The 57,337-nt window shown below is 57.4% G+C and carries 55 protein-coding genes, 4 tRNA genes and 1 pseudogene (1 of these 60 cut by a window edge); 5 read left to right on the forward strand and 55 right to left on the reverse strand.

Annotated elements, in window-relative coordinates; translation table 11 throughout:
• On the forward strand, positions 1-2,315 hold a 2,315-nt coding region (locus PY311_RS09695; RefSeq protein WP_286148479.1), incomplete at its 5' end, for an S-layer homology domain-containing protein.
• Positions 2,316-2,393: 78 nt separating this feature from the next.
• Here the strand turns inward: PY311_RS09695 and PY311_RS09700 are convergent.
• The 7 genes from PY311_RS09700 to rpsF all read right to left on the reverse strand — a co-directional run bounded on the left by PY311_RS09700 (position 2,394) and on the right by rpsF (position 9,780).
• A complete protein-coding gene (locus tag PY311_RS09700) occupies positions 2,394-4,700 on the reverse strand; it encodes a polysaccharide pyruvyl transferase family protein (RefSeq protein WP_286148480.1) in 2,307 nt (768 codons plus the stop codon).
• An 18-nt stretch (positions 4,701-4,718) separates the two neighbouring features.
• A complete protein-coding gene (locus tag PY311_RS09705) occupies positions 4,719-5,219 on the reverse strand; it encodes a deoxycytidylate deaminase (RefSeq protein ID WP_286148481.1) in 501 nt (166 codons plus the stop codon).
• 90 nt (positions 5,220-5,309) lie between these two features.
• Positions 5,310-7,700 carry an endonuclease MutS2 gene (locus PY311_RS09710; RefSeq protein ID WP_286148482.1) on the reverse strand — a complete coding sequence of 797 codons (2,391 nt, stop codon included), beginning with the start codon at positions 7,698-7,700 and terminating at the stop codon, positions 5,310-5,312.
• A 56-nt stretch (positions 7,701-7,756) separates the two neighbouring features.
• On the reverse strand, positions 7,757-8,539 hold the full coding sequence (gene recO, locus PY311_RS09715) for a DNA repair protein RecO (protein WP_286148483.1): 783 nt from the start codon (positions 8,537-8,539) through the stop codon (positions 7,757-7,759).
• A 208-nt stretch (positions 8,540-8,747) separates the two neighbouring features.
• Complete coding sequence (rpsR, locus tag PY311_RS09720; protein WP_286148484.1) at positions 8,748-9,002, reverse strand: 30S ribosomal protein S18; 255 nt, start codon at positions 9,000-9,002, stop codon at positions 8,748-8,750.
• A gap of 24 nt (positions 9,003-9,026) precedes the next feature.
• On the reverse strand, positions 9,027-9,473 hold the full coding sequence (locus tag PY311_RS09725) for a single-stranded DNA-binding protein (protein WP_286148485.1): 447 nt from the start codon (positions 9,471-9,473) through the stop codon (positions 9,027-9,029).
• Positions 9,474-9,483: 10 nt separating this feature from the next.
• A complete protein-coding gene (gene rpsF / locus PY311_RS09730) occupies positions 9,484-9,780 on the reverse strand; it encodes a 30S ribosomal protein S6 (RefSeq protein WP_286148486.1) in 297 nt (98 codons plus the stop codon).
• A 273-nt stretch (positions 9,781-10,053) separates the two neighbouring features.
• Between rpsF and PY311_RS09735 the strand changes: the two genes are divergently transcribed.
• Positions 10,054-10,145: transfer RNA gene (locus PY311_RS09735), tRNA-Ser, on the forward strand.
• A 332-nt stretch (positions 10,146-10,477) separates the two neighbouring features.
• Here PY311_RS09735 and PY311_RS09740 read toward each other — a convergent pair.
• Positions 10,478-11,602 carry a D-alanyl-D-alanine carboxypeptidase family protein gene (locus PY311_RS09740; RefSeq protein ID WP_286148487.1) on the reverse strand — a complete coding sequence of 375 codons (1,125 nt, stop codon included), beginning with the start codon at positions 11,600-11,602 and terminating at the stop codon, positions 10,478-10,480.
• 115 nt (positions 11,603-11,717) lie between these two features.
• On the opposite strand from PY311_RS09740, the gene PY311_RS09745 reads away from it, so the two are divergent.
• The 3 genes from PY311_RS09745 to PY311_RS09755 all read left to right on the forward strand — a co-directional run bounded on the left by PY311_RS09745 (position 11,718) and on the right by PY311_RS09755 (position 12,082).
• Positions 11,718-11,791: transfer RNA gene (locus PY311_RS09745), tRNA-Gly, on the forward strand.
• 118 nt (positions 11,792-11,909) lie between these two features.
• Positions 11,910-11,995: transfer RNA gene (locus tag PY311_RS09750), tRNA-Leu, on the forward strand.
• 11 nt (positions 11,996-12,006) lie between these two features.
• Positions 12,007-12,082: transfer RNA gene (locus PY311_RS09755), tRNA-Met, on the forward strand.
• A 117-nt stretch (positions 12,083-12,199) separates the two neighbouring features.
• Here the strand turns inward: PY311_RS09755 and PY311_RS09760 are convergent.
• The 47 genes and pseudogenes from PY311_RS09760 to PY311_RS09990 all read right to left on the reverse strand — a co-directional run.
• Positions 12,200-13,351 (reverse strand): tyrosine-type recombinase/integrase, encoded by a 1,152-nt coding sequence (locus PY311_RS09760; protein WP_286148488.1) that lies wholly within the window; start codon positions 13,349-13,351, stop codon positions 12,200-12,202.
• Positions 13,352-14,619: 1,268 nt separating this feature from the next.
• A pseudogene (locus PY311_RS09765) lies at positions 14,620-14,742 on the reverse strand (DUF3847 domain-containing protein); the annotation flags it as partial.
• A 125-nt stretch (positions 14,743-14,867) separates the two neighbouring features.
• Entirely contained in the window at positions 14,868-15,698 is an 831-nt protein-coding gene (locus PY311_RS09770) for a TraX family protein (protein WP_286148489.1), read from the reverse strand.
• 483 nt (positions 15,699-16,181) lie between these two features.
• Positions 16,182-17,333: a tyrosine-type recombinase/integrase gene (locus PY311_RS09775; protein WP_286148490.1), complete on the reverse strand. Its 1,152-nt coding sequence runs from the start codon at positions 17,331-17,333 to the stop codon at positions 16,182-16,184.
• 1,137 nt (positions 17,334-18,470) lie between these two features.
• Positions 18,471-23,642 carry an S-layer homology domain-containing protein gene (locus PY311_RS09780; RefSeq protein WP_286148491.1) on the reverse strand — a complete coding sequence of 1,724 codons (5,172 nt, stop codon included), beginning with the start codon at positions 23,640-23,642 and terminating at the stop codon, positions 18,471-18,473.
• Positions 23,643-23,704: 62 nt separating this feature from the next.
• On the reverse strand, positions 23,705-26,068 hold the full coding sequence (locus tag PY311_RS09785) for a helix-turn-helix transcriptional regulator (RefSeq protein ID WP_286148492.1): 2,364 nt from the start codon (positions 26,066-26,068) through the stop codon (positions 23,705-23,707).
• A 559-nt stretch (positions 26,069-26,627) separates the two neighbouring features.
• A complete protein-coding gene (locus PY311_RS09790) occupies positions 26,628-27,545 on the reverse strand; it encodes a tyrosine-type recombinase/integrase (protein WP_286148494.1) in 918 nt (305 codons plus the stop codon).
• Between the two features lie 657 nt (positions 27,546-28,202).
• On the reverse strand, positions 28,203-28,622 hold the full coding sequence (locus PY311_RS09795; protein ID WP_286148495.1) for a YcbK family protein: 420 nt from the start codon (positions 28,620-28,622) through the stop codon (positions 28,203-28,205).
• A 2-nt stretch (positions 28,623-28,624) separates the two neighbouring features.
• Complete coding sequence (locus PY311_RS09800) at positions 28,625-29,326, reverse strand: phosphodiester glycosidase family protein (RefSeq protein WP_286148496.1); 702 nt, start codon at positions 29,324-29,326, stop codon at positions 28,625-28,627.
• Positions 29,319-29,642, reverse strand: a complete 324-nt coding sequence (locus tag PY311_RS09805; protein WP_286148497.1) for a hypothetical protein — start codon at positions 29,640-29,642, stop codon at positions 29,319-29,321. Before PY311_RS09805 ends, PY311_RS09800 begins: the two co-directional genes overlap by 8 nt.
• 46 nt (positions 29,643-29,688) lie before the next feature.
• On the reverse strand, positions 29,689-30,180 hold the full coding sequence (locus tag PY311_RS09810; protein WP_286148498.1) for a phage holin family protein: 492 nt from the start codon (positions 30,178-30,180) through the stop codon (positions 29,689-29,691).
• A gap of 72 nt (positions 30,181-30,252) precedes the next feature.
• Positions 30,253-30,846 (reverse strand): hypothetical protein, encoded by a 594-nt coding sequence (locus tag PY311_RS09815; protein WP_286148499.1) that lies wholly within the window; start codon positions 30,844-30,846, stop codon positions 30,253-30,255.
• A complete protein-coding gene (locus PY311_RS09820; RefSeq protein WP_286148500.1) occupies positions 30,843-31,691 on the reverse strand; it encodes a hypothetical protein in 849 nt (282 codons plus the stop codon). Before PY311_RS09820 ends, PY311_RS09815 begins: the two co-directional genes overlap by 4 nt.
• 3 nt (positions 31,692-31,694) lie before the next feature.
• On the reverse strand, positions 31,695-33,158 hold the full coding sequence (locus PY311_RS09825) for a hypothetical protein (RefSeq protein WP_286148501.1): 1,464 nt from the start codon (positions 33,156-33,158) through the stop codon (positions 31,695-31,697).
• A complete protein-coding gene (locus PY311_RS09830; protein WP_187015912.1) occupies positions 33,155-33,553 on the reverse strand; it encodes a hypothetical protein in 399 nt (132 codons plus the stop codon). Before PY311_RS09830 ends, PY311_RS09825 begins: the two co-directional genes overlap by 4 nt.
• A 1-nt stretch (position 33,554) precedes the next feature.
• On the reverse strand, positions 33,555-35,840 hold the full coding sequence (locus PY311_RS09835; RefSeq protein WP_286148502.1) for a phage tail protein: 2,286 nt from the start codon (positions 35,838-35,840) through the stop codon (positions 33,555-33,557).
• Positions 35,841-35,849: 9 nt separating this feature from the next.
• Entirely contained in the window at positions 35,850-36,407 is a 558-nt protein-coding gene (locus PY311_RS09840) for a Gp15 family bacteriophage protein (RefSeq protein WP_187015914.1), read from the reverse strand.
• Between the two features lie 12 nt (positions 36,408-36,419).
• Positions 36,420-36,836 carry a hypothetical protein gene (locus PY311_RS09845; RefSeq protein WP_286148503.1) on the reverse strand — a complete coding sequence of 139 codons (417 nt, stop codon included), beginning with the start codon at positions 36,834-36,836 and terminating at the stop codon, positions 36,420-36,422.
• An 18-nt stretch (positions 36,837-36,854) separates the two neighbouring features.
• Positions 36,855-37,373 carry a hypothetical protein gene (locus PY311_RS09850; RefSeq protein WP_286148504.1) on the reverse strand — a complete coding sequence of 173 codons (519 nt, stop codon included), beginning with the start codon at positions 37,371-37,373 and terminating at the stop codon, positions 36,855-36,857.
• Positions 37,361-37,819: a hypothetical protein gene (locus PY311_RS09855; protein ID WP_286148505.1), complete on the reverse strand. Its 459-nt coding sequence runs from the start codon at positions 37,817-37,819 to the stop codon at positions 37,361-37,363. Before PY311_RS09855 ends, PY311_RS09850 begins: the two co-directional genes overlap by 13 nt.
• Positions 37,816-38,268 (reverse strand): minor capsid protein, encoded by a 453-nt coding sequence (locus PY311_RS09860; protein ID WP_286148506.1) that lies wholly within the window; start codon positions 38,266-38,268, stop codon positions 37,816-37,818. The genes PY311_RS09855 and PY311_RS09860 overlap by 4 nt, the downstream gene beginning before the upstream one ends.
• Before the next feature lie 19 nt (positions 38,269-38,287).
• Positions 38,288-38,662 (reverse strand): DUF6751 family protein, encoded by a 375-nt coding sequence (locus PY311_RS09865; RefSeq protein ID WP_286148507.1) that lies wholly within the window; start codon positions 38,660-38,662, stop codon positions 38,288-38,290.
• A complete protein-coding gene (locus PY311_RS09870; RefSeq protein ID WP_286148508.1) occupies positions 38,662-39,024 on the reverse strand; it encodes a head-tail connector protein in 363 nt (120 codons plus the stop codon). Before PY311_RS09870 ends, PY311_RS09865 begins: the two co-directional genes overlap by 1 nt.
• 14 nt (positions 39,025-39,038) lie before the next feature.
• The gene (locus PY311_RS09875) at positions 39,039-39,209 is read right to left on the reverse strand and encodes a C2H2-type zinc finger protein (protein ID WP_286148510.1); all 171 of its coding nucleotides are present in this window, start codon (positions 39,207-39,209) and stop codon (positions 39,039-39,041) included.
• Positions 39,210-39,221: 12 nt separating this feature from the next.
• Positions 39,222-40,106 (reverse strand): hypothetical protein, encoded by an 885-nt coding sequence (locus tag PY311_RS09880; protein WP_286148511.1) that lies wholly within the window; start codon positions 40,104-40,106, stop codon positions 39,222-39,224.
• Positions 40,107-40,134: 28 nt separating this feature from the next.
• Positions 40,135-40,698, reverse strand: a complete 564-nt coding sequence (locus PY311_RS09885; protein WP_286148512.1) for a phage scaffolding protein — start codon at positions 40,696-40,698, stop codon at positions 40,135-40,137.
• A gap of 187 nt (positions 40,699-40,885) precedes the next feature.
• Complete coding sequence (locus PY311_RS09890; RefSeq protein ID WP_286148513.1) at positions 40,886-41,014, reverse strand: hypothetical protein; 129 nt, start codon at positions 41,012-41,014, stop codon at positions 40,886-40,888.
• A 25-nt stretch (positions 41,015-41,039) separates the two neighbouring features.
• Positions 41,040-41,363 (reverse strand): YjcQ family protein, encoded by a 324-nt coding sequence (locus PY311_RS09895; RefSeq protein WP_253046560.1) that lies wholly within the window; start codon positions 41,361-41,363, stop codon positions 41,040-41,042.
• Positions 41,363-41,584: a hypothetical protein gene (locus tag PY311_RS09900; RefSeq protein WP_286148515.1), complete on the reverse strand. Its 222-nt coding sequence runs from the start codon at positions 41,582-41,584 to the stop codon at positions 41,363-41,365. Before PY311_RS09900 ends, PY311_RS09895 begins: the two co-directional genes overlap by 1 nt.
• Entirely contained in the window at positions 41,571-43,070 is a 1,500-nt protein-coding gene (locus PY311_RS09905; RefSeq protein ID WP_286148516.1) for a phage minor capsid protein, read from the reverse strand. The genes PY311_RS09900 and PY311_RS09905 overlap by 14 nt, the downstream gene beginning before the upstream one ends.
• Entirely contained in the window at positions 43,070-44,458 is a 1,389-nt protein-coding gene (locus PY311_RS09910; RefSeq protein WP_286148517.1) for a phage portal protein, read from the reverse strand. Before PY311_RS09910 ends, PY311_RS09905 begins: the two co-directional genes overlap by 1 nt.
• Entirely contained in the window at positions 44,455-44,664 is a 210-nt protein-coding gene (locus PY311_RS09915; protein ID WP_187015926.1) for a hypothetical protein, read from the reverse strand. The genes PY311_RS09910 and PY311_RS09915 overlap by 4 nt, the downstream gene beginning before the upstream one ends.
• Positions 44,661-45,896 (reverse strand): PBSX family phage terminase large subunit, encoded by a 1,236-nt coding sequence (locus PY311_RS09920; RefSeq protein WP_286148518.1) that lies wholly within the window; start codon positions 45,894-45,896, stop codon positions 44,661-44,663. Before PY311_RS09920 ends, PY311_RS09915 begins: the two co-directional genes overlap by 4 nt.
• The gene (locus PY311_RS09925) at positions 45,886-46,236 is read right to left on the reverse strand and encodes a hypothetical protein (protein WP_253046550.1); all 351 of its coding nucleotides are present in this window, start codon (positions 46,234-46,236) and stop codon (positions 45,886-45,888) included. The genes PY311_RS09920 and PY311_RS09925 overlap by 11 nt, the downstream gene beginning before the upstream one ends.
• Positions 46,237-46,446: 210 nt before the next feature.
• Positions 46,447-47,574 (reverse strand): helix-turn-helix domain-containing protein, encoded by a 1,128-nt coding sequence (locus PY311_RS09930; protein WP_286148519.1) that lies wholly within the window; start codon positions 47,572-47,574, stop codon positions 46,447-46,449.
• Positions 47,571-47,798 carry a hypothetical protein gene (locus PY311_RS09935; protein WP_286148520.1) on the reverse strand — a complete coding sequence of 76 codons (228 nt, stop codon included), beginning with the start codon at positions 47,796-47,798 and terminating at the stop codon, positions 47,571-47,573. Before PY311_RS09935 ends, PY311_RS09930 begins: the two co-directional genes overlap by 4 nt.
• Positions 47,795-49,174 (reverse strand): SNF2-related protein, encoded by a 1,380-nt coding sequence (locus tag PY311_RS09940; RefSeq protein ID WP_286148521.1) that lies wholly within the window; start codon positions 49,172-49,174, stop codon positions 47,795-47,797. The genes PY311_RS09935 and PY311_RS09940 overlap by 4 nt, the downstream gene beginning before the upstream one ends.
• Entirely contained in the window at positions 49,171-49,452 is a 282-nt protein-coding gene (locus tag PY311_RS09945) for a PDDEXK family nuclease (RefSeq protein WP_286148522.1), read from the reverse strand. The genes PY311_RS09940 and PY311_RS09945 overlap by 4 nt, the downstream gene beginning before the upstream one ends.
• Positions 49,453-49,691: 239 nt before the next feature.
• Positions 49,692-52,112: a virulence-associated E family protein gene (locus tag PY311_RS09950; RefSeq protein ID WP_286148523.1), complete on the reverse strand. Its 2,421-nt coding sequence runs from the start codon at positions 52,110-52,112 to the stop codon at positions 49,692-49,694.
• A gap of 92 nt (positions 52,113-52,204) precedes the next feature.
• A complete protein-coding gene (locus PY311_RS09955) occupies positions 52,205-52,438 on the reverse strand; it encodes a sigma factor-like helix-turn-helix DNA-binding protein (RefSeq protein ID WP_286148524.1) in 234 nt (77 codons plus the stop codon).
• 201 nt (positions 52,439-52,639) lie between these two features.
• Positions 52,640-52,849: a hypothetical protein gene (locus PY311_RS09960; protein ID WP_286148525.1), complete on the reverse strand. Its 210-nt coding sequence runs from the start codon at positions 52,847-52,849 to the stop codon at positions 52,640-52,642.
• Complete coding sequence (locus tag PY311_RS09965; RefSeq protein WP_286148526.1) at positions 52,842-53,219, reverse strand: hypothetical protein; 378 nt, start codon at positions 53,217-53,219, stop codon at positions 52,842-52,844. The genes PY311_RS09960 and PY311_RS09965 overlap by 8 nt, the downstream gene beginning before the upstream one ends.
• Positions 53,206-53,505, reverse strand: coding sequence for a DUF3846 domain-containing protein (locus PY311_RS09970; protein WP_286148527.1), 300 nt, complete (start codon positions 53,503-53,505; stop codon positions 53,206-53,208). Before PY311_RS09970 ends, PY311_RS09965 begins: the two co-directional genes overlap by 14 nt.
• The gene (locus PY311_RS09975) at positions 53,496-53,747 is read right to left on the reverse strand and encodes a hypothetical protein (protein ID WP_286148528.1); all 252 of its coding nucleotides are present in this window, start codon (positions 53,745-53,747) and stop codon (positions 53,496-53,498) included. Before PY311_RS09975 ends, PY311_RS09970 begins: the two co-directional genes overlap by 10 nt.
• Positions 53,740-54,006, reverse strand: a complete 267-nt coding sequence (locus PY311_RS09980; RefSeq protein ID WP_286148529.1) for a hypothetical protein — start codon at positions 54,004-54,006, stop codon at positions 53,740-53,742. Before PY311_RS09980 ends, PY311_RS09975 begins: the two co-directional genes overlap by 8 nt.
• A gap of 56 nt (positions 54,007-54,062) precedes the next feature.
• Positions 54,063-55,370, reverse strand: a complete 1,308-nt coding sequence (locus tag PY311_RS09985; RefSeq protein ID WP_286148530.1) for a hypothetical protein — start codon at positions 55,368-55,370, stop codon at positions 54,063-54,065.
• Between the two features lie 3 nt (positions 55,371-55,373).
• Positions 55,374-57,337 carry the 3' portion of a DNA polymerase gene (locus tag PY311_RS09990; protein ID WP_286148531.1) on the reverse strand. It continues 55 nt past the right edge of the window, so the window shows 1,964 of its 2,019 coding nt (coding positions 56-2,019); its start codon lies beyond the right edge, outside the window; the stop codon is at positions 55,374-55,376.

A 57,337-nucleotide genomic window follows, 5' to 3' on the forward strand; every position in this document is an offset into this window, starting at 1 on the left:
ACCGTCCCTCCAGCTCCGACTATGCTGACGGTTATATCTACTACCGCTACGGCAAGAGCAAGGAGACTTACTTCTCCCGCAGTGAACTGAATAGTTACAAATTCTACTACAGCGACAGTGACTACGGCGATTATGACCTTGACCAGTTGAGCTTTGTCTCCGACAAGAGCTTCTCCGGCCCCGTCAAGCTCTCCTTCACCGTCTACGGCGGCTCCGGCTCCAAGACCAACCAGTCCGCCTCCGGCACGCTCATCATCTCTACCACCGGCAGCTCTTCCTCCTCCAAGGGGGACGTCACCTACACTGTCAAGGCCAATGATTCCGTTTCCCTCAGCGGCCGGGATTTTGATAAGTTCTATGACAACAACTGCTCCGGCACTTTCAAGTACGTGGTCTTTGACCGTCCCTCCAGCTCCGACTATGCTGACGGTTATATCTACTACCGCTACGGCAAGAGCAAGGAGACTTACTTCTCCCGCAGTGAACTGAATAGTTACAAATTCTACTACAGCGACAGTGACTACGGTGATTATGACCTTGACGAGCTGAGCTTTGTCTCCGACAGGAGCTTTACCGGCCCCGTCAAGCTCTCCTTCACCGTCTACGGCGGCTCCGGCTCCAAGACCAACCAGTCCGCCTCCGGCACGCTCATCATCTCTACCACCGGCAGCTCTTCCTCCTCCAAGGGGGACATCACCTACACTGTCAAGGCCAATGATTCCGTTTCCCTCAGCGGCCGGGATTTTGATAAGTTCTATGACAACAACTGCTCCGGCACCTTCAAGTACGTGGTCTTTGACCGTCCCTCCAGCTCCGACTATGCTGACGGTTATATCTACTACCGCTACGGCAAGAGCAAGGAGACTTACTTCTCCCGCAGTGAACTGAATAGTTACAAATTCTACTACAGCGACAGTGACTACGGCGATTATGACCTTGACCAGTTGAGCTTTGTCTCCGACAAGAGCTTCTCCGGCCCCGTCAAGCTCTCCTTCACCGTCTACGGCGGCTCCGGCTCCAAGACCAACCAGTCCGCCTCCGGCACACTGGTCATTTCCACCGGCGCCAACAGTTCCACGGTCTCCCGCTACAGCGGCAACATCCGCTACAGCACCACTCCCAGCACCGCGCTTCAGATCAACCCCAATGACCTTGCCCGGTTCTACAGCAAGAACGTCCCTGGCGCCGCGCTGCGGTATGTGGTCCTCACCGGCATTCCCTCTACCGGCAGCCTGTACTATAACTATTACGGCACCAGCCAGTACGGTGTTTCCAGCCGTATGCAGCTGACGTCCTCCTCCGCCTCCGGCAAGGTGTTCTCCTTCAGCCCCTCCAGCACCAGTGAGTACGCCCTGTCCGAGCTGACCTACATCCCCAGCGGCAGCAATTACTGCACGGCGGTCTCCTTCGCGGCCTACGGCTCCGATGGCAGCACCGTCACCGGCAGCATTCTCATTTCCGTCACGGCCTCCGCCGTGGCTGAGGTGTACACTGTGGCCACCAAGGGTACCTCTGTCAGCTTCCCGGCCTCCTCCGTGTACAGCGCCGTGTCTGCCGCCACCGGTTCCGGCCTTGCCTCCATCCAGCTTCTGGAGCTGCCCACCGCCACCTCCGGCGTGCTGTACTGCGGCTCCACCCGTGCTGACCTCACCACGAATTATAGCTATACCAGCAACTCCGACTCCATGACTCAGCTCCGCTTTGTTCCTAATGGCGCCTATACCGGCTCCGTTTCCATTCCCTACGTGGCGCTGGGCAGCAGCGGTACCGCCATTGCCGCCGGTACGGTGAGCATCGGTATTGTCAACAGCGTGAAGAAGTTCACCGACATCTCCACCTCTACATGGTGCTATAAGTACATCACAGAGCTTTCCGACGCCAATATCATCTCCGGCTATTCCAACGGCTCCTTCCAGGAGAAGAACACCATCACCTACGGCGCGGCGCTGAAGCTCATCATGCTGGCCGCCGGCTACTCTGAGCAGGCGCCCACCACAAAGGGCAGCACCTTCAGCGGCTATCTGACCCGCGCCAAGGCCGATGGTCTGGTAGAGGGCAATCCCAAGCTCAACGGCTCCATCACCCGGCTCCAGATTGCCCAGATTGCCGCTAAGGCCATGAAGCTCTCCGTCACCAATCTCTCCAACAAGAAGCCCTTCACCGACACCAACGACGTCTACGTGCAGGCTTTGAATGCCGCCGGTATTATCGAGGGCTATTTTGCCAACGGCTCCAGCACCTATAAGCCCAATAACACCCTCACCCGCGGTCAGGTTTCCGCTATCGTCTGGAGAATGCGGAACTACAACAAATAAATTCCACATCGCATAAACAAAGGGGCACTATCCATCGGATAGTGCCCCTTTGTTGCACGTTTTTGTGCAACACGCGCCTTATTTTTTTAATTTCCGTCTGATTTTCTCCTTGACCTCCGGGCTCAGCAGCCGTCCCGCCGCCCGCACCGGCAGGCTCGGCAGCTTGAAAAACCGCCGCCGTACCGCCGCAAACGGCTCCACGGCATAGCTCGCGAAAAACGCCGCCCGATCCGCTGCCGGGGCAATGGGCCCCGCCAGCCGGGGATTGCCCGCCACGGCCCGTTCCACCGGGAACGGCCGGCAGGCCAGCGCCAGCTTGTCAAAGACATAGCTGCCGTGGGGCGTGTTCACCAGCAGCAGGCTGATGCCCTCGTGCTGCTGCTCGGCGAATTCCTCCGGCTTCAGTCCCCAAAGGTCTCCCAGCGTAAAATCGCCGGGCCGGTTCAAATTCGTATATTGGCAGCAGTGACAGCTCTGCCGCAGAAACAGCGCCCGTCCGAACGCCCGGCCAAAGCCTGTGGCGAACAGCGGCGCGGAATCCACGGTTCCGTCCGTATAGGCTACGGTGAAATGGCTGTTTTTCCAGCCCTCCACCTTATCGCGGAAGCGCACATTGGCCAACTGCTTCCGCTTTTTCGCCTCAATGGCCCGTGCCTCCGCCTCCCACACGCCGGGAGAGGGCACCCCATGGCAAACCAAATCACAGGTAGTCAGATTTTCCGGCCGCCCGCCAAGATAGTGGTACAGCCCGTCCACCTGACAAGGCGTGCCGGTGAACAGTACCGGTCTTGTTTTCAGGGCCTCCTTCACCTCCCGGAACACACCGGAAAGATCGCTCTGGACATATTTGGCCCCCCGCAGCCGCCACAGGTCCTCCTTGCGGAAGCAGGCAACGTGCCGCAAATGCTGCTGTCCGTCCAGCGCCGCGCCGAATACCACGCCGCCGCCCTCCAGCACATAGTCCGCAATAGCGGTAAAAGCGCCGCCGGAGGTAGAATCTCGCCGCACGGCCGCGTCCCGGTTCCACGCAGCAAAGGCCGCCGGCAGATGCGCCGGTCCCCGTTCATGGAGCAGCGGGCAGATGCTTGTGCAACGCCCGCAGTGGACGCATTGATCCAAATCGACCTCCGGGAAATCAAATCCCGTCCGGTCCCGCACCATGCGGATAGCATTCTTAGGGCACCCGGCGGCGCAGGCCGTGCAGCCGGTACAGCGGCTTCGGTCCGCCAGTCTCGGAACGCTTGCCGCGCCCTGCTCTGTCTGCTTTTCCGGCGCATAGAGCCGGTTTTCCAGCGCGGCGGAAAGATACGCAAAGGAAGCCCCCCGGGCGGCGGTCAGCGCCGCCTCCACCCTTTCCCAGTCGATAGAAGCGTCCAGCGCCGCGGTGCTGCCTGTGCCGATGACCCGGTCCGTCAGCCCCAAGCGGCCAAGGATGCTCGCCGTTCGGGAGCGCTCCGGCGCCGCCAGCTCTGCCGGAGACACCGTGGTGAAAAACGGCCGGTGGAACTGAACGGAAAATACTGTCCCATGGAAGGAATTGGTCACCACATAGGCAGCATTTCGGAACAGGCTCAGAAACTCCGCCGGGCCCGCATCCAAGATCTGCCGGGCCTTGGGGTGAACCCTTCGGCGAATGCCGCAGAGCTGCACCACCGGCAGCCCCGTCTCCGCCGCCAGACGCTCCACATATGGCGTCAGGGCGCCGGGAGCACTGATGCAGTAGCAGAGAATGTACCCGCCGGCGGGATAGTCCGCCGGGTGGTTTGCCATGGCGGCCCACTGCTCCGCTGTCAGCAGCAGCGTGGGGTCCAGCACCTCCGCCGCCTCTCGGCCGGCCGTGTCCGCGATAATGGCGCAGCCCTGCCGCTCCCGGGCGGAAAGATGGGAAAAGCCCTCTAAATAGCCCTTCAGCTCCGTCTGCATCCCCTCCGGGATAACCGGGATGCCGAAGGAGGGCGCGTAGGCAATGCGGCGCTTTTGGGAAAACGTGCCGAAAAACACCGGGTCAAAGCGCCCATCCGGGAAAATTTTCGGGTTCCAGATCTGGTCGCTGCCGGAGAGAAGCACATCGTAGGGCAGTGCCCCCGCCGCCAGCTCGTCCCAGCTCCGATAGTGCCGCGCCGAGATGTGCAGCCGCTCCCGGCTGAACTGCTCAAACCGCCGGTAGCGCTCCGAGAGCGCCCCATAGTGCAGGGCCGTGTGGGCGTCATGAGCGGCAGAGCCAAGCCCTGTGGGCCGTCGGAACAGCGCGTTGTCCTGATTGACATAGTAGTCCACGATCTCGCAGTCCCACCCCAGCGACTCCACAGCCCGCTCCGTGGCGGCAGCCTGAAGCAGCGCGCCGTAGTGGTGGATATGGTAAAAGGTGACAAGTCCCGCTTTCAAAAAGCTACTTCCTTTCCGTTACTTCAAGTCCATGACCACATTTTCTGGGGTCATGAGGTCGTCCTCGGCGATCCACGTCTCCACAGGCACCACCTCAAACTCCGTTTTCGTCCGGCGGATGACCACCCGCTCAAGCCCCGCATTGATGACCATGCGGCGGCACATAAGGCAGGAGGTGGCATCCGGCAGCAGCTCCCCGGTGGCGGCGTTACGCCCCACCAGATAAATGGTGCCGCCTACCATATCCCGCCGGGAGGCGGAAATGATGGCGTTGGCCTCGGCATGGACGCTGCGGCACAGCTCGTACCGCTCCCCACGGGGGACGTTCATGGCCTCCCGGGAGCAATAGCCCATATCTACGCAGTTGGCCCGCCCCCGTGGCGCACCGTTGTACCCGGTGGAGATAATCTCATCGTTTTTCACGATAATAGCGCCGTAGACCCGCCGCAGGCAGGTAGCCCGCTCCAAAACGGTTTCGGCAATATCCAGATAATAATTTTCTTTACTGATTCGTTCCATGGGTTGTCCCCCCCGCAAGTCTCACCGGCCATATCGCCGTATTTTCGCCTATTTTATCACAGTCTCTGCCCTCTTGCCAAGGGCGGTACGTTATTTCATCGTCACCACCGTGACGCCACTCTCGCCCTCGCCGTAAACGCCGAGGCGGAAGGACTTCACGTTCTTGTTCCGCCGCAGAATCTCATGCACCGCCTTCCGCAGTGCGCCGGTGCCCTTGCCGTGGATAATGGTGACGGTCTCCAGATGGCCCATCACCGCGCTGGAGAGGAACGTTTCCACTACGCTCTCCGCCTCCAGTGTCTCCATGCCCCGGATGTCCAGCTCCCGGCTGGCGGCGGTGCGCAGCCCCATTACGCTGCTCCGCACCGGTCTCGGGGCCTTTTTCTTTATGGCCGCCCGCTCATCGTCCTCAATGAGCCGCACCTCATTGGCCTCGGCCTTCATCTTCAGAATGCCCGCCTTGAGCTGCAGCGTTCCGTCACTGCCGACGCTCACCACCTCCGCCGGAGTGCTGATGCCGGGAATCTCCACAAGGTCGCCCTTTTGAATGGGGCGGCTGGGCTTGGGGATGGGGGCCTGCCGGGCATCGTATTTGTCCACAGCCTCCTCCGCCTCGTTGAGCTGGCGGCGCAGCTCCGCCCGGGCCTCGTTGGCATTTATGGTCCGCTCGGCCTTAGCTTGCTCCTTCCGCATTTTCTCCAGCTCGGCAAACACGGCGTCGGACGCGGAGCGGGCATCCCGCAGAATGCGCTTGGCCTCGGCCTCGCCCCGGCTGCGGGCATTGTCCTTGGCCCGCTGCATCTGCTCCCGGAACTCCCGGGCCTTTCGTGCGTCCTCCTCCCGCTGGCGGTAGAGGCGGTCCGCCTCCTGCTCCCGCTTTTCCAATGCCTGCCGCTTTTCCTCCAACTGCGTCAGCACATCCTCGAACCGCACGGTATCTCCGCTGATCTGACTCTGTGCGTCCGTGATGACAGCCTCCGGCAGTCCAAGCCGCCGGGAGATGGCAAAGGCGTTGGACTTGCCGGGAATGCCGATGAGCAGCCGGTACGTGGGGCTCAGGGTCTCCACATTGAACTCACAGGAGGCGTTTTCCACCCCCGGCGTGGTCATGGCAAAGGTCTTCAGCTCCGCATAGTGCGTGGTGGCGGCAGACTTCGCTCCCAGTGCCCGCACGTGCTGGATGATGGCAATGGCCAGTGCCGCGCCCTCAATGGGGTCCGTTCCGGCCCCCAGCTCGTCAAAGAGAATCAGACTGTCACGGTCCGCTTCCTCCAGAATGGAGACAATGGTTTTCATGTGGGCGGAGAAGGTAGAGAGGCTCTGCTCGATGCTCTGCTCATCACCGATGTCCGCCAGCACCCGCTCATAGACAGACACCTCGCTGCGGTCCCCGGCTGGAATGTGCAGGCCGCACTGGGTCATCAGCGTCAGCAGCCCCAGCGTTTTCAAACTGACAGTCTTGCCGCCGGTATTGGGGCCGGTAATGACCAGTGTATCAAAGGCGCCGCCCAGCTCAATGTCGATGGGCACCGCCTTTTTCGGGTCCAGCAGCGGGTGCCGGGCTTTCCGCAGGCGGATGGCCCCGTCCCGCCGCACCAGCGGCCGGACAGCGTTCATTTTGTAGCTCAGCTCACCCCGGGCGAAAATCAGATCCAGCCGCACCAGCGTGTCATGGTCCCACAGAATATCCTCCCGGTGGGCGGCAGCGTCAGCGGACAGCTCCGCTAAAATGCGGTCGATCTCCGCCTGCTCCTTGGCCTGCAGCTCCGCGTACTCGTTATTGGCCTGCACCACCCCCATAGGCTCCACAAACACAGTGGCTCCGGTGGAGGAAACATCGTGAACAAGTCCCGGCAGATTGCCCTTCTGGTCCGCCTTCACCGGCACCACAAAGCGCCCGTCCCGCTGGGTGATGATGTTCTCCTGCAAGACCTTGGAATAGCTGGGAGAGGAAATGATTTTCTGCAAAATCTGGCGACTTTTGGCCAGCGCCGAGCGCATATGGCGGCGGATATCCCCCAGCTCCGGGCTGGCGGCGTCCGCCACGGTATTTTCATCCGGAATGCAGCGGCGAATTTTATCCTCCAAAAAACGGTTGCCGTGAAGGGACAGGAACAGCGAATCAAGGGCTGTTGACTCCATATTATCCGCATTGAAATACTCCTTGGCCCGTCTGGCAGAATACAGCAGATCGCCGATGCGAATCAGCTCCGGGAGATTGAGGCTGCCGCCACGGTCTGCCCGGTCCAGCAGCTCCCGCACCGGCTTCACGCCGGAAAAGCCCGGCGCGCCGTGAAGGGCGCTCATGGTGCGGGCACCGTCCGTCTGATCCAGCAGGCGCAGCACATCCTCGTAGTCCGTTTCCGGCCGGACAGCCAGCGCCAGCGCCTTGGCCTCCTCGCTGACCGCCTGATCCGCCAACAGCTGCAAGACCCGGGGCAGCTCCAATGTACGGATGGATTTATCGAATAATTCGCTCATAGTTACTCCTGATCGTATTTTTAATTTCCTAAGTTACGATGTATTTCAATTTTCACTCATGCCATACCCTGTACGCTCTTGTAAAAGTCCAACGTTTTGAAGCCCCGCTCCAACTGCGCGGCGAGGAATGCCTCCGCCGCGGCGGACAGCCGCTTCTGGGCCTCCGACCCCAGCGTAAAGGAATACAGCCGCTTGGCATCGCCGTAGACAATGTGCCGCAACGCCGCAAGGGAATCCGGGCACAGCGGCAGTCCCCGCCGCTCGCCGCCCCCGCAGGTGCCACAGCGGAGCACACCGTCCAACACATCGAAAAACGGCTGCTCCGGGTCCTGCCGCCCGCAGTAGGCGCAGGTGTCCGCCAGCGGCGCATACCCCGCAAGGCACAATAGCTTCAACTCAAAGGCCGCTTTCACCAAGGGCAGTGGCTTGTGCAGCACGGAGATGGCGTACAGCCCATTCAAAAGGTGACTTAAAAGCTCCTGATGGGGCGCGTCCTCTGTGGCAACGGCCTCCGTCAGTTCCGCGAAGTAAAACCCCAGCACCATAGCCGCCAAATCCGTCCGCAATCCGGCGAACAGATCCAGCGTGGTGCCCTCGTTAGCGTAGTACCAATCGCCCTTTTTGTAGAGCGTCCACTCCGAATAGGCCAGCGGCTGGGCGCAGGCGGCAAATTTGCAGCTCTTGCGCCGCGCCCCCCGGGCAATGACCGCGATCTTACCCTGCTCCGCAGTCAGAACGGTCAGAATTTTGTCGGCGTCCCGGGTCTCCGTTTCCCGCAGGACCACGCCCCTTGTCACGATATACGGCGTCCCGGCCACCTTCTCACCACCTATGCCCACGATATCAGGCCATCTGCTCTTTATTATAGCATATCCCGGAAGCATTTCAAGAAATACAGCGGATTCCAAGTTCTTCCCGCCGCAAAATCGCGCAAAGCGGAGAAAAAGCTGCTTTTCCGCCTGCGGCCAAAAAGCCCCCCAACGCAAAAAAAAGAAACCGGAAGCGTTGCTTCCGGTTTCTTAAATACAGAACAATGCTTGCCGCGCCTTAGTCGGTGACGTAGGGCAGCAGAGCGATCTGACGGGCACGCTTAATGGCCTCAGTCAGCTGACGCTGATGCATGGCGCAGGTGCCGGTGGTCCGACGGGGCAGAATCTTGGAACGCTCAGAAACGAAACGACGCAGCTTGGCGGCGTCCTTATAATCGATGCTCTCGCACTTCTCGGCGCAGAACTGGCAGACCTTACGGCGCTTGTTGCCGCGGGCGGGGCGAGCGGGACGAGCTTCACGATCGAAAGCCATGATTGCTTCCTCCTTTTAGTAATATCAGAACGGCAGTTCGCCGTCATCCTCACCGATCTCGGCGAAGTCAGAGCCGCCTGCATTGAAATTGCTTGGGGCGGCATTTTTATAAGCGGGCGCGGCGCTGTACCCGGAGGAATCGCCGCCATCGCGCTTGGAGTCCCCGAAGTAGACATTGTCGGCCACAACCTCGGCGCTGCGGCGCTTGCCGCCGTCCTTGTCGGTCCAGTCCCGAATCTGCAGCCGGCCCTCCACCACGGCCATACGGCCCTTGGTGAAATACTTGCTGACAAACTCGGCGGTGGAACGCCATGCCACAATGTCGATAAAATCCGTCTCCTTTTCGCCGGACTGGGACTTGAAATCCCGATCAACAGCCAGAGAGAAGGACGTCACGGCGGTACCGGTTCCGGTGCGCCGCAGCTCGGGGTCACGGGTCAAACGGCCCATGAGAATGATTTTGTTCAGCATACGCTGCTCCTTACTCGTCCTTGCAGACGATCAAAGAACGCATAACGCCTTCGGCGATCCGCAGCTTACGATCCAGCTCGCGGGGGAACGCCGGGCCGCTGACGAACGTCATCAGCACATAGTAGCCTTCGGTCTTGTAGTTGATGGGATAAGCCAGCTTGCGGGTACCCCACTCCTCCACAACAACGTCGGAGCCGTTCTGCTCAGCCAGAGCCTTGAAGTTCGCCACCTGGGCGGCGATAGCCTCCTCACCCTGTGCAGGGTCGAGCACGAACACGACCTCATAATTGGCAGAAATCTTTGCCATATTTGCACCTCCTTTTGGACAATTGGCCCTCATTCTCAGATGAGAGCAAGGATTTGCCTGCATACTGCAAGCCATATTATTATATAAGAAATCCGGGAAATGTCAAGAAAATTCTTCAATTTTCCGATTATTTTTTGAAGGCCGGGTCCTTTGCGGCCACGGCGGCGCTTTTCTCTTGCAAAACAGGAAAAAGTGTGGTATAATAAGTATCTTGTAAAGCGATGTCCACCAGAAAGCATTTCCCGCAGCGCGCAAACGCACAATTTTATATTCGGAGATGTACCCAAGCGGTTGAAGGGTCCGCACTCGAAATGCGGTAGGCGCCTTAAAAGCGCGCGAGAGTTCGAATCTCTCCATCTCCGCCAAAAAGGAACACCACCCTGATGGGTGGTGTTCCTTTTTGGCGGAGGTTTGCCGCGCAAACTTATCCTGCGGGGGAATCGGAAAGCAAGGGGAACACGGCTATGCCGTGTCCAGCGTGTCGAAAAAGTCTTTTCTCCCCGCTGAACAAGTTTTCAGAACTTCATAAAAGTTCTGAAAACTAAGGATTTCAATGGCGCAGGACACCCTTCTTGGGTTTCCCGCGCACACCCTTCCTTACCGTTGCGGAGGATTTACCACTTTATCGACAGTCTCAACACGGCTATGCCGTGTCCTTCCCCGTTTCTTCACATCCATTTTCCGTGTAATTCTATTCTCATCCCCCCGCAAGGCACGCCAGTTTCCATACCCGGGGCAGCATTTGCCGGAAGGTAATGCGCGGCACCGCCTCCCCTGCCAGCAGGGGCAGTTCCGCCACCGTTTCCTCCCCGACGGTGATGGTCAGCGTTCCCAAACGGTCCCCCGCCGCCACCGGTGCCTGCACCGCCGGCTCCAGCGTAACGGATTGGCTCAGTGTCCCGGCCTTTGCCTTTTCCAGAAGCAGCTTGTTCTCCGGCCCCGGCACCGGCTGCACGGTAGCCTGACTGCCCAGCGTCACCTTTACCGGCGGCAGCGGCTCCTCCGGCACGATCGTCTTCAGCGCATAGGCGGAAAAGCCGTAGTTCAGCAGCGTCTGCGCATCCTGAAATCGCTGGGCGGAAGTCTTTCCGTTCAGAATCACCGCGATAAGCTCCATCCCGTCCCGCTCCGCCGTGGCGGAAATGCAATACCCGGCAGCGTTGGTGGAGCCGGTTTTCAGGCCGGTGGTTCCCTCATAGAACCGCACCAGCTTATTGGTGTTCACCAATGAGGATGCCCCTCCCCGCAAGGTGTCCATCCAGACGGTGGTATATTTGCGGATATCCGGGTGATGCAGCATCAGCTCCCGGCTCATCAGGGCAATGTCATAGGCCGAAGTCACATGCCCCTCTGCCGGGAGGCCGCAGGCATTTTTGAACACAGTATCCGCCATGCCAAGCTCCGCCGCCCGCTGGTTCATCCGCTCCACAAAGGCCTCCTCACTGCCGGCGATGTGCTCCGCCAGCGCCACGGCGCAATCGTTGGCGGACACCACGCACACGGCCTTGAGCATTTCGTCCACCGTAAGCTGCTCCCCCTCCTTCAGCCAGATCTGACTGCCGCCCATAGAGCAGGCGTGAGGTGAGGCGGTCACAGTGTCCTCATAGCGCAGCGCGCCGCTGTCGATAGCCTCCATGGTCAGCAGCAGCGTCATGATCTTCGTCACGCTGGCCGGTTCCAGCCGCTCATGCTCGTTTTTCGCGAACAGCACCGTGCCGGTGTCCTTTTCCATCAGCAGCGCCGACGGCGCCGTTACCTCCAGCGCATAAGCGCCGCCGTTCAGCAGCAGTACCGCCAGCAGCAGCGACAGAGCTTTTTTCATAGCGCCCCTCCCCTTTCTGATCGCTCCTATTGTATGAGCGGGGAAAGAACTTCATGCCATCGTCATTTTTCGTGTTGCAAATCAGAAAAGAGTCTGCTATAATACCCTTGTTCACGCGGCTGTAGTTCATCGGTAGAACGGCAGCTTCCCAAGCTGCATAGGTGGGTTCGACTCCCATCAGCCGCTCCATAAAACGGGGTGTCAAGACACCTGTTTTGACACCCCGCCTCCGCTTTTTTCAGGAAAAGAAAAGATTTTCCTTGACAGTCTATGAAAGATATGATATTCTAATTGTTGCCGAAAAGCTGCCGGTGTGGTGGAATGGTAGACACAGGAGACTTAAAATCTCCCGGTAGCAATACTGTACCGGTTCGAGTCCGGTCACCGGCACCAAAATCAAATATCGCGGAGTAGAGCAGTTGGTAGCTCGTCGGGCTCATAACCCGGAGGTCGCAGGTTCGAGTCCTGTCTCCGCAACCAGAAAGTCCTGATTTCTTGCGAAATCAGGACTTTTTCCGCACTTTTGCGCTCAATAACTTACTTGCTGTTTTTTCTGACCCAAACGCTGACCCCAACGGGAGCGGATAGCGGAAAGGTCTATACCGCACCAGAGAGGATGTTACCCATTGTTTTTGCCGCTTCACGCTTGGCGGAGGTCGTTACATGAGCGTAGGTGTCCAACGTAAACCCTGCCGAAAAATGCCCCAGCATGCCAGACACGGTCTTGATGTCCACTCCGTTTTGCAGGGCCAGCGTTGCGAAGGTGTGACGCAGGTCATGGAAACGCACCTTCGGCAGCCCTGCCCGCTTTAGGACTCGATGCAGCATGTGCAACACGCTGTCCGGGGACATGGGACCTCCAGTGGGCGAGGGAAACACCCACTCGCTGTTACCCGTTTTTCTTCTTTGCTGCATCAGAACGCTTATCGCATCTGCCGACAGCGGCAGGGTGCGGTAGGCGTTTTTTGTTTTCAGCGGCATCTCAATGATCTTGCCGTCGATGCGCCCGATCTGCCGTTGAACCCGAAGGTCTCCTTTTTCCCAATCAATGTCCGACCATTTTAATCCGAGCAATTCACCCCGCCGCAGGCCGGTGGTCAGGTCGATATAGTACAGGGCGAACACGCCGCTGTCTTTTGCCTCGCGGAGGAAGGACGTCAGCTGCTCAACAGGAAGCGTCTGCATTTCCTTGCGCTCCGCCTTCGGCAACGCGCAGCCGTCTGCCGGATTGCGGGCGATCAGCCGCTGCTCGATTGCCAGCTTCAGGGCAGAGGAAATGATTTGATGGATGTTGCGCACTGTTTTGGCACTCAGTCCCTTGGGCTGCTTGTGTGCTTCGATTCGCTCTACCCGCCCTTCTGCCAACAATTTCTTGTAGAACTGTTGCAGATGCAGCGTTGTCAGATCATTCAACGGGATCTTGCCGAGCTGCGGCTTGATGTGGTTTTCAATGTAGCCATGATAGGTCAGGTAGGTGGATGGGCGCATTTTGATTTTGGCATAGTTCTCGTACCACACTTCTAACCAGTTACCCACAGTGTAGGTCTTGGCCCGTCCATAGTCGATTCCCACATTTTCTTCGATGGCCTTTTTCAGCTTTTCTTTTACTTCCGCTTGTGTCTTGCCGAGGACATTTTTGATGATGGCCTTTCCGGTTTCCGGATCGTGACCGACAGTGTACCGGCCCTCCCAGCGGCCATCCTTTCGCTTTCGGATGTTGCCCTCGCCGTTTGCTCGTCGCTTTGGCATGGTATCAGCCCCTTTCGCAACGAACAATACCGTAACCAAGGGAACAAAGCTACCCGAAAGTCGAACTGTTATCAGAAAGTTATCATCTGCTTTGCATCGCTCTTTTCTTTGCCTATTGCGACGCAATTTTTGCGCTGCCGGGGCGTTCTCTTTGGTTACAGCGGTGCGATTTTTGAACGCTTGAAAGTCTCTTTTCATTGACTACAGCGGCGCAAAATGTGTGCGACCTGCGCCATCGGTCATGCGGATGCGATTACCTTGATTTTCTTCAAAAACAGCCATAAGGCGCCACCAAAATCCTTGGGACGCCTGCGCTTGCGGGAACTAAGACGCCAGCCGCTCTGAAATTTTCTTCAAAAGGCGCCACAACCGACTGCGCTGAAACCCCCGTCAACTGCCCGCACTGCGGGCAGAAGTGATTGGGCAGAGCGTCGGTTCCGACGCCAGCCGTTTATCCTGCTTTCTTTTTCGTCCTCGAAAAAGCTGCGAAAAGCGCAGGAAACGCAGTCATACCAACGCTTCTAATGCATTGGTCACACGGACTTCAAGGGTCTCTCAAACGCCGTTACAAACACCCATCCCCTACTTCCATCAATGGGTACCACACGGCAAAAAAGCTCTTGTCGCAATCGCCTGCAAAACGGCCCACATTCGCTTTTGCGGATGAAAGTGGGTACACACTCGCCTTTGCCAACAGGATCGCACACAGCGGCTCACAGGGCGAAACGGGGGGCGTTTCGGATGGGGGGTGGTATCTCTACCCTCGGAGCGTTTCACACGTTTCGGAAACCCTGCGTGGCCAGGTATCAGAACGGCAAACTTTGCCGCTTTTGGGGCTTGGTCGGGTGTGCTCCCGAAGAACGCGGAGAGCCTGCGGAACAGCGATGCGCTCATGCGTGTCGCTGTTCCGCAGGCGTCGCGGCCCCGCCGGGCTGCGCGATCTTTTCCGTTTCTGTCGAAATTGCGGCTTGTACACACTCGGCTCTCCGAGAAAAATCGCACACAAGGGTACACACGCCGAAATAGGTGGCGTTTTGGGTGGGGGCGCTATCATTACCCTCGACACGAGCTGCACGTTCACGAACATCCCCGGGCCGGGTATCAGAACGGCAAACTTTGCCGCTTTTGGGTCTTGGTCGGAGGCGCTCCCGAAGAACGCAGAGAGCCTTCGGGACAGCGATGCGCTTATGCGTGTCGCTGTCCCGAGGCGTCGCAGCCCCGCTGGGCTGCGTGATCTTTTTCGCTTCTGCCGAAGTTGCGGCCTGTACGCCCTGTTCCAGATACTTCTTTCTGTTCTCCAGACGCTCCAGCTTGTGCTGTTCCTGTGCAAGCTGCGTCTCGGCTTGTTCCTTGTCGGCTCGGAGCTGTTCAAGGGTTTTCGGTTTTGTCATTGTGCTTGACCTCCTTTTTTGAAAATGAGTAAAAAAGACCGCCGACTTTTTCACATGACGATGTGTGTCAACGGTCTATTTTTCCGTATTTACTTGTTAATCTCGGTATGACAAACTGCAATTAGTCATTTCAGTAAGTATTTTCCGAGTCCTACCTGAATCAAATACAGGACAAGGATATGTGCTGGATAAAAAACATAGAAAAAGTATTTTAGCTTCAGTTTACCACGCTTTCCGTTGTATAGTAGAATAAGCAAGCAGGCAAGAAGCGTACATAAAGGCGGTTGATTCCCCGTTGTCCCCATGTAAGCCAAAAGGAACAGCAACACTTGATAGATTCGGTGATTACGGCAAATATAAAATGCTGATATGAATAAGATCCCCTGCATACCGTAGTCACAATGGATTCCTTCCGCAATGCCGGAAAAAAGCACTACACTGAGAACTTGCAGGACTGCTGATTTTATTCTATCCACCGGTAGGTCTGATTTACACGAAAATCTTTCAAGGCATACCAATGTCAATAAGCCTAAAAACAAGGTGAAAAATACATTTTGATACTTCAAGTAAAACGGAAATGTACCTTCCATTCGTGAATACGCATTAAAGAAACCTATGTCAAATGGAACTTCTGAAATAAGGGCAAATGCAAGCATCAGCCCAATATAGCGTTTTTTACTTCTTGTGTGTTGGAATCCTTCTGCCAGCAAAAAACAGAATAGCGGAAAAGCAATCGTCCCAATGCTTTGCAAATCAAACCGTATGAAATAATCTATCTCTCGGAATCTCTCCCACGACATTTGCCCGTTATCTGCCATAGCCCCCCAGTAGTTTGATAGCAGCCATTGCAGCACAATTTTACATAGATGGTCAATAAGCATTGTCAGTACAGCAATAACCTTTAACGAATTTCCTGAGAGAAATTGAATGCGATTTATTTTCCTATCAAGGCTCATAAAGCAACCTCCTACCAACTTCCAATTCTACGATTTTTCGCATTCAAATTATACCATAAAACTCGTGAACAATTCTATCGCAACTTTGGAATATATGAGAAAAGTCCGAACAGTTTTCTGCCCGGACTTCCTCGCTCAATCGTAAGTCAATTCTGCTCTGGAGGTCAACGGTATTCGCTGGACTGCGCTTGACCCACTTTTGACCCAGAATCCGAAAAAAGCGGGCAGGGCCGGACGGAAACAACGGAAAATTCGCCGAGCGAACGGCGGTAAAAAGCACAAATCGGAGCCGAAATGACTCCGATTTGTGCTTGAGACTGCCTCATAACCCGGAGGTCGCAGGTTCGAGTCCTGTCTCCGCAACCAGAAAGTCCTGATTTCTTGCGAAATCAGGACTTTTTCCGCACTTTTGCGCTCAATAACTTACTTGCTGTTTTTTCTGACCCAAACGCTGACCCCAACGGGAGCGGATAGCGGAAAGGTCTATACCGCACCAGAGAGGATGTTACCCATTGTTTTTGCCGCTTCACGCTTGGCGGAGGTCGTTACATGAGCGTAGGTGTCCAACGTAAACCCTGCCGAAAAATGCCCCAGCATGCCAGACACGGTCTTGATGTCCACTCCGTTTTGCAGGGCCAGCGTTGCGAAGGTGTGACGCAGGTCATGGAAACGCACCTTCGGCAGCCCTGCCCGCTTTAGGACTCGATGCAGCATGTGCAACACGCTGTCCGGGGACATGGGACCTCCAGTGGGCGAGGGAAACACCCACTCGCTGTTACCCGTTTTTCTTCTTTGCTGCATCAGAACGCTTATCGCATCTGCCGACAGCGGCAGGGTGCGGTAGGCGTTTTTTGTTTTCAGCGGCATCTCAATGATCTTGCCGTCGATGCGCCCGATCTGCCGTTGAACCCGAAGGTCTCCTTTTTCCAAATCAATGTCCGACCATTTTAATCCGAGCAATTCACCCCGCCGCAGGCCGGTGGTCAGGTCGATATAGTACAGGGCGAACACGCCGCTGTCTTTTGCCTCGCGGAGGAAGGACGTCAGCTGCTCAACAGGAAGCGTCTGCATTTCCTTGCGCTCCGCCTTCGGCAACGCGCAGCCGTCTGCCGGATTGCGGGCGATCAGCCGCTGCTCGATTGCCAGCTTCAGGGCAGAGGAAATGATTTGATGGATGTTGCGCACTGTTTTGGCACTCAGTCCCTTGGGCTGCTTGTGTGCTTCGATTCGCTCTACCCGCCCTTCTGCCAACAATTTCTTGTAGAACTGTTGCAGATGCAGCGTTGTCAGATCATTCAACGGGATCTTGCCGAGCTGCGGCTTGATGTGGTTTTCAATGTAGCCATGATAGGTCAGGTAGGTGGATGGGCGCATTTTGATTTTGGCATAGTTCTCGTACCACACTTCTAACCAGTTACCCACAGTGTAGGTCTTGGCCCGTCCATAGTCGATTCCCACATTTTCTTCGATGGCCTTTTTCAGCTTTTCTTTTACTTCCGCTTGTGTCTTGCCGAGGACATTTTTGATGATGGCCTTTCCGGTTTCCGGATCGTGACCGACAGTGTACCGGCCCTCCCAGCGGCCATCCTTTCGCTTTCGGATGTTGCCCTCGCCGTTTGCTCGTCGCTTTGGCATAAAATCAGCCTCCTTTGCCAACGAACAATACCGTAGCCAAGAGGGAAAAGCTACCAGAAAACGGAACAGTTATCAGAAAGTTATCATTTGAAGAGGACGCCTTATCTTTGTCTATTGCGGCGCAATTTCTGCGCTGCCGGGGGCGTTCTCTTTAGTTACAGCGGTGCGATTTTTGAACGCTTGAAAGTCTCTTTTCATTGACTGCGGTGACTCAAAACACGCTTGCCCTGCACCATTGATTACGCGAAGGTGATTACCTCGATTTCCTTCCAAAACGGCCACAAGGCACCACCAAAATCCTTGGGACATCTGCGTTTGCGGGAACCAAGACGCCAGCCGCTCTGAAATTTTCTTCAAAAGACGCCACAACCGACTGCGTTGAAACCCCCGTCAACTGCCCGCACTGCGGGCAGAAGTGATTGGGCAGAGCGTCGGTTCCGACGCCAGCCCTTTATCCTGCTTTCTTTTTCGTCCTCGAAAAAGCCGTGAAAAGCGCAGGAAACGCAGTCATACCAACGTTTCCAGCACATTGTCCACACGGTCTTCAACACCTCCGGTACAAACGGCCCACGTTCGCTTTCGTGGGCGAAAGCGGGTACACACGCCACCCCAGCCCTGAACCGCGCACACAGCGGCTTACACGGCGAAACAGGTGGCGTTTTGGGTGGGGGTGGTATCACTACCCTCGGAGCGTTCCACACGTTTCGGAAACCCTGCGTGGCCGAGGTTTAAAACGGCAAACTTTGCCGCTTTTGGGGCTTGGTCGTGGGTGCTCCCAAAGAACGCAGAGAGCCTTCGGGACAGCGATGCGCTTATGCGCGTCGCTGTCCCGAGGCGTCGCGGCCCCGCTGGGCTGCGTGATCTTTTCCGTTTCTGTCGAAATTTATGGCTTTACGCCCCGCGCTCAGGGCTTTCTGTACGTGCGCGGTGGGGGTGGTATCACTACCCTCGGTGCGCTTTGTGTGCTTCTGAAATGCCGGACGGCCGCTTGGCAAAACGACTAACTTGCCGTTTTCTGAGGTCTGGTGGCCATCATTGATTCCAGCGCTGCAAAATGTGCCCTGTTTTTCTGGCACAGCAGCAGTTCACGACAAACAGCCCCGGTTCCCTGCGAAAGGAACCGGAGCTGTTTTTGCGTTACTTCATGTAGCGATACAGGAAGGTCGCGATCTGACCACGGGTGCAGGTGGAGTTGGGGTCGAAGCGGCCGCCGCCCACACCGGCGGTGATGCCGTTCTCGATGGCCCAAGCCACGGCCTGCGCGTAGTAGCTGTCAGCGGGCACGTCGGCAAAGCTGACGCCGCTGGCAGCAGCAGGCCGACCCATGGCGCGCCACAGCATGGTGACCATCTGAGCGCGGTTGATGGTGCCGTTGGGGTTCGCGCCGTCGGAGATACCCTTCTCCTTGGCCCAATTCTGAGCGTTCTCGAACCAGGTCGCGCCGCCGGTCAAGTCCGCGTTGTTCTGGCGGGCCAGAATGGTCCATAGCTGGGCGCGGGTGGTGGAGGCGTTGGGCGCGTAGACAACAGCGTTCATGCCGTTCACGAGGCCGCGGGCGCTGACGAAGTCAATGGCGTCCTTGGCCCAGTGGGCGCGGGTGTCGATGAAGTCCTTGGAATTGTCCACGATCTTCACAGTCGCGCCGCCGTTGACGGTGAGCTGGATGCCGTCCTCGGTGGGCAGGGAGTTCTTGACGATCTCCTCAGTGCCGTCAGGATGGACGAGGACCGCCACAGTGCCGGGCTTTACATTGGTAACAGGGATCTCCACCTTGGTGTCGCCGGAGTTTCTGGGCAGCTCAATCTTGACGGTGGGGGCGGTGCTGGAATCGCGGGTGGCCTCGACTTCCACGGGGGCCGTGACCAGCTCGCCGTTGCGCTTGGCGGTCTCGATGGCCTTGCTGCTGAGGGTGGTCTCCGCCGTGGTCTGGCCGTTCTTGTCGGTCTTGACGGTGCCGGTGGAGCCGTCGGCGGCCTTGGTCTCGGTGACGGAGCTGCCGTCCTTTCTGGTCTCGGTCTTGGAAACAGAACCGTCCTTGCCGGTGGTGGTCTCGATCACCGTGCCGTCCTTCTGGGTTTCCGTCTTGGTAACGGAGCCGTCGTTATTCTTGGTGGTTTCGGTCTTGACCGTGCCGCCGCCGGAGGATGAGCCGCCACTGGAGGAACCGCCGCCGCTGGAAGGCTGGTTGGAAACAGTCAACGTTCCAGGAACATAAGTGATCGCATAATTGTCATTTGACAGCGTACCAGTGATGTTGATTGCAGTTTTGCCGGTTTTGCTCATATCCGGTGTCTGCTCGTAAGTCAATGTTACCGTGCCGTTCAGGGTGTCTGCATCAACCAGACCTTCCACCTTGTAATTCTTATCTGCTTCCGGGCTGCTCAGGTCGGGCGCGGTGCTGCCGGTGTAGGCGCTCTGATTAAGCGCTGTAACGGTGACGACTTTCTTCGCTGCGCTCACAGTCAAGCTCTGTTCTGCCACATCTGCGTACTCCGCGTCTCCCTGAACCTTATACCAAACGGTGTATTCCCCGGCATTTTTCGCTGTGGGGAGCTGCTCGCTCCACTCAGAATCGTCAAGCCGGTAGAGCATCGTGCCGCCAGTGGTCTTGCCTGCTATAACCAGAGCCTGTTCTGCACCGTTGTAGGTCAGGGCGTTTGCCGTAGGTGCCGTAACAGTGGGGACAAGCTTGTTGGTCGCATTGACATTGACGGTCAGCGTGATGTCCTCATAGTTTGCGCTCTTGATTACTACGGTCACTGTGCCCACAGAGCCGGTGGTTTTCACGTCATTTTTCTGAATCGGCAGGATCAGCTTGCCGTTTTCCACCTTCGCGCCGCTGGTGTAGTAGCGGCCATCCAGTTTGATCTCGCCGAGCTCATAGGTGGGTGCACCGTACTCTTTGGGTGTTTCCAGCGTGGGCAGGTCGGGAAGCGTCACAGTGTAGGTCTTTTCGTGGCCGTTTACAATGACGAGCGCGGTTTCCTTGGTGAAGTCAGGCGCGGCGGCCTTGGTGATGCTGGCAGTGGTGGTGACGCTGCTCTGCTCCAGGGCGTAATTCTTCGCGGTCTGCTCCATCAAGGTCACTATGGCAGTGATGTTCTTGACGTTGCCCGCACCGGCATCGTCAAAGCTGGCGGTCACGTTGTAGTCTGTGTCTCGCTTCAAGGTCACGTTGTCGAAGGTTACGCTGGTAATGTCCGCGTTTGTCGTGCCATCATAAAGCTTGGACGCAACCGTTACCCCGGTGATCGTCAGCGGCTTCTGCCCAATGCGGACCGCCACGCTGGCGGGTGCGGTATCTTTGTGGTTTGCATCGCCAATCACCCGATACCACACGGTATATGCTCCGGCATCGGTGCCGGTAGGGATGTCCGGGCTGTATGTGCCGTTCTCGGTCAGGCTGTACTGCATGGTGCCACCGCTGGTCACACTGCCCGCAGTAATCAGCGCCTGCGCCTGGCCGGTATAGGTCAGGTTTTCCTGCGCTGTGGGAGGCGTGATGCGGTTTGACCCGATGTCGGCCTTTTGTACCGTTATAACAATATCCTTGCTCATCTTCTCGTAGCCGTCGCAGGTGGCCGAAAAGCGGAAGGTATGATTGCCTGCGGGCAGCTTTAGTGCAGAAAGATCAAATTGACTCTTTGGTGTCGCGCTGCCAACCGCTGTCTCGTTGCCGTCCTCCACCTTGTACCACTGGAAGGTTACAGCGCCAGCGCCGGGTTCCTTCGCTACCTTGACTTGAAGCATCCCCGTACCGCCATAAGTCATGCTCATCTCGGTGGGATAGTTCATGCTCTGGATGGGGAGCTGCGCCACGGTGACATCGGACGCCGTTTTTCCTTCCAGATCCGTCGTACTCAGCCAGCTTCCGTCGCTCTTCTGAAAGTCCCAGCCCTCCGGCAGCAGGTCGGCCAACGTCAGGTCAAGACTGCTGTCGATTTCCAGCCCGGCGATGACACCGCCGCCCTTGGAATCGATGATCTTCGGCGTACCGGCATACACCGCCAGGCTGATACCGCCGCTGTTCCTCTGAACCGAATGGCCGTTCAGGTCGATGGTGTACGCACGGTCGACATTTGCCGAGATATTGTTGACCGCAGAGTAGTCCCGCAGCAGCGTAATGGTTCCGCCGTCTGGAACATCGCGAATCGCATTGCTCATATCCCGATAGCCAGCCGCCCCGATTCTGCATCGAAGCGCTCCACCACAGTATTCGCAGGTCTCGCCGCACGCTTCCGTCAGCTGTTCATGCCGGCAGAAATCCACGGTCACGTTTTCCAGCGGCGTTTCAGATGAAATCCTCTGGTCATACCGCGCAAACGAGCCGTCCTGCTTTTGGAACGCCAAGGCATGATTATTATCATTATACAGCAGTGTCCCCGCCTTCTGTCTCGAGCCGGTGATGGTTCTATACGTACCGCCGCTAAGTTTGACATCTGCCGTCTCCGAGACGGTCAGCGTCTGGACAGTTCCTGTAAAACCTTCGTCGACCATCAGCGTGCCGCCGTCCTCTACCCGAATCGCACCGGCGTTTCCGGCTTTCTCAGTTTCGTCTTTCTCTCCGAGAACCAGCCTCTTGCCGCGGGGCACCACGATTGCGCCCTCGCCACTGACGGTGTGGCCGTTCGGGTAGAAGAAGATGTCTTTGATGAGCATCACATCCTCCGACAGGGTATCGTCCGCCACCAAGGTCACATCATCAACGCTCTCGATTGCCAGGGCATCGGCCAGATGCTTGTAATAGTTGCCGTCGTCATCCCGCACCGTGAACTGGGTGCCGCAGGTCATGCACACGCCGTCCCCGCCGATTGTCCCGTGGGAGCAGGGAAGATGACAGACGGTGCATTTGCCGTCCTTCCAGGTGTGGTCAGTGTGTTCCCGTCCGCAGGCACATCTTCCCTCCTGCCAGTTGTGTTCTTTGTGGTCGGCCAGTACGTAAAAGCCGTCAGCCGTATGAATTGTCTTTGCGCTGGCATCCGTAATCTGGCCGTCCCTTTCCAGGGCTTTCCCCTCCGGGATTGCCGACAGCCAGGAGCCAGCCTTGCTGTCCAAGGAGCGGAACGCCCCGCCTTGAAGCGAGACCGTACCGGACTCCCAGTAAAGCGCGGACTGGAAGGAGCCGCCAAGAATCGTGACGTTCCCGCCGCCGCACCAGACTGCTTTGCTGTCGCTGCTGGTGCTGCTGATAACGCCGCCGCCCTTGCTGTCCTGAATGGTCAGGCTGCCGCCTATGACGACCAGCGTAGCGTTATATCCGCTCGTCAGCGTATGGCCGTTCAAGTCCAGCGTAAACGTGCCGCTGTTGATGTCGGTTGGTGTCGTGGTCACGTTGTTCAGCAGGGTCAGCGTCCCGCCCTGCGTCTTTTGTGCGGCGGTCAGGGCTTCTTCAAAGGTGCCGTAATGGGTCTTGGTTCCATCCACCGTCAGCGAAACCAAAGCGTTCACGGTCTCCTTGGAGACGACCTTGACGTTGGTCAGAGCAGCTTCCTGTGATGTAGAGACCTCCACGTCGGTGCCCCGGTTGACAAAGGTATAACCGTCCGCTAACAGGTCTGTGGGCGCAATGGTACTGCCGCTCTTGCGACGCATCACCGTGTCAAAGGTACCGCCGGACAGGGTCACTCGCTTGGAGTAGTCCCCGTTGACGCGCAGTTCATGGAAATCTCCGTCGGAAATCACGGTCTTGCCGCCGTCGTATCCAATGTAAACATACCCGGTTTTAAACGACCCGCCTGTAATCGTCAGCGTGCCGCAGGCAGCCTCTTGACCGAAAACCAGTGCTTGTACTGTATCCTTTTCGGTTGCAAGGGTGCCGCTCTCGATGGTGACATCTCCGCCATCGACCCACAGTGGCGACCAGCCGGAAGTAGCTTGGATTTTTCCGCCTGTGCCGGAATCCTTGACGGTCAAGGACGTGCTGGTTTTGCTCAGATACAGCTGCCCCTTCAGCGTACAGCCGTTTAAGTCCAAAGTGTAATTGCCGGAAATATCGAATCTCTGGTTCGTATTCGGGGTTTCGCAACTCGCCAGCAGCGTCAGCGTGCCGCCGTTCCCCTTCACTGCGGCAAAGGCGTCCGTAATGTTGGCGTAGTTCACATTCCCCACCTGTGCCACGGCGTTCTCCGCCGGGACTTCCGCCGCCTGCACCGCCGCCTGGGGCGCAGGCTCCGACTGAACCCCAGGCTGTTCGTCTGCGGCGGGCGCACCGCCCTCCGGCGCGTCCGTCTCCTCCGCCCATGCGGGGGCGGGCAGCAGCGTCAGGCACAGGGCCAACGCCATGAATGCACTTAATAGTCGTTTTTTCATGTCCTTCCTCCTTGAGATCAGTTTGCATTTATGTCGAATCCGGCGTCCGCCGGACGTTGTTTTTATAACTCTTCCGGTACCAGATGCAGCTTCTTCGCTGCTGTCTTGGCTTCCGCCCGGCGCTTGACGTCCAGCTTATCCAGAATGTGGCTGACGTGAGTTTTCACCGTTGGCAGCTTGATGTCCATGATCTGCGCGATCTCGGCGTTGGACTTGTCCGCGCAGAGCAGATGCAGAATTTGCAGCTCCGTGGGCGTCAACTCCTCACCGGGGGCAAGGCGGGGTTCGAGGAAATGCGGGTAGAACGCCGCCTGCGTCCGCGCCGCCGCCATCAGCCGCTTGCGCCATGCTTTGTTGCCGTCCCAGTCCAGTGCCTCCAGCAGCGGCAGCACCGCCGTGCCGTATACGCTAACGGTGCGGATGAAGCAGTACTCCGCCGCCGCGTCCAGCGCCGTCGTCAATCTCTCGCGCCACCCCTCGTCCTTCTTGCGGTACAGGGCAATGGCAGTCAGGACATTCAGGTGAATGCCGTCGATGATGCGGGCGCAGTTTTGGACGTACGGCTCCAGCGGGGCAAGCGTCAGCTGCGCCGCGTCCGGCCTGCCGTCCTCCAGCTCCACCATGGCCTGGGTGAGATACTGGTAGCGCCGCATGACGTTCAAATGCGTCGGCTCCCGCGGGGCTTTTTCCCGATACCACGCGTCCGCCGCGTCAAGGTCGCCGGTGTGCATGTCAATACGGCAGAGCATGGCGTCCATATTGGGCAGAAAGCGTGTCAAACCGCGCTCGGCAAAGCATTCACGGAGCACCTCGATGGTGCGCCGCGCGTCGGCGGGCTGTCCGTTTGCCAGCTGGCTGCGGGCCAGCAATCCGCTGACGGCGAACTCCATGTCCGGCGTGCCTCGGTTGCGGACCTCGTTCAACTGTGGGAGAAGGGCCAGCATCCGCCCGGCCACGTCCTCCCCCTTTTCAAACTTGCTCTCGGCGATGGCACAGTCCGCAAGGCCCACGCCGTCCCGCCCCAGCACCGCCTCCACGGGGAAGCGGAGGGTCTTGTAGAGCAGGTCGTCCTTTTTGCTCCACGGGGAGAAGTCCTTGCCGCCGTTCATAATGCTGGGCAGCGCGCTGGTGACGGAGAAGGACGGCAGCGTCACTTCCTTGTTCATCAGCAATCGGAACACGGCGGGGATGGTCTCCGTCAAGCCGTTCACGCCCCGCTGGGGCAGGGAGATGTCCAGCCACGCAAGGCGGCTGCGGGCCTGCTTTCCGGCGGCGTCCTGCCTGCCGCAACGTTCGGCAAACTTTTGCAGCTCGCCATACCAGCGCTCGGAGCCGGCATAGTCCATCGCCAGCGCGCAGAGCATACTCACGCCCTGCATCAGCGAGGGGGAGGCGAGAATTTCCGCCTCCGGCAGGCTGCGGTAGTATTTTTCCATCTCGGCATAGTGGCCCATGCCGGGGTGGAGTTCTGCATTGCGCACCAGCAGCTCAGAAACCTTGGAATGGTCACCGCCGCTGGTGTAGCATTCCAGGGCGTGGGCGTAGTCCTCCTTCAGCTCGTAGTAGAGCCCGCCGCGGCTGAGCAGCGTGCGGCGCTTTTCCTCTGTGTATTCCCGCTCCATCTCCCAGAGAAGAAAAGCTCGGAAACCCGACCAGAAGTAGAAGCGCTGGCAGTCGTCGTAGCGCAGCATAGTGGTGTATCGAAGAAGCCAGTCCAGCCGTTCGCCGGCACGGGGATCGCCGCTGACCATCCGTGCCATTTCCAGGTCAAAACTTTCAAAGGGGGCCAGCTCCAACAGGAAGCGCCGCACCGGCAGGTCAAAGCGCCGGTAGATGGCGGTTTCAAAGTAGAGAAACACCTCCCGGAACACCCGCGCCACCAACTCCGGCGTCCACGGCTTGCCCGGAGACATACACCGGGCGGTGATGGCTACGCCCAGCGGATAGCCCACGGATTCTTTCAAAATTCCGTCGATCTCACTGTCTGCCGCCTCCACGCCGTAAAGCCGGAGCAGCCGCCGCACATCGTCCGCATCAAAGAGCAGGTCGTCGGCCTCCAGCACCGTCATCAGCCCCGTGTATTGAAAGGCCATGAGACTCCCCGGTGGCGCGCCGCGGGAGAGCAGGACAAAGCGGCGCTCAGGGCAGGCGCGGATCAGCTCGCACAGGGCATTCCAGTACTGCTCCTCCTGCATATCCTGCAAATCGTCCAGCAGTAAGATCTGCCAGTCAGCCTCCGCAGACGGCAGGCTGAAATCCGCGCTGTCCGCCGACAGGCGCAACACTTCCCGGCCGGAGAGCAGCGCCTCCGCCACCGCCGTTTTTCCAAAGCCGCAGGGTGCGCTGAAAAAGAGCACGCGCCCCTGCCGCAGAAAACGGTCAAACTGCTTCTCAACGGACGGTCTTACGATGATGTTGTCCTGCAAGCGTGTCCCTCCCTTGCACCAGAGTGGAATTGTCCCGTAGGGTTCCCCTACGGGACAAGGGGATGCATCCCCTTGTCGATACCTCTTTTGGAAACTTTTCAGGTTTATTATACAGCCCCTGACGGAAATGTAAATCGTTCCAAAGTATGAGATGGGTGTGGCTCGAATATGAAACACCTGTGGCGGGGATTTCCGCTTTGCAAACCGTTCATAGAGAGTTTCTGACCCAGTTTTGACCCAGAATCCGAAAAAAGCGGGCAGGGCTGGACGGAAACAACGGAAAATCCGCCGAGCGAACGGTGGCAAAAAGCACAAATCGGAGTCGAAATGGCTCCGATTTACCCTTGAGACAACCTACGGACCAGAAGGCCGGGGGTTCGAATCCCTCACGGCGTACCATAGCAAGGAACCCGGAAACCGCAATGGTTTCCGGGTTTTTCTTTACACCGCAGCGGATTGGCGGTTTTCTTGAAATTTACATTTCGTAAAGTTTTTGAATAATTCGGACATGATTTTAGCAAAATGTCGAATCGAAATGCTAATGAAAATGCTAACAAAATTATGCGTCAAGGTCGTTCCGAAGCGCCTTATTCAGATACACGTCCGTCACATCTGCCCGGCCGTGGCCCAACAGCTTGGACACATCCAGCTTTGCCCGGTACTCAGATGCGCCACTATCCACCGCAGCCCGGTACTGCCGGACCGCATAGCTATGCCGCATCCCGTGGTGGGTCAGCGGCCGAGGATTTGTCCCTTGATCCGGGCGATGCTCCCGAAGGAAGCTCTGGAAGGCATAGATGTAGGCATCGGTGGTCGTATCATCCGGCACAAACAGCTTGTGCCCACGCTGGACTGCGGCTCGCCGGTCACGCAGCGCCTGTTTTGCCGCTCCTGCCTCCACCGGCACGCTCCTGACGCGCCCGCCCTTGCCCTTGACCGTCAACACTCCTGTGCGCTCCCATGCCTCCACGGCGGCCGTATCGAGCCGACAGACCTCATGGATGCGCAGGCCGACGTAGTAGGTGATCGTGGCAATATCTGCATAGTCAGTCCGGCCAGCTTCCCGACAGGCTGTCACGAAGGCCGTGAACTGCTCCGGCGTCCAGTGTCGGTCAGTCCCCTGAAGCTTTCGGCGCTCCAACGGCGCCTGATCGGATAGATCCGCGTTAGAGGGCAATTTATATTTTGCGTCCCCCAACTTATCGTGCCAGAACCGGATCGCCGCCAGATCCGTCTTGACGGTGCTGGCCGATTTTCCACCTTTCTGCAGGTGGTGGACATAGGCAACCAGATGCTTGCCGGAGATGTTGGTCAGCTTCTGAAGGTGATAGCTGTCTGCGAGGAACCTGCAGAACCGCTGCATGGCCTCATAATAACGCTGCCGGGTCTTATAGCTGCCCTGCCGGTTGTGCCGCTCCAGCTTATCCAGCTGGGCCAGGAGGGCGTGATAGATGCCCTCGTTCTGAGTGTGAATCATACGCAATATCCTTTTCTGGGTACAATACCCCCAATAGTCTGCGGTTCCTGTTTCCGCCCCGTTTCCGGATGCCGGATGCGTCAAAGCCCCGCCGCATAAGGCTCCGTGGGTGACGCCTGCCCACTGTCTCTGATTGGTGTTGTTGGTGAGTAAGATGCCGCATGGGGCGAAGAATCGCCCTGCTGTGATCTGTGGCCGCAGCGGCGGCAGGCGCTACCGTACAGACGGATGCAGCCAACGGCTGCGCGTGCCATGTGCTGCCGGCAGACAGCAATGCTGGGGTCAGTCTCCCGCCCTGCCGGGTGCGGAAGGCGATCATGATAATCTGCATATTCTCCACCTCCTTTCGCGCAAAAACAAAAAGAGCTAAAACAACCTAAGGGGATATCCTAAGGTTTGTCTTAGCTCTTTGTTTTATAAAAATACTCTCTTTGTTGAAATGAACTCTCTTGGTTGGATATTACTTCATAATCTACAGTAAGGATACCGCAAACCGTGAAGAACGTCAAATTAAGAAACGACCGCCACTAAGGGCGGGAAAGAGACGAGCCCTGACGGGCGATGAGAGACATTTACAATGCTATTGTACGGCAGCCATCGTAAGAAGTCAAGGTATAAAAACCCGCCCCACAGCGCAGTGCTGCAGGGCGGTTTCTCTCAGCCGGTCCAGTCGGCCTTGGCCTCCCGCTTATCGAAGTGAAGGAAACTGCCATATACCCCAACGCCTCCATGGTTGGGGGACACGTTCCGGGCATATCGCGTCAGGTCCTTGATAGAGACTCCCGGCATGTGGATATCCGCAGCGTATCCGTAAAGGTGCTGACTGTGCTTGCTGGCGTTTTTCAACGTGCTGTTGTAGGCCACCGTGCGGTAGCCGCTGTTGATAATGAGGGGAATCTCCTTCCCCTTGCCGTGCTCTTGGCTGGCCTGATACCGGATGGACTCCAGATCCCAGGGGAGCTGCTCATGGATCAGCACCACGTCACTGCCATCACGGCAGCGAAACTCTTTCACTTGGAAATGAGGAGCCAGGTACTTGTCCCCATCAGCGGCCAGAGAGTAGACCTTAACATCCATGCCTATTCTCCTTTTAGCTTGTACAGCACCCGAACCAGCTCCGCCCGGGTCACCGGTTTCTCCAGATTGCTGTCCGTCAGCAGCCCCTCGGCCTTGCCCCACGCCAGCGCCGGGTCCTCCGGCTTGGTTGGGGCCGGGGAAGGGTTTGCGGTCTCCGCCTTCCGCTCCCAGAACAGCAGCAGCGTGGGTACCTTCCGGGAGCTTTTGACCTTGCCCTTGGGGAAAATTCCCTGCGTGGAGCCGCCGCCGTCCAGCATGATGGCATCCTCCACCCCCAAGCCCAGCAGCTTATTCTGAAGCTGTTCGCGGGTCAAACTGGTTTTGTCACACCACAGGCAGATTTTCCCATTCGGCATCCAGCCCACAGCCGTCCGGGCGGCAGACCGGGCCACGTCCGGCGTGAGATCCCGGTGTAGTTTGGCCCCCGCTTTCAGGAGAGGGACGCCGGAGAGGAAAGATCCTCCCCGGTCCGTCAACATCTTTGGTGCACCATCACTGCCAATGGAAATGCCCCAATCCTGATAGGCGTCCCGGCTGATAACTTTCCCATCGATTACCGTCCAGCCAACCGGAACGAAGCGCCCGTTGAACAGGTAGCCGTTGATGATGTGGGTGCAGCCGGTTTTGGCCTTGATCTGCGCCGGGGACAGCTTTGCCGTGTTGTGGTAGACCTGTGCCCGCTCGCAGTCAAAAATGTCAGTCATTGACTCTCACCGCGCTTTTGGCATAACCGTCCTCGTCATAGGTAACCTCGAACTTGCCGCCGGGGATCCACTGGATCTGCTTGGTGCCGGCAAGCTCGGGACGGCGGCGCATATCCACGGTGCGCTGGGCGTCCTTGGGCTCCTCCTCAGCAGGAATAAAGCCCTCGGCCATCTCGGCTTCAGTCCAGCCCGCCGTACCGCCGTCGGGGTTCAGGTGGAAGTTGGCGCCCGCCTCCTTCAGCAGCTTGTTGATCTCCTCGATGGTCTTGCCGTTCTTCTTGCCCTCGTTGATGATGTCCGCATACTTCTTTTCCATGATGTGTTTCTCCTTTCAAATTTTACGGTTATGTTATAAACCGTTATCAACTGTTGTCATCTTTGGGGTCGTCCCCCGCAATTTTATCTCCCGCTGCATCCACAGCAGACTTGCCGGCGGCGAGGATCTTCGGCAGCCACGCAGGGACTTTGGCTCCCATATTAACTGCGTGTTCCGCCAGACTGCCCAATTCGCCAATAATGTACCAAACAATCACAAGTGGCCCGATCAGTACCGTGTAAGCAACGGGCAATGTGACGCCAGGCAGATTTGCCATCATGGCGCTGATAAGCCAGTCCGCCACCAGCGCAACGCACACGATGACGATCATGCCGCCCTTATGCCAAGCCCCCTCCCGGAGCTTTGCGCTGGACCAGCGCCCCTCCTTGCTGGCCACGGCGGATCCAACCAACCAATCTGCCAACATCAGGCACACCCACACGATCACCAGCCAGCCGAACCAGCCCCACAGAGCGGTGAGCGTTGCAATGACGCCGGTGATCACTGTTTTGATGTGCAGCGCGGAGTTATTCTCCATGGGGCACCTCCGTTTCTTTACCCTGGGCAAGCCGGGCCCGTCGAAAAAATCTCTTGCTCATAAAATTCCCCCTTATTTCTTCATATTTTCAAAGGCGTTCCAGTCCATGGCCGCTGCCTCTACATCGCCCCACGTCAGCGCCTTTCCCTCGACGAGCGCCCACGTTGCCCCACCGCGGAACGCCATCCGCACCGGCCCCACCGGCGCGAAATCACCCTCCTCGGTGTTGCTGACCTGCAACACGATCTCGGAATCCAGATCCGCTGACGCCGCAAACCGCAGCCCGTTCAAAATTTCCTGGATCTTAGCCGGCGGCATGAACTCATTTGAGGTATAGGCCAGTGCCAAAGACCCGGGGGCGCTGCTTTCCGTGGACCAGCCTGCCCCTTGGAAGGTCAAGGCACTCAGATCCGCGCCGGAGACCGTGATCTTGATCTTGTTGATCCGGATCGCAGATTCGATGTCGAACCCGTCCCCGGCGCAGCCGGTCTCCGTCAACTCCAGATACCCGTAGCTGCCGATAGGACTCGCGCGGATCTTCCCGCTGAAATACGGAAACAGCAGGATCAAATATTGAAGGTTTTCCTCAATGGCGTTGGCGGCAGTGAAGGTAAGCCGCTTCAGGGTTACCGGCAGCAATTCCAGCGAATAGGCGTCATCCTTCATCCGGCATCACCCCCCGTTGGAATCGGTAGGCTCTCCAGATCCGCCCAGGTCATCCGCGCGTCCTCAACCGCCTGCCAGGTGTAGGCATACGCCTCAAACGCGTCCCAGTTGATGATTGCGGACCAGCGAACCGTGCCGTTGCCGATCTGTATCACGGTCCCGCTCCGCATAAGTGCGGAAACGGTCACAGAAGCGTCCGCACAGTCTTCCGCGGAGCAGAGGAACACCAAGGCGTCTAAAGCGTCCTGGATATCCTGATAGGCTCCCTGCGGCACCGTGTACCGGGCTGTAATATCCGAGTCAGACTGCTTCACGGACCAGCCGGTGCCGGCAGCCGTGATACTGCTGAGCCTTGTGCTTTTGACGGTGACGATGATTTCCTGAATACCGTGGGCGGCCGTTAAAGAAACATAGTCACCGGCAGAAACATCAGCCGACAGATCTACATAGCCGAACTGCGTATCGGCCCAAACCTCTATGACGGTTCCGGAAGCGCTCTCAATACTCTTCCAGAACGCCAGCAGATTTTGCACAATCAAGTGCAACTGTTCATCTGTAGGAATATCCTCGACCCGCCAAGTAGTATCTGTGCTCCCATCTTTATGCGTGATATAGACCGGCGTATATATCACCTGTCGCCCGTACTGTTCATACAGGCCCTTCAGGTATACCATGGCTTCCGTGATGCGGTTCCGATCAGCGGCATTGAAGGCCCCGCGCATACCGGCCAGCCATTCCGCTTTTTCGTCTGCGGACATGGCATCAAAGCCTTTATCCCGCAGAGCCCTCCATCGGGCCACATCCGCGGCTGTCCGGTTGGTGATCAGAGATTCTAAAATAGACATATCTCAAACTCCTTTCACCCCGGCGGTATACACGACTGTATTTGACAGCTTGATCTCCATCTTTTCCAGATTGCCGACGGTTCTTCCGCCGCAGTTATCCGGCAGAGATACCCGGTCGCCCAGATGCTCACCCGCAAAGACGACCTTCGCCTTGCCGGTATTCCGCCGCTGGTGGTAATCATAGAGCCGCTGCGCCACCGTCTGAGCCACAGCCGGAGAGACCAAGGTCGCGTCTGTAATCTTCACTACCTTCTGCTTGTCCGTGGCGGTCACGTTCGGGTTCTTCACAGAGTACACGGCCTTGGTGTCGGCATATTTGACACCATTCACCTCAACGCTGCCATTCTCCGCCACCGCGAAGGTGTGGGCCGTAACCTGCACCTCTGTCACAATGGCCGCCGTACTGACCGAGGCACCGAGGAAGGTACGCTCCAGCGGTACCGTTACTTCATCCGTCCCGGGCGAAAACACCCGCAGCTCTGCCCGGCCGTCCGTGGATACGCAGTAGCCCCAAACGAATAGGAGCTGCTGGATCGCCGCTCGGCGGGAGCCAGCCTTCAGGATGCCAGTCACGTTCATGTCCGTGACATCGGCATCAAATTCCACCTCAAAGGGCGCCGCCAGTTCTGCAATCAGCGCCTTCGCGCTTTTGCCGCTGTATACGCCGCCGGCAAAGGGCATATCGTTCAGCACGCCGATGGCGTCGCAGCACTCGATCGGATATACCCGGCTGGAGGTACGCTTATAGGAATCGATGTAGTACACGCCGACCAGTGTGTCATTATTTCTGACCTCGACCGGCTGCTTCAGCTGGAACATGAACTCAATATCGTCCTGGCTATCCAGTGTCCAGCTCAGCTTAGAGCTGGGGAGTTTGGTGCTGCTCAGATCGATCTCATTGACCGCCGATGCCTTCCGCAGCTCCGACATACCGAAGGATCGGTGGACGCCGAAGATCACATGATCGATCTTGGCATAGCGGTACGGCAGGTTTGTCTTTTTGAAGGTCAGGACGAGCTTGTTATAGCTCTCCACCCGCTTCTGGCAGAAATACTCCACAGCGTCAGGCGTGAAGTCCTGATCCGCCTTCAGGGTGCCACCCTGATACCACTTGATGTTGACCGCAGAGCAGTATCCTCCGGTCGCGGAATCGAAGCGAAAAGAAATGCCGACAGAGGAATACTGCTTGCTGAAGGTAATGGTGATCTGCGGCTCAGAGCCGGCGGCGAAACTGCCGTCAGCGCCGCTCATGGCCTCCGACCAGAACGCCGGGGAGATCTCCGACGCCAGGACAAAGGCCCCATCCATCCCCCACTGGTTCAGTTCCCCCGTGGCGGCCGGCTCCTCCACGGTGCCGCTGGGCAGTTGAGCAAGCGCGGATCTGTCCTGCGCTGTCGGCGCGGTCACCGTGGCGTCCAGAGCGGCACCGGGCGCGATATCCTTATACAGCAGCGTGGTCTTGCTCATTTGGGAACCACCTGCGCTTCCATCGGAATGAAATTGATCTCAATTTCTCCCCAGTAATTGACCCCGTTGGAGACAGATTCGATGTCCTGTGTGCCGGAAGTGTAATACGCCTCGTAGGAGATGGTGGTCTGGCCGTCCGCAGCTTCCAGCATAACGCTGTCATCTACGGAGTGCTCAACCAGATAAGCCCAAAACTCGTCCAATCCGGCATAGTTACCGCCCCGCCGGAAGACTTTGATCTTGTGGCCGACGTAGGTACCGATAATATCCCGGATCATGCGGCCGGTCATAACGCGGCCGGCATTATCACCGTCCAGTACGTTGAAATTCCGGCTATAAGCAGAAATCGCGACGTCTGCGTCAAACTCCCTGCCGTTCAGTTTGATATAGCTCATATCAGTAATCCTCCAGACTGACACCGACACGGTTCGACTCGGACTTGTTCAGCCGATATACGACCTTGCCCAGAATGTCCTCGTCAATGACAAGGTAAGCCGTACTCTGGCCGCTGTACCCGCCTTCAGAGAGTGCCTGCCGGAAGGCCTGAACCATGGTGTCCAGAGGCGTTTCAATGTTCGTGCCCTGCTTCTGATCACCCAGCACCGCCAGAAATTCCTTGTTGGGGGGAATGACCGCGCCGGCAGCCAATCGCGGCAGTTCTACACGAGGCAGAGTGTCAATGGACACGCTGCGTCCGGTGAGTGCACCGATCAGGGCGAACGCCTTATTCACACCGCGGATAAAAGCGTTGATGCCGTCAATGATAAAGTTAATGCCGCCTTCCAACAGATCCACGATGGTGTTCCAGATACCGCGGAAGATATTCTTGACACCTTCCCACGCCTGCCGCCATTTTCCGGTAAACACGCCGGAGACGAAGGTCACGATGCCCGTCAGGATCTGACCGATGCTGCTGACCAGATTTTTAAGGGTCAGCTTCAAGGTCTCAATCCAGCTATTCAGTGTCGTCCTGATCCACTCGAGCAGTCCGGACAGCCGTCCGTTTGTCTGCTCATCCAACCATGTAAAGAAGGTGTCTACCGCCGTCTGTAAAGCGGTCAGCACCGCCTCAACGATAGTCTGTAGGCCCTGCACCAGAAGCTGGATGCCGTTTATCGTAAGCGTCAGGTCGCCGGTAAAGATACCTTTGAAGAACTCCAGGAACCCCTCCAACAGGAGTTTTATGCCGGCCAGCATGACCTGCCCCTGCCCGAAGGCATTCGTGAACACCAGCAGCAGGCCGGCAATAGCGGCGACCAGCAGGGGGATCCATGAGCCGGTCAGAACAGCGATCCCAAGGCCGGATATCAGCAGGCCGGCCACAGTAGACAGCATATTTTCAAAGTTCCAGCCGTTCTTCAGCGCGTCATGCAGGCCGGTGGCGAACAGAGATAGCCCGCTGACAACCATCCCGATCCCGGCGCCCAGCTTCCCGAAAGCGATCCAGAGACCGAGCGTTAGCTCTGCGGCGCCTTTCAGCATCTCGAGAAAGTTATCCATGCTGACCCCGTTTTGCCATGCGTCCCACGCGCCCTTCGCCAGATCAATGCCACCGCGGATGGCCACCAATAGGCCGACAAATTTTGTCAGCCCGTCCTTAAAGCCCTTGGAGAGCTTCCACGCCAGCAACGCCGCACCGATCAGGTTTACCCAGTTCAGGATCTTTTCAAAGTCTGACGCCATACTGGAGGTGTCAAAAGAGAAATCCGGCTTGGCTGCTGAGCCTCCACCTCCGCCCGAAGCACTGTTCGACAGCTTATTGATCTCATCGAAGCTGGCCAACGATTTCGACGCTTTCTTTGCGGCGCCGCCTGTGGCCTCGATGGCCTCCGCCTCGTCATACATATTCTTGGCCGCGTCCTTCGCCTGCCCGATGGTCTTTCCAAACAGGAGGGACACCATGCCGGCAATCGCGCTCACGATACGGGTGAGGATGTTGACCAATGCTGTGAAAGCCGGGATCAGCACCGACAAAATAGGCTGCGCCAGTGTCAGCAGCGCCCCCTTCAGACGGGCAACCGCAGCCGAAGCCTCACTGTTGGACTGCACTACCTTGCCCATCCAGTCCTTCATGGACCGCAGCGCTGCTGTGATCATCGTAAAAATAAATACTCGCTTGACAAGGCCCTTGACCCGGTCGGAGAATTTCTTGATCCGCTGGTCTGCCTGCTCCACCGCGCTCGCAACAGCGTCGGCGGCAGTGGCCGGCTTGTAAAGCTCCTTAGCTACCTTTCCCGCATGGTCCTTAGCTGTTGCCAGGTCACCATTGATGCGCTTCGCTGCTGTATCAACATCGTCCAGACGGTCGGCAGCATGATCAAACTTGACCTGCAGACCGTCCACCAGCTTCTGTTGCGCGGTAAGCTCCCGCGTTACACCAGCCTGCCGAGCGGCGGCATCCGCATAAGCCTTGACGCTGGCCGGGTCATTGGCGTTCGCACCGGACATTGCGGCTGTTACGCGCTGAGCTTCATCCTGCAGAGCTGCCAATTTTACCTTTGCCTCATCCAGTTGGCCACCCAGCTCGCTGACGCGCCGGGAAATCGGCAGCCGCTTATCGCCGTTCTTCAGGAGCTGCTTCTCCAGTTTTTCGATATCCCGCGTTGTGCGGGTCAGGTCTTTTTCAAGCTCCTTATTATCCAGTTTTGTGCTGTAAGTAATATAACCGTCTGCTCCGGGCATCAAGTCACCTCATTTCTTTCCCAGCCAGGCATTTATAACGGCGTCCTCCGCCGCGGTGAAGTTGGTCTTCAGATCCACCAACTCCCGATTCTCTCTGTATAGCTGCTGATCTGTTTTATCCAGCGGCTTCCCCTTCGCCTTTAGATTGCGGATTCGGACGATCTGCGCGAAGAAGCAATCGCCGATTTCGTAGTATGCGGAAATGAACGTCCACCAGTGCAGGTATTCCAGCTCACGGACTTCTTTGCCCAGCACACGGTTGATGGGGGCCACGATATACCGAAAGTCCTGCCCCCAGTCCATCAGCTTCGGCGTCGGCCGCTGGCCCCGCCTGTCCTCTCCACAGTTAATAAACCAGACGCACTGCTTTGCAGCTTCCTGCCAGTCCTCCACCGGCATATCCTCAAGTTCCGGGTAGAAGATGTAAAGCACTACAGCCGATTTTTCCTCACTGCTCAGCTCCGGATCTGTCAGAGCCTCACAGATATCCAGTATGGCCCGATAGTCGGAACGGATGGAATACTCCCGCCCACCCACAATCACGGTTTTTGGCAAAGTGTATTCCATCCGTTTCTCCTCTCATCGGTGATATTTCTTCAGGTACTTCTCCACGCGCGGCTTGGACGCCCGGATCTGCTTAGACATTTCTTCCGGCACTGTGTCAATGACCGCCAGAAAGAAGTTCGTCCACAAAGGCAGGCCCTCCGCCATAGCATGGGCGCTGTGACCCTGGAAGACCGCGGCCGCGGCGCCTTCGCCAAACAGCCTGTCAACGCCGTCGGATACTTCCGCGTCACGCTGCCGCACATACTCGAAGAAGGCGGTATTGTTCTCAAACTTCTTATCCTTATCGGTCTCATACCGCTCGGCACATTCCGCGAACAGATCATAGAGAGCCGACACGAAATTAACGTCCGTGGGGTTAAAGCTGATCTGTGCGGCACCATCATTGACGTCGAAGGTTTTTACTCCGATAGGGAAATTCAAAGCATTCACAGGCATCTCCTCCTACTCTCAGGCCGCTTCGGTGAAGGTGACCTTGCCGTCAGCAATCGCCGCCGTGCCGGTGGTACGGGTACCGCCATAGGTCACATCGATAGGCATACCCACATTAGAGCTGCCGCCCAGAGAGGCGGGCTTGACCATGCAGGATTCATACCGCTCCGCGAATACCGCGGTATCCGCCGTGCCGGCGTAAGCATGGACCACCAACAGGTCGTTGTTGGCCATAGCGCCTACATCCTGATCCTTGATAGACTGGTTCCAGATCTTCAACTGGGCCGCGTCACCGGGGTCCAGCTCACAAGGCTCAAAGCTCTGCGTGATCACAGGCTTCTTCATGGTGGTGTAGATCTTACCAAAGATATCAGTCTTGCTCTCTTCGCTGTAATCGTACTCCATGGAGCTCTCCTCCACGCGCTTGCCGATGGGGCTCCAGACCGGAGCGCTATTGGTCCCGGTATTCAAATACAGGATCAGGAGCTTCCGATCCACAACCTGTCCAGCCGGCGTGTTAAACGTCATATCAGCCATTTGTTTTCCCCCTTAAATTTTTTGATGAACTGCACAGACAACTGCACTACATAGACGCCGGTACCTTCACCGTCCGCCTGAAGCAGCGTGCCGTTCTGCGCTGTGATCCGCTCTGCACGGGGGTCATCCCCAAAAACCGGAGCGGCGCCGGTCGCCGACTGCTCCTGCACCCACTCCTGCAGGTCTACGATCCAGTCAGCGTTTTTCGCGGCCCCAACATCATCGTTAGGAGCTTTCTCCAAAACGCAGTACAGGCCGAAATTGTACTGGTTGGTAATGGTAGTATCCCCGACAATATCCCGGCTCCGTCTGACCTCCACCAGACCGTCTGGCATAATGCCGCCGGTACCGGGAATCTTGTCGGTATAGTCCACCTGAAAACCGGAGAGGACGCCGGACTGCGGGAACGCTTCCAACCACTTCCGAACGGTTTCTAAAGCATTCATACCGGGTCACCCCTCCCCTGAACATAGTTCTTGAGATCCGCCAGCATGGCGTCCCCCTCTTTCTCCTGAAGGCGTTTGCCCCAGAATGGGCCAGCTTCTGGGTTCTTCGTGACGGTATACGTCAGATCCTGCTCGGTTGCTTTCAACTGGTCACCACGCCGCCACCGTGGGCCAACCCCCGGGACCACGCCGGGTCCTTGTCCGGTTTCGGCATTGACCATTACCTTGCCCTCATGCAGGTATCGCGCGTAAGGGACGAAGGTATTGATCTCCGGCCGGCTGACAGGAGACTGTGCCTGCGTCAGCTTGATGGTGGCTCCAGTCCGGTACGGCATATACCGCACGATCCGCCGAAGCACATTTGCCGTGTGGAAACGCTGCACATCACCGTTCACAGTCAATCCCTTCCGACGAAGGATCTCCTCCACCGGGCGACTATCCACTTTCACACTGCCAACAATCGCCACATTACCCACCCGCTTCCGTATGGACTACAGCGCCGTTCCAGTATTTTGGATCGACATACCGCACGACTACCAGGCCGGGCACCTTTACAGGGATCAGCGCAGCCCATCCCTCGCGGCTGTTGACCTCCGGCCCCTCGCCCAGAAGGACCTTATCACCAACCGCCACCGGCACCGTCTGGCCGGGGATGACCAACAGGAAGCTGTTCACCTCACTGCTGCCGGTCTTATCCACGTTCTCAGTCTTCTTGAAATCCAGGAAGGCGCCGTGAATAACTGTCCGGGTATAGGTGGCCGCGCCGTCCCAGTGGTAGACGGTCACCGTCTGATTGCAGAGGCTGTAATCGACCGGGCATCCCCGGCGTCTGAGCGCCCGCATCAGCCCACCCCCCGGCAGATATCCAGATACAGGCAAGCAGCTCTATACAGCGCCTTTGCCTGCCCCTTCTCGGACACATCTACCGCAGTTGCGGCCGCGCTGCCATAGGACGTAGACACGGAGCCAATGGAGGCAGACTGCACCGCTCCAGCATCGCCGCTGACGATCAGATCCACATTATGTAGCGCCTCAGCCATAGCGCAGACGGCCATTCCCTCTGCCTGCTTGTCCGGAGCAGTCACAGTATAGATCCGCTTGTAGCGACGGAGTTGATCCACCGCCCTGGCTTCCAGCTCCGCCCAATCGTCAGCAGGGATGGCGCCGCCATGATAGACGGAACTGTAAAATTCATAATCGACCATAGCGGCGCTCCTCCTTACGCTTCTGTGTCAGCAGCCTCGGGCTGCTCGGCTTCAAGCTGTTCAGCTTCAGTGTGTTTGTCCTGAAGGTGCTTCGCAAGAGCCGCTTCGCTCTTGTAGTTCTTGCCGCAATGTGGGCAGATATAAGCCGGTTCCTCCGGTGGCAGGATCATGCCGACAATACGCATACCCGTTCCTCCTTAGGCCTTGGCCTTATGGTGCAGGTAGATGCCCGCCACCTTGTTCTCGTATACGTCAGCAATGCCGACATTGCGGTAGCCGAACTTATAGGCGTCGGCGCTCTGGTTCTGCTCAGGAGTGATGATCTTGGGCGCCACGTGCTTCTCGAACTGGATAACAGCGGACTTTTCGATGATCATGAAGTTGATATCGCAGCCGTTGGTGGGGTCCTTCACATAGCCGCCGGCCTCTTCGCTGGAGGTCGTACCGTCATACTGATCGATAGCGGTATAGAAACGGCTCTGAGGCACCTTGACGATGCCCGCAAAGGTTTCCAGAACCTCCTTGGATTTGGTGGTATCCAGGTCGCGGATCATGCCGTACAGAGTGGGTGTGATGAACAGATAGCGGTTGTTGGGGTCCACCTCATCCTCGTCCATCTTGTTCACGCCTGCGCGCAAGGCAGTGACGACAGCCGTACCGTCTGCCAGAGTCGCACCGGCAGAGATTTTGGAGATACCAGAAGTGCCGGCATACTGGGCGAAGCGGAAGGCATCCAGTTCCGGACCAACTTTCGTCCGCAGGAACTCACCGGAGAGCTGGCCGAAGGCAATGCCGGCAGTCTCCAGATTATCCAGAGTATCCACCTGGAACATGCGACCACGGTCAAAATTGCACCTGACCGTCTCATTGGTGAGCGTTACATCACCGTTCACATAACCGCCGTTGCGGCTGTAATCGGCGAGGCCCTGCATAGAGATCTTGGGGATAATCATCTCGTTGTAGCTTGCGCCCTGACGCACCAGCTCGGGGTTACCGTCCAGTACAGAGGTCAGGGAAGCCCGCTGGTAGATCTTATCCAGAATAGGGATAAAAGTCTTAGCCAGAGTAATAGCGTTTGCCATTATGAAAAACTCCTCTCGTTATTGTGTCTCAATCCTTCTCTGGATCGAGCCCGGCGGCTGCCATAATCTTGGCAGTCTCAGCATCATACTTACTGGGAGGAGTGGACCGGCCCGTACCGCCCGCATAGGGAGGCGGTGTGCTGTCGTCCTCAAACAGATAGGCGTTATCCTTCTTCAGAGCCTCCAGAGCGTCCTTGATATCCGCATCCTGATTGGTAGACTTCTTCAGCTTCTCGACATCCAGCAGCGCGGAAATAGCCTTGGCATTGCGGCCCTTGGCGGCGGTGATGGCCTCTTTGATCTTTCCATCAAACGCCATTCCGTTCAGTTTGTCCTGCCACTCCTTGTCTTTGGTGGAGAGTTGGGTATTGAGGGTCTTGATCTTGTCCTGCAGATCCTTCACGTCAACGCCCTCGAACGCCTTCAGGCCATCCTGAGCGGTCTTCAGCTGCTCCTTGATCGCCTCGTAGTCGGCGAAAGGCTTCTTCGCGGACTCGATATCACGGCCATTCTCCGCCATGATCGTGTCGATCAGGTCCTTGCTCAGTGCCTGGTCGCCGATCTTCAGATTTTCCAGAAATTCACGCTTCACTGTTTTCTCCTCTCTCCGCTACGCTTTCGGTACGCGGGTCGCCTCCGCTGCGGTCGGCCTTGATTACGCCTGGCCAGGGCGAATATGAGCACAGGCACAGGCCTGCAATCAACAAAAAAGGAGCCGGCAGGATATCTCCTGTCAGCTCCACTCAGCTCTTTCCACCCACCACTTAGGGCAGAGAACATTATTTCGTTTTCACAACATCGCGGCGGATTCGAATAACCTTCACGCCGCCGCCGGGCATGGGGATCAGTTCAACCCGGTCATCCTTTGCCAAGATGGCTTCGATCGCTTTGATAGTCTGTTCTGTCATAGATCACCCGCTCGCGCCTTTCTAATCACAACCCCGGAGTAATTTCTTTGACGCCTTTAGCAGCCTGATACAGCCGCCGCATAATAGAATTTTCCTGCAAATATTCGAGACCTTTCAGCGTAATACGGGCGTCCTTGACGTTCACATGGGTCTCGCCAAGAATATCCCTGCTGATCGACGCGCCTTTGATGTATCCGACATCGACCATCATTTCAATGTACCTGCCCCAGCGTTCAGGTGTGACCCCCAGCGCATCCGGCCCGATCTGCTGTACAGCATCGAATTCCGGGTAGTCCATCGCTCTTTCCAGCGCGGTCAGAATTTTGTATACAGCCTTGAAATTATCCATTATACGACAAGCTCCTCGCAGACTTCCGCAAGGGATTTACCGTCAACAAACGGGGTCGACATAGCCAGGTCTACACTCTCCACCGTAATTTCTTTACCGTCATAAGAAAGAGAGATGTCCGAATGGCTGAAGGGGCATATTGCCCCGTGCTTACCGTGGTATTCAAAATCAATATCCTGCGTCAAACCCGCAATAAGGGTTTTCATGTCAATCGCTTTCAAGGATATCCGAACTCTCCTTTCTTTCAAAATCTGTCAACTCTCTTGCCGGTCGACCGACAATCGTGTCGTCCTCCCAGATGATATCGTGGGCGTGTTCACCGTGTTTTCCATACGGATGCCGTTTCAGATTGCCGTGCGGCCCATTGCTGACCTGACGGATCTGCTTTCCAGCAGCGTCGAAAAAGATCCGATCCCGCTGTTTCCCACTCTGGGATGTTACATCAATAATGGCATTCGGCATATATCGCGGTGGAACTCTCGGGTGCGTATGCTTCGTCCAATCGTCTGTAACAACAACTGAACCATCTTCATGATACCGTACTTCTGAATATTTTTCAACGGTTTTCATAACTTCGGCCATCTGCTTCGGGCCAAAGCCGGACACCTCCAACCGCTCGTCCTCTGTGCGGAGACCAACGCCATCGGAAAAGCTGCGATATTCCTGCTGCAGGAGCACCAGGCGGCTCTTTCGCGGCGCTGCGTCCTCCGGCCCAGCCAGCAGCACACGGCGTTTCTGCGCCCGTATGGCGCGCTCCATGCGGCGCTGCATCTGCGTAGCCTCATAGCCGGTATAATGCCGGCCCTCGAAAGTGACGCCCTTTTCGTTGTCCTGCCGGAACTGCTCCAATTCGGCGGCAGTATACTGCGGACGGGTCACGCCAAGAATGATCGGGCTGGCAACATGGCCGCAGTTCAGCGTGCCGATTCGGCGCACCAGACTGTTATTGAGTTCCTCATAGGCGGCGTCGCTGTACTGCAGGCCCTGTATCGGTTCATGGTCCGGGGCGCTGTTGGCGTGTGCGGAGATCTCCCAGCCGTTACAGCCGAGGGCGTCGTGGTTCTGCTGGCTGATCTGCTCCGTCATTAGGCCGAGACCACCCATGATATTGCACCGAACCGCCGCTTCCAGCCCGGTGTGTACCCCGGAAGCGTATGCGACAGAAACGCCATGCTTTACGATCCCGGAGCAGGCCCGCCGGATCGCGGTGTTGTAATCGGCGGCGCCGGTGAATACCTGCTGAAAGGCATAGTCTGTGCAGGCCATATACGCCTTCGGTAAAGTCTGATATTGACCGTATGGATCCATCAACATGATGGCCTTGGTCTGTGTGATGTTCTTCAGCCCATCACCAGCCAGGGCGACAGCGGCAGACACGATCTGCTGGATCGCCGGATTCGCGTCAAACGGTATGAAATACCCCGGATACCTGCTGAGCGTCGTATCATACCCATATCGAGCCGCCGTGCGTAGGAGTTTCCTCGCTTCCCCTCGGGTCACGCCGAGCAGCTGGGCGAGGTCTCGCTCCAGTTCCTTGCGGTCCTTCCCCAGCCATTCAGCGCGCCAGGCTTCATAGGCGGCGGTGCTGGTGAGCTTTCCCGCATCCTGTATGCGGCGGGCAATATCCTTCAGAAGGTAGGTGTTGATCGGGTCGATCAGACGCCCCGCAGCGAGGCGGAAACCCTCGATCTGCTCCGGCGTCAGCATTACTCATCCCCCGCCCCTTCCATCGCTTGGATCTCAGGCATATACTTCTCCCGAACCTTCTTCAGATCTGCCTCGGTTTCGATCGGCATATCGAAATACCAGCCGACAGCGATCTCCGGCTTCAGGAGGCCACGGGCCACCATGTCCTTATAGTCGGCCCAGGTCTGATCCTCGTCATACAAAATCCCATTGCCCCAGCTGATGACCACATCCTTGGCAGGGTCGATATCCGGGCCGGAGTAGATCTTATACATTCGCCCGAGGACGCCGCACACGCGCAGCGCTTCTCTGGCCGCAGTCTCCCACATGTGCTGGAAGTCGATAATGGTCAGGTTATAATCTCCGGCACTGCTGGTGATCTCCGTTGCGGTACGTTCAGCGGTCTCCACCTCGGAGAGCAGGCCGCGCTTCAGGCCGATCAAACTCTCCACATTGCGGAGGTACTCTGTCTTTCTCGCCAAGAAGGACTGCTCTCGCAGGGCCGGCGAGAAGATCGTCATGCCGACGGCGTCCGGGTCATCATCAAGGCCCACAAAGAGGTCATCCGTCAGCCGTTTCTTGCCGTCAGAGCCTGTCCTCAGCAGATCCGCTGACGCCACAATGCGACTCCGGCCATTCTCGAACTCCCGGTTGAGCTGCGCTTCGTTCCGGTTGATGTTGTGGATCAGGCCGGCCGCCGGCGCATAGACACTGACGGCGTCCGGGCTGCCATCCACCGTGTTCTCCTGCGGAGCCCGTACCGGGATCAGGCCGATGGAGCCGATACCCGGAAGAACCAACTCCGGCACCAGATCCGCGTATTTTTCCAAGGCGCCGAGGCTCGTTTCATACCCGAGGATCTGTGCGGTCTCGGAGCGGTACAGCTTGGTTTCGATTGTCAAATCGCCATTTGTATCCACACGGCGCCGTTCAAGCAGCGTGTAGTAGATCCGGCCCTCCACCGTGCGCTCCGCCATGCCGATATCTGTAATCTCATCGCGCTCGTTGCGCCCCAGCGGAATATAGCTGCCGCGAGACACCACGGCAAACGATACGCCCATCCGGCCAAAGACCGGCTTCAAGAAGCACTGCCCGCCGATGAGGGCCTGCTGCATAGCTTTAATCTTGGCCGCGTCCAGTTCCCGCAAAAGGGTGTCGATGTATTCAGCTCCCTGCTTTGTCGGCATGGCCTTGTATTCGGAGAAGGTGGTCCTGGTGAGCTTGGCCACCACCGACACCGGGATGCGCTGGCACGGGTCTTCATCCTGAGTAGGCTCCGTCTGATAATACAGCTGAGCCCAGTCCTTGATTGCCGCCTGCATCGCTGTGGAGGTGATGTCCTTCACGCCGAAAGCCTGCTCAAAGTTATAAACTTTTCCCTGCTCAAACAGGGCGGAGAAAATACTCACGGCTTAGATACCTCCCGACAGTTGATCACGATCCGGGGCTGGCGGCGCTGCGCTGCCTGAACCCCGTCGATATATGCCTGCAGGCGCTCGATCTCTCTGGCCTGGGCTTTACACTTCTCACTCAGCAGTTCGTTAGCACGCATCAGATCATCTCTGCACCATGCCGGAAGGAACCGCTCATACAGCCACTTTTTCAGTTTGCTCACTGGCCCCTCCGTTTCCAGATCTTGTTTGTGCCATATCTTACAGCGTCGATGTGATGGTTGGCTGCGTCAGGATAGCCCTGCAGCACCTCGCCCGTCTTTCCATCGCGCTCGTATTCGTATTCAGAAAATTCTTGCGCGGTATCTGGGCACCTGCCCGGGTCTATCACGATAGCGGCCAGCGATTGCAGCCACTTCATGGAGTAGGCGACGCTGCCCGGTCCCTTCTCAGATGCCCGGCAGTTCAGGCCGTAGCTGCGGTAATCGCTGACGGATTTCTCCTCAGCACTATCCGCGATCAGCAGCTCCCCGACAGGAATCCGGCCCTTAACCAGCGCCGCGGTGTCTGCATTGCTGGTACGGTTGCGGGTCAGCTCGTCAAACAGGTAGAGCGTGCGTCGGGCGGCGTCATAGTGCATCCGGTTCCATGCCCAGGGGTCAGGATACCAGCCCCAGTCCACGCCGTTTGTGACCCGGTCGAACTGCCCGATCTCGGCGTCTGTAATCGCCCGGAGTTGTAGATTTTCAAAGACCTGTGTACCGGAGCCGACCACTTCACCCAGATACTCATGCCGGTACCCGGTAGGATTTGTGTTCTTCAGGTGCTCGGCGTCGGCAATGAAACGCGGGCCGAGCCATTCCGGCGGAGCAGTCAGATAGGTGCTGTGATGGACCATCTGCCCGGGCTTCTTCTCCAGCACGTAACGATTGGCCCAGTTACGCGCCATCGCTGGCGGGTTAAAGCTTTTGAAAGTAAAGCTGAAGGAGCCTCCGCGCAGTGTGGACTGCTCCACATTACGAATCTGCTCCGGGCCGTCAAACTGATCCAATTCTTCAAACCAATCGATGCCAATGTAGCCGAAGGGCACTTTGATAGACTTTACCTTGCCGGGATCGTCCAGACCGAAAAACATGATTTTCTGCCCGGTAGGGAGATATGTGCATTCCATCGGGCTCACCGTGCAGCGGAACTTCCGGGTCAGGCCCAGCTGGGCGATGGCCCACACGACCTGTGTGTAGACGGTCGTCCGCAGCGTATTGCCGTATTTACGGAAAACGCAGGCGTGGATCAGCGGGTTCTTCAGGATCAGGAGAATGATCTCCAGCGAGATGTAGGAAGATTTACAGCTTCCGCGCCCACCCTTTTCAACCAGTTCATTGATCGTCCCGGCTTTAACCGCACGGTGGGACTCCGCAAACGCCGGAGAGATCGTTTCGGAAAGATTACAGGTCATCAATGATCTGCACACCTCCGTCATCTTCGCCGGCAGCGTCGCCCAGCAGGTCGATAATGACCTTTGCGGCCTTGGCATCGCCCATGGTGGCTGCTTCCGTCAGCCCGATGATCATGGCCATCTGGTTATCTACATCTTCCGGATCGACCCCTCGGCGGGCAATTTTATTCCACCGCCGCCGGTCAGACACCGGCAGCGACAGGTAGATATCAGCAGCCTCTTTCAGGCTGCGCTTACGTCGACGCGACGCGCCGGAAGCAATACCGCCAGCACGCCCATATTCCCTTGCTTCACTCTCGGTTCGCTGGTTGAACGGGATAAGGTTCTTTTCATTTGGCACGTCACCACCTCTCTCAGTCCAAAAAAGGAGCGGCGCGCTGGGCTATCACCCAAACCCAGCGTGCCTTGTAGGAGCCCGATACTATGGCCGCCTCGGCGCCGGGCGACGATCATAAGGAGATGCGATGCCGTCCCCTGATTAGACCATAGTGCGTTATTCAATTGTTGTCTATGCACGCAAGCAAAAAAGTGTTGCATATGCAATGCTTTTTTAACGCTTTTGGCCGAGCCACCCCACAAATGACCCGAAGATCCGGCACAGCCAGTCCAGCAGGACTGTCTTACTGGCATGGCGACACCGTCTGTACTCCAGCAAAATTGTCAAGAACTTGCTGAAGTGCTGCCGCTGCTTTTCGCCCCTTCTCATCTCTGCGACGCTCTGCGCCCGGAGTTCTGTCGGAAACTGCAATACTGCGGCTTCCGTGCTGCACGCGCATTCAGGCACAGCAGTCTCCGCAGATGCTGGTCTTGTTAAAACCTCTGGCGTGATATGGTACCGTTGCTTTAATGTTTCCTGCCCCCAGCATGGCTGCTGCGGAGTCGGCACAAGGGGCAGAGTGTCCAGGACATTCCCTTCGGTATAGAACCGATAAGCTACCTCACCCAGCGCCTGCATATTCAGCAGGTAAACTTGAGCCACACCAAACGAACGGCCAATGACCGCTAAACCTCGGTGCAGTGCACGGCTGACAACAGAGTGGTCGCGGATAATCAGCGTGGATATTTCCCGTACCGACAAGAACTCTCCAAAGTACAGATACAGGTACACGACCTGCACCTCTGTCAGGCAGGACAGTACCACACGCAAAATATCCGGCTGGCTCATGTCCAATGTCAGAACGGAGGATGTAGACAATGGCACCCCCGCAGCTTCCCGGCAGCGCACAGTTTCCTGTAAGGTCTTTTTGGCCCGGCAGAGGGTCCTTGAAACGGTGCTGCGATTTACGCCAAGCCTATCGCTGATCTTCTCCATTGTCAGCCCATCTGACCACAGTTTAAACATCTCCCACTGCCGTTCGCTCATCAGGTCTTTCCCCTCAGCAACGGCCGCTCTCATGACGCTGCGGGCGTCAACATCACTCTCATCATCCTGCTCCCCTTGCGCCCAGTTCAGAAATTGCTGACGATCCGCGGAGAACTCCGAATGCGACTGACCGGGGCGGCTGCCAATACGTTTCCCCGGTGTCAGTGCCCTCAGCTTGGCATTCACACCCAGTAGTTCCTCCTTCACCATGAAGAAGGCCATGTTATCGCCCTTGCCTTGTTCCTGTAGTTCCCGCTCTTCTTTCATCCGGGCCATCAGTTCCTTCCGGCGGGATTTCAACTCCTCAATCGTCATATCTTCTTCGGGCTCCGCCAGCCTATTGCGGCATTCACAGAATGCCGCGGCGTATCGTAATAACCGGACAGCAGTTGGGCCGTATCCCGAATCTGTGCAAGTACCGCATAATACCGGGCAATCTCATACGCCGGCGCGCCTTCCGCCTTCAGCCGTTCAATCTTCATGCTGATTTTCACTGCCGCCAAACGATACTCTGTCGCCATTTCAGGCAATGTACTCATACGCTCCTCGCTTTCTGAATTCTGGCTTTCAGCGCCTGCATCAAGGCTTCCTGACCGTCTCCCTTGCTCTGCAGGGAGGCCAAAACATCCTGATCTACGCCGCCCTGTGTAATCAGCAGGTGGGAGATCACCGGATATTTCTGACCCTGCCGGTGCAGTCTCTTATTCGCCTGCTGGAAAATTTCCAGCGCCCAGTTGGGGAGGGTGTACCAGATGCAGTGATGCCCTCCAGCCTGCAGGTTCAGACCGTAACCGCAGCTGACAGGATGGGCCAGAAGCACGTCCACTTCTCCCGCGTTCCAAGCCTGTTCATCGTCCGGGCCCTCATAGACCCGTACCCGAAGCCCGGTGTCCTTTAGGGCGGTTACAATGCGGTCCCGCTCATGCTGGAACCAGTAAAACACCAGGGCATGTTCACCGTTCAGCTGCTCGATTAGTTCCAAGAAAGCGTCCAGCTTGCAGTTATGTACCGGAACAACCTCGCCTTCGTTGCTGTACACGGCGCCGCCGCAAAGCTGCAGCAGCTTTCCATTCAGGACGGCCGCGGTACCAGCCGTGATGGTTTCGGTGTCCACCTGCAGCAGCATCTCCCGCTCCAGCTTTGTGTACGCCTTTGACGCCGCCGGGTCCAGCACTACCGGTACGATGTTCTCAATGAAGTCCGGCAGGGTCAGGTAATCTTCCGTTTTCATGCTGACACAGATATCCGCAATGGCATCTCGGATTCGCTGGTCAGCGCCCGGCAGCAGGGAATAGGTCCGATACTGCTGCCCCGGATGGGCGTAATCCTGAGACATATAGATTTCCCGGAAGGACGTCAGCGTCCGGCCCAGGCGGGCCCCACCGTCCAGGAGATAGATCTGCGCGTACAGATCCGGCAGGCCGTTGGGTGATGGTGTGCCCGTCAGTTCCACCATGCGGCGGATGCGCGGCCGGACCCGCTTTAGGGCCACGAACCGTTTTGCCCGGGAATTCTTGAAGCTGGTGGACTCATCCAGAACCACCATATCGAAGGGCCAGTCATTCCGGCAATAGTCTACCAGCCACGGAAGATTTTCACGATTGGTGACCCAGATGTTCCCCGGAGAATACAGGGCCTTGATCCTCTGCTTTGTGTTCCCAAGGATCGGCACCACGGTCATGTCCTTCAGGTGGTCCCACTTGGCCGCCTCTGTGGCCCACGTGGCTTCGGCCACTTTCTTTGGCGCCACCACCAATGGCCGGAACACTTCCCACCGGTAGGCCTGCAGTTCCTTGATGGCCGTCAGGGTAATGACCGTTTTTCCGAGGCCCGGCTCCAGGAACAGCGCCACAGCCGGATCGGACACGACGCGGCTGATGGCGTACTGCTGGTACGGATGCGGAATGAATTTCATGCTGGAAACACCTCCTCCACGAAAGCCAGAACCTGATCCATCCCTTTCAGGGTCCTGACCTCGGCGCCGCGCTTTCGCATCTCCTCGTGCTGGTACTTCTGGATAGCTGCCAAACGCCCCACTTCGGTCTTCAACTCTACGTACACCGTTCGGCCAGCCGGGGTAATGACGATCCTGTCCGGCACGCCGGGATTGCCCGGCGAAACGAACTTATAACAAAGCCCCCCGCGGCTGCGAACCATCTTCACCAGCCGGGCTTCAATACTGCTCTCTTTCATTTGGCACGCTCCTTGCTACGCGCGCCCGCACGCACACGCATATACATACACACATCAGGCGGGTTAGGCGGGCATATACCTCTCTAATTTACCTATTTTTTTATTTATTTATATAAATGTAACCTTGTAACTTTCGCCTGTATCCTTTGCGGTAGTAGGCTTTGACACGGTTACATTCTGTTTTCCAGAATGTTGAGAATGTAACCATTAGAATGTAACCTTTTTTGCGAATGTAACCATTAGAATGTAACCACTTTTCTTTCAAAACAGCGCTGCGGCCCATACGGTTTTCCGGCTTTTGCCACGCCCACGCTGACCCAGCCGTCCATCTTCTCAAGCAGATTATTGATTTCTCGATTATCACGTTTATTCATATCGCCTTTTCGGCGGTTCAGTGCCTCGCACCAGATCTCCGCCGCGCAGATCCGCCGCCTGGGCTCCAGGGCCCCTTCATAGTGGAGCCCCCCACATCTGAATGCCTCCCGCTGCGCGGTGTCCATCTTCATCCAGTCCGCCGGGACTTCCTGAGCCAGGTAGTCTGCGATGATGCCCTCCCACGGGTGCCGGGCCCGGTGCTCCTCCTGGATCTTCCGGGCTTCCCGCTCCAGTTCAGGAGACAGGTACAGAGACTCCCCAATGCGCCAATAGGCCACCGCTTCCGCCCATATCTGGTCACGCTCTCCGGCCATATCCCGGAATACGTTTTTACACCGCCCCTGCTGGTCAATATCGACTACCCAGAAGCGCCGGCTGCCGGTGGTGTCCGTCAGGCACTCCTTACTGTTCGTAGTACCGAAGAATACGCACTGCCGGGGCCTGTCGGCGGTATAGCGGCCGTAGGCTGCCCGGTAATAGTCATTCGTCTTAGAAAGGAACATCTTAACGGCGTCGACTTCCGCCTTCGCCATAGCCTGCATTTCGGCCACCTCGTCGATCCAGGTCCCCTGAATCGTTTCCATGGCGTCCTTATCGCCGAATGTGCGCAGGGAATCCGAGAACCACTCTCCGCCCATTCTGGCCAGCAGCGTGGACTTATGGCGGCCCTGCCCGCCCACCAGCACCAGCATGGTGTCATATTTGCATCCCGGCGTCATAACACGGGCCACCGCCGCCGTGAAAGCCTTGCGGGTCACCGCACGGGTATAGGCCGTGTCCGCCGCGCCCAGATAGTCGATCAGCAGCGTATCCAGCCGGGCCTTCCCGTCCCATTTGAGGCCGTTCAGGTAGTCTCTGACAGGATGGTATGCCTGGTCGCTGGCAGTTGCCGCCACGGCGTCCAGAATGTCGTTTTTCGCCAGCTTCCCGAAGAACGGTTCCAGATAGATCCGCAGCTGGGCGGCGTCATCATCGTTCCATGTGACTGACGTGCCTGGGCGCTTCCACGGCATTGTGCCGGCGGTGTCGATACGGCCGGAGAACAGGTTCAGCCGGAGTTTGTTTTTCAGCTGAGGATCGTGCTCCAGCAGCGTCCGGAGGTTCTTCATGGACTTTATCGGCTTGCCCTGCGCGTCGATCTCCATCAGAGGCGGGTGGCGCCACGCGCCGTCATCTTCCTCCGCCGCCGGAACCTCCGCACCAGCTACCGGCGAGAAGGCGTCCTTGGCCTTGTCCCACCGTTCGTCCATCAACAGCCCGGCCACGTGGTCGTCCTTCAGAGCGGCCGCAGACATGGCGGCATAGGAGGGTAGACGGTTGACCGGCGTACCAGCCGCCGCATCATCATCCAAATCGCCGAAGCGGTGCAGGCGCACCATATCGAATGAGTTGACCAACTTCCCGCCGCAGGGGTCAGTGGCGTGATGGGAATACAGAAACTTGCCGTTGTCATAGAGCACAGCGCCTCCCGTAGTAGAGCCGCCGGTGAAAGTGAAGCGGCCCGGCATGGTGTCCACCGGCGTATAGACGCCGGGGAGGAAGGCAGCCATAGCGGCTTCGATGTCGTAGGTCTTGCAGAAGGCCCCCACAACGCCGCTCTTGGCCAGCGGGTCACCCTGCTTGGCGGCCGGCCGGGCCAGCGCGGCAGCCCCCGGCAGTGCGGGCCAGGTGGTGATATCCCGCCAGTCCGCATATGTAGCCAGCAGCCCATCCACGGACAGCAGAGGGCGATCCTCATAGTGGTAGACATACTGGCTGTCCTTACAGCAGCTGGGCCAGTACATGAGCCGCACGGCCTCAAAGGTAGTCTGGTCCGCCAGCTCCATACCGATTACATCGGCCATCTTGCGGGCGAGGGGCTCATATTCATCCGCCGTGCAGGTACGGTCCAGGGGGAAGATGATCCGGAGCCTGGGCGCCGCCGGCATGTGCTTGCGGGTGGAGTAGACACAGTACCCGCAGCCAAGACTTTCCAGCCGCTTCAGCACCGCGTCTGTGCCGCCTGCGGGGATGTTGTCCAAATCCAGCGTAATGAGGTCACGCCCGGTTACAGCATTGGCCTTCCGGCGGGGCCCCGACAGCGTTCCGCCTACGAAGCCGCCCTTGTCCTTCAGGTCATCCTGCTGCCCCTTCGGCAGGGCCATATACTCTGCCAGTGTTTCCTCGCCGCGCGCCGGGAGGCTCAGACGGGCATAGAACTCAGACAGCATCATAGTCTGGGGGAGCCACTGGGTGGCCCGTCTGCTGGCTCCCGTGGTGATTGTGATCCTCCGATCGTTTATCATATGGATAGCCTCCTAAAGGCGGATTTATTGGGCCGTGTCAGCCTCGCGCGGCTGATTCGGGCGTATTGCGGCCTTAGCCCGGCCGCGGGGCGTTATGTCCGTCTGCGCTGGCGATGGTGCCAGTAAGCTATCTTGGTGATTTTCTCGGCTGCCCGGTTGACGGTGCGGGAGACTGTTGATTGGTTGATGCCATATCGGAGCGCGATCTGCCCCATAGTCTGGCCTGTGTATAACCATGCCTCAAGGAGCTCCTTTTGCCGCATGGTCAAACCCGCGAGGTGCTTCGTAGCCTCGTAGTCTGCCTTGAGATACGCCTTGTTCACCATCTTGATTCCCCTCACCTCCGGCGCTTATTGGCCATCCTACGCAGATACCGCGTCCGATGGGCTGTGATATATCCCCTCATATCTTCTCGCTCCTGCTGCGATGGGAGGTTGCTCTGCTCCGCGGCTTTGGCCGCCTGATATTCCGCCCACTTGGAGCAGACTGCCGTATTGTGACAGCCCGCCTGACGATCTGGGCAGCCCTTACATGGAGGTTGAGCCATCCACACCGCCCCTCCATTCCTTCAGGATCCGTTCGATCTGGTTTAGCTTGATGAGTAGGATCAGCACCACCAGATAGGTGCAGAACAGCACCGTCTTGGCTGTGTTACCCTCATCCGCATACCGGACGGCCCATATTATGTTCATCAGGATCATGGCAGCATCCACGATCCACCCCAGTACCTTACTCATGACTTTTCTCCTTCAGCTTTTCCCGGAAGTAGAGGTTTTCGACTGCGTAGCGCTCCTCGAACGGGCGGATGTTCTCACCGCAGGCCGCTCGCAGTGCCCGATCCATCTTCTCCTTGGTGTAGACGATCTCCGGATCGTCGGCGGCGTCATCAACGCACATCTGCGCATAGGCCATGAAGGTATCCAGGAACGCAGATTCAAAACGAGCGGTCATTTTGGGGCCGAAATGGAACTCGTTGTGCAGTGCGATCAGAGAAACGTCAAGGCACTGCTGCACCGTGAAGCCCTTGATTACATGATTGTCATACTGGAGCTGCTTGATGGCTTTCTGCGCCTGCAGCAGCTGAACGTAAGTATTAGGCTTCGGCATGGCTCAACACCTCCAGTATCGGGGCAAAATACTCAGGCTTCAGATCTGTGAAGTCCTCATCGTCGCAGCCAACGATCAGAATGGGACCCACAAAATCCACACCTAAGAACCTGCAGTTATGCGGCAGCCCCTGAAGGCGTCCTTCCTTATTGCAGATCACCATGGTATCTGAGGCAAAGGCCACTCCCCCGATATAGCCGCCAACGGCAGCCTGCAGTTCTTCCAGCGTATTGGGGATGTCCCGGGGTTCCGGCGCGCAGCCTGGCGCTTTATAGATCACTCGCATACAAAATCCTTTCTCGGCCTTCCACGATAATAAATTTCCTTCGCGAAATAGCTATGGGTGCATTTCAAATCGGGCATATACAGGTCAACCGCCATACGACGTGCGGCCTTATGAATTCGCTGTACTTTTCCGGTCTGGATCATACCACCAACATTTCCGCTTTCTCGGACAAGGCTAAATCTGAAGGTCTCGCCGAGAGTAGCGGTAAAGTTGGCGCACTGAACCGACTTAATTTCACTCATCGTCCTCATCCTCGCTCTCGCGTTCATATTCCTCCGCAGTCATGAACTCCAGCTTCTCAGGCGGAACGTTAAGCATCGCTGCCATGCTTGATTTGCAGTCTATGGCCATAATGTCATTGAAGTTCTCTAACTTCGCGCCCGGGATAAGCTCAAAGGACTGCTTTGCGAAGCCTACGGTCCCGGGGCCGCCGTAAAGCTCTGCATCATGAACCCGGAAATAGAGAGTTGCTTTTACTTCAAAATTAGATGAAAAACTCATAAATGATTACCTTCTTTCGTGGTGGTTTAGAGGCAATGCTATAAATTTTTATAGGATCACAGCCTGCCTCTCGCGTGGAGCACAGCATATTTCTTCTGGGCCTGCTTCTTCCGCATGGCCCGACACTTCGGGCAGAAGGTCTGTTCCCGCCGTTCCAAAAACTCACCGCCGCACATCCGGCAATACTGCGGCTTGATCCGCCGGAACTCCGTACAGGAATCGCAATCGGTACAGTCAGCAGAACAGCCTTTAATCAGGTCCCAGTTCTGACACATGAACCGCTGCCAGTAAGGGTCATAACCCAAATCATTCAGCCGCTTTCGAAGCAGCGCGTCCAGAATCGAGAGATTCTTTCGCACCTCTGTCCGGGTTCTGGAGAGGTTAAAGCCCTGCCGCACGGTGGGCTCCGGGGCACCGTAGCCCCACGGCCCGTCCTTCAGCATAGCGCGTACCCTGTCGGCATCCTCGGTCAGATATGTAAAATAGACCTTTCCACGGACGGCCTTCTCAGAGCGCCCGACGACCTTGCCGATCATTGGATAGCTGTCACCATGCCGGATGCCGTCAGCCAAAGCCTGGTAGTCCGCGTCCGTCCACACGCTTGACTTCCCGTGATTGTCGGCGCGAACCGGGCGTTCCTTCAGACCGAGGTCATTGCATCGGCGCGTAATCGCACCTTCGGAACGACACAGGATCTCAGATAGCTCCGCATAACCGTACTTATGCTTCTGGAGGAGTATCTTCAGGCGGCTGTCCTCGTCCGGAGTCCAAGGATCTTTCCTTTGCAGGGCGAACGCCTGAAAGTCCTTTTTGCGCTGCTCCGGTACCCATTTCGGCTCCTTGCCCAGCGCCAGCGGCTCCAACTTGGAGAAGTCGATGAAGCTTCTGTGCTGCTCCGCCCACGCCCAGAACTCATCCAAATAAACTACCCGCCACGTGCATTTGTTAACTCGCTTGGTGTGCACAGGCAGCCCACGGTTCCGCACCCAGCTCTGCATCTGGTAGCTGTAAGACTGCGAATTGCCGGTGACTGCGATCATCAGCTGATTGAGAGTAACGTAGTCCCCGGAATTCAGCACCCCGCCGAGGCCCAGTCTTTCAGCCCGAACCTTGATCGCCGATACTGTCCGCTCCAGCGTCTTGGCGATGCCAGGAATGGATACCGTGCCCCAATGGTCTTCCAGATACCGTTCTTCCTCCGGCGTCCAAGTCTTCTGCGAGGAGCATCGCAGTTCCCGGCGCTTGGCACGCACAGCGCCCTCCATCCGCTTCAGGGCCGTAGCCATCTCTGCGTCGCTCTGTGCTTTCCAGTGGTCACGGATGTACTGCTCTTCTTCACTTGTCCAACGGCGATAGTCGTTCATAAGTCAGTCCTTTTTGAAATATCCGTCCACCCAGCCATCGGCGTTCAGCGGCAGCCCCGGCGCCCATGGGATCGGCTGCGACATGATCTCTACCACCCGGTCGAGGTTGGCCAGCTCCGTAGGGGCCTCGATTACTACCTCGTCATGGATATCAAAGACGATCCTGTAGCCGGCGGCGGTCAGCTGCTCCATAGCGAAGAATAAGCAATCCCGGGCCACGGCCTGCGTGATATTCTCCACCAGCTTGCCACCGTAAGTTTCCAGTTCCGCCCATCTCTTGGAGGTCTGGTTCTGCCCCCAATAACACAGGCTGGGCTTGCCAAAACGGTTGACGCCCATGTGGGGTCGCACATAGTAGAGCTTTCGCTTGCTGGGGAGTAGGATTGTCATAAAATCCAGGCCGTTATCCGAGTCAAATTCCCGCCCAATGGTGACGGGGCCCACCGTGGACGTCCGACCGTTCTGCACAGCTTCCATCGCCGCCGCCTCGACCTGATACCAGAAATTCACGATAGCCGGGTTAGACCGACGCCAGCGGTTTACGATGTCCGGCAATTCATCTTCCATCAGGCCACTGCGAAGGGCCCCCATATTGATAAGCGCCCCGGAGCTGCCTTGATAACCCAGCGCCAGCGTAGCCACCTTGCCTTTTGCCCGGTAGGCGTACTCTGGATTGCCTTTCTTGATTTTGTCCATAGGCACACCAAACATCTGGGAAGCCGTGGCCTCATAAATCTTGCCGTGGGTTCTGAAGACCTCCAGCACCCATTCCTCACCGGCAAGCCAGGCGATCACCCGGGCCTCAATAGCCGAAAAGTCGGCATCAATGAAAGACATACCCGGCGCCGCCACAAACACCGTGCGGATCAGCGCCGAAAGGGTAGAAGTAACGCTGCCATAAATCAGCCGCAGTGCATCCAGATTCCGGCTGCGTACCAATTCCCGGGCGGCGCTGGTGGCCGGAACAACATCATGTGGGAGATTCTGTACCTGTACCAGCCGGCCGGCTTCCCGCCCGGTACGGTTGGCGCCGTAAAACTGCAGCAGGCCCCGGATACGGTTATCCGCGCAGACACAGGTTTCTACGGCGTTATATTTCTTTGTGCTGGTTTTCCCCAATTCTTTCCGGATTTCCAGCATCCGCCGGGCGTCCTCACTGGGTAATTCCTTTCCCAGCAAGTCTGTGACCGTATCTTTCCGCAGGTCCGTGAGATCTTCGCCGGTTTCCTCCTGCAGCCATTTGGTAAGCTGTGCGACGCTGTTCGGGTTCTCAAGACCGCTGATCCGTCGGGCCTCATCCAACAACTGGTTCTTTACGGTTTCGCCCAGATAGATGGCACCGTCAGCAAGGTCCATATCGACCGCCACGCCGCGCAGGTTGATGAGCTGGTCCAGCTCCCATTGGCGCTGGACGGTCTCCGGGACAACCACCCGGGCCAGACGCCGGTCAATTTCCATCTCCGCCACAACATCCTGACCGTTGTAGGTTTTAAACAGTTCCCACCTTTCAGGCTCATGCTGTGGCAGGTTCCGGGTACGGCCGCCGTTGTTTTTCGTAGGACTACAGAGCACGCAGAAGTACCGAATCAGCGCCCTGCCCGCAGCCAGCTTCTGTTTATCCTCTGGCAGCCCCAAAGCGCGGCCGGTGGCGTCCAGTCCGGCGGGGTAGCCGGCATACATGCCGCGCAGCATGGAACACCGCCACTGAGGCAGCCATGTAATGGCGGAGAAGCTGTTGTGCTGCTTATCTTCAGCAAGCTTGAAATGCCGGCTCAAGCAATACCATTCAAAGGCTGCGTTATAGGCGTGCTTGATGCAGTCCCGGTCAAAGAGCCAGCGAAGAACTTCTTGCGGCAGGTAGGCCCCGGGCTGTGTCAGGTCTACCACCTGCACCGGTGCCCCATCCAATGAGTATCCGAACAGAAGGACTTGGAAGGCGGGGCTTTGCGCGTATTTGTAAAGGCCTG

This window comes from Neopoerus faecalis, assembly GCF_029218125.1.
Lineage (GTDB): Bacteria > Bacillota > Clostridia > Oscillospirales > Oscillospiraceae > Oscillibacter > Oscillibacter faecalis_A.

Bases quoted from the DNA above. Each gene is read 5' to 3' on its own strand.
- PY311_RS09705 (WP_286148481.1), bottom strand. From the start codon at position 5,219: ATGGAACGAATCAGTAAAGAAAATTATTATCTGGATATTGCCGAAACC.
- PY311_RS09710 (WP_286148482.1), bottom strand. From the start codon at position 7,700: ATGAGCGAATTATTCGATAAATCCATCCGTACATTGGAGCTGCCCCGG.
- rpsR (WP_286148484.1), bottom strand. From the start codon at position 9,002: ATGGCTTTCGATCGTGAAGCTCGTCCCGCTCGCCCCGCCCGCGGCAAC.
- PY311_RS09725 (WP_286148485.1), bottom strand. From the start codon at position 9,473: ATGCTGAACAAAATCATTCTCATGGGCCGTTTGACCCGTGACCCCGAG.
- rpsF (WP_286148486.1), bottom strand. From the start codon at position 9,780: ATGGCAAAGATTTCTGCCAATTATGAGGTCGTGTTCGTGCTCGACCCT.
- PY311_RS09740 (WP_286148487.1), bottom strand. From the start codon at position 11,602: ATGAAAAAAGCTCTGTCGCTGCTGCTGGCGGTACTGCTGCTGAACGGC.
- PY311_RS09760 (WP_286148488.1), bottom strand. From the start codon at position 13,351: ATGCCAAAGCGACGAGCAAACGGCGAGGGCAACATCCGAAAGCGAAAG.
- PY311_RS09770 (WP_286148489.1), bottom strand. From the start codon at position 15,698: ATGAGCCTTGATAGGAAAATAAATCGCATTCAATTTCTCTCAGGAAAT.
- PY311_RS09775 (WP_286148490.1), bottom strand. From the start codon at position 17,333: ATGCCAAAGCGACGAGCAAACGGCGAGGGCAACATCCGAAAGCGAAAG.
- PY311_RS09780 (WP_286148491.1), bottom strand. From the start codon at position 23,642: ATGAAAAAACGACTATTAAGTGCATTCATGGCGTTGGCCCTGTGCCTG.
- PY311_RS09790 (WP_286148494.1), bottom strand. From the start codon at position 27,545: ATGATTCACACTCAGAACGAGGGCATCTATCACGCCCTCCTGGCCCAG.
- PY311_RS09795 (WP_286148495.1), bottom strand. From the start codon at position 28,622: ATGGATGTTAAGGTCTACTCTCTGGCCGCTGATGGGGACAAGTACCTG.
- PY311_RS09800 (WP_286148496.1), bottom strand. From the start codon at position 29,326: ATGACTGACATTTTTGACTGCGAGCGGGCACAGGTCTACCACAACACG.
- PY311_RS09805 (WP_286148497.1), bottom strand. From the start codon at position 29,642: ATGGAAAAGAAGTATGCGGACATCATCAACGAGGGCAAGAAGAACGGC.
- PY311_RS09810 (WP_286148498.1), bottom strand. From the start codon at position 30,180: ATGGAGAATAACTCCGCGCTGCACATCAAAACAGTGATCACCGGCGTC.
- PY311_RS09815 (WP_286148499.1), bottom strand. From the start codon at position 30,846: ATGAAGGATGACGCCTATTCGCTGGAATTGCTGCCGGTAACCCTGAAG.
- PY311_RS09820 (WP_286148500.1), bottom strand. From the start codon at position 31,691: ATGTCTATTTTAGAATCTCTGATCACCAACCGGACAGCCGCGGATGTG.
- PY311_RS09825 (WP_286148501.1), bottom strand. From the start codon at position 33,158: ATGAGCAAGACCACGCTGCTGTATAAGGATATCGCGCCCGGTGCCGCT.
- PY311_RS09830 (WP_187015912.1), bottom strand. From the start codon at position 33,553: ATGAGCTATATCAAACTGAACGGCAGGGAGTTTGACGCAGACGTCGCG.
- PY311_RS09835 (WP_286148502.1), bottom strand. From the start codon at position 35,840: ATGCCCGGAGCAGACGGTTATATTACTTACAGCACAAAACTGGATAAT.
- PY311_RS09840 (WP_187015914.1), bottom strand. From the start codon at position 36,407: ATGGAATACACTTTGCCAAAAACCGTGATTGTGGGTGGGCGGGAGTAT.
- PY311_RS09850 (WP_286148504.1), bottom strand. From the start codon at position 37,373: ATGGCTGATATGACGTTTAACACGCCGGCTGGACAGGTTGTGGATCGG.
- PY311_RS09855 (WP_286148505.1), bottom strand. From the start codon at position 37,819: ATGAATGCTTTAGAAACCGTTCGGAAGTGGTTGGAAGCGTTCCCGCAG.
- PY311_RS09865 (WP_286148507.1), bottom strand. From the start codon at position 38,662: ATGCGGGCGCTCAGACGCCGGGGATGCCCGGTCGATTACAGCCTCTGC.
- PY311_RS09870 (WP_286148508.1), bottom strand. From the start codon at position 39,024: ATGGTCGATTATGAATTTTACAGTTCCGTCTATCATGGCGGCGCCATC.
- PY311_RS09875 (WP_286148510.1), bottom strand. From the start codon at position 39,209: ATGCGTATTGTCGGCATGATCCTGCCACCGGAGGAACCGGCTTATATC.
- PY311_RS09880 (WP_286148511.1), bottom strand. From the start codon at position 40,106: ATGGCAAACGCTATTACTCTGGCTAAGACTTTTATCCCTATTCTGGAT.
- PY311_RS09890 (WP_286148513.1), bottom strand. From the start codon at position 41,014: ATGACAGAACAGACTATCAAAGCGATCGAAGCCATCTTGGCAAAGGAT.
- PY311_RS09895 (WP_253046560.1), bottom strand. From the start codon at position 41,363: ATGGATAATTTCAAGGCTGTATACAAAATTCTGACCGCGCTGGAAAGA.
- PY311_RS09905 (WP_286148516.1), bottom strand. From the start codon at position 43,070: ATGCTGACGCCGGAGCAGATCGAGGGTTTCCGCCTCGCTGCGGGGCGT.
- PY311_RS09920 (WP_286148518.1), bottom strand. From the start codon at position 45,896: ATGACCTGTAATCTTTCCGAAACGATCTCTCCGGCGTTTGCGGAGTCC.
- PY311_RS09930 (WP_286148519.1), bottom strand. From the start codon at position 47,574: ATGACGATTGAGGAGTTGAAATCCCGCCGGAAGGAACTGATGGCCCGG.
- PY311_RS09935 (WP_286148520.1), bottom strand. From the start codon at position 47,798: ATGAGTACATTGCCTGAAATGGCGACAGAGTATCGTTTGGCGGCAGTG.
- PY311_RS09940 (WP_286148521.1), bottom strand. From the start codon at position 49,174: ATGAAATTCATTCCGCATCCGTACCAGCAGTACGCCATCAGCCGCGTC.
- PY311_RS09945 (WP_286148522.1), bottom strand. From the start codon at position 49,452: ATGAAAGAGAGCAGTATTGAAGCCCGGCTGGTGAAGATGGTTCGCAGC.
- PY311_RS09950 (WP_286148523.1), bottom strand. From the start codon at position 52,112: ATGATAAACGATCGGAGGATCACAATCACCACGGGAGCCAGCAGACGG.
- PY311_RS09955 (WP_286148524.1), bottom strand. From the start codon at position 52,438: ATGGTGAACAAGGCGTATCTCAAGGCAGACTACGAGGCTACGAAGCAC.
- PY311_RS09960 (WP_286148525.1), bottom strand. From the start codon at position 52,849: ATGAGTAAGGTACTGGGGTGGATCGTGGATGCTGCCATGATCCTGATG.
- PY311_RS09965 (WP_286148526.1), bottom strand. From the start codon at position 53,219: ATGCCGAAGCCTAATACTTACGTTCAGCTGCTGCAGGCGCAGAAAGCC.
- PY311_RS09970 (WP_286148527.1), bottom strand. From the start codon at position 53,505: ATGCGAGTGATCTATAAAGCGCCAGGCTGCGCGCCGGAACCCCGGGAC.
- PY311_RS09975 (WP_286148528.1), bottom strand. From the start codon at position 53,747: ATGAGTGAAATTAAGTCGGTTCAGTGCGCCAACTTTACCGCTACTCTC.
- PY311_RS09980 (WP_286148529.1), bottom strand. From the start codon at position 54,006: ATGAGTTTTTCATCTAATTTTGAAGTAAAAGCAACTCTCTATTTCCGG.
- PY311_RS09985 (WP_286148530.1), bottom strand. From the start codon at position 55,370: ATGAACGACTATCGCCGTTGGACAAGTGAAGAAGAGCAGTACATCCGT.